Origin of the sequence: Paraburkholderia aromaticivorans (assembly GCF_012689525.1) — a bacterium.
Taxonomy (GTDB): Bacteria; Pseudomonadota; Gammaproteobacteria; order Burkholderiales; family Burkholderiaceae; genus Paraburkholderia; species Paraburkholderia aromaticivorans_A.
Genome location: NZ_CP051516.1, coordinates 4,070,720 through 4,128,390, shown reverse-complemented (window position 1 = coordinate 4,128,390; position 57,671 = coordinate 4,070,720). Strand labels below are relative to the sequence as shown.

At 62.1% G+C, this 57,671-nt stretch carries 47 protein-coding genes, 2 tRNA genes and 3 rRNA genes (2 of these 52 running past the window's edge); 29 read left to right on the top strand and 23 right to left on the bottom strand.

From position 1 onward, the window contains the following. The 6 genes from ettA to ugpB form a co-directional block, all read right to left on the bottom strand. Nucleotides 1-1,465, bottom strand: partial view of an energy-dependent translational throttle protein EttA gene (gene ettA / locus HF916_RS46810; protein WP_168795869.1) — the 5' portion only. It extends 203 nt beyond the left edge of the window; the window shows 1,465 of its 1,668 coding nt (coding positions 1-1,465); it begins with the start codon at nt 1,463-1,465; its stop codon lies off the left edge, out of view. A gap of 233 nt (nt 1,466-1,698) precedes the next feature. After that, nucleotides 1,699-1,998, bottom strand: coding sequence for a DUF3761 domain-containing protein (locus HF916_RS46805; RefSeq protein ID WP_168795350.1), 300 nt, complete (start codon nt 1,996-1,998; stop codon nt 1,699-1,701). Nucleotides 1,999-2,048: 50 nt separating this feature from the next. After that, nucleotides 2,049-3,137, bottom strand: a complete 1,089-nt coding sequence (locus tag HF916_RS46800) for a sn-glycerol-3-phosphate import ATP-binding protein UgpC (RefSeq protein ID WP_168795349.1) — start codon at nt 3,135-3,137, stop codon at nt 2,049-2,051. Between the two features lie 87 nt (nt 3,138-3,224). Next, nucleotides 3,225-4,070 (bottom strand): sn-glycerol-3-phosphate ABC transporter permease UgpE, encoded by an 846-nt coding sequence (gene ugpE / locus HF916_RS46795; RefSeq protein ID WP_168795348.1) that lies wholly within the window; start codon nt 4,068-4,070, stop codon nt 3,225-3,227. After that, nucleotides 4,067-4,951, bottom strand: a complete 885-nt coding sequence (gene ugpA, locus HF916_RS46790; RefSeq protein WP_168795347.1) for a sn-glycerol-3-phosphate ABC transporter permease UgpA — start codon at nt 4,949-4,951, stop codon at nt 4,067-4,069. The genes ugpE and ugpA overlap by 4 nt, the downstream gene beginning before the upstream one ends. A 77-nt stretch (nt 4,952-5,028) precedes the next feature. Then, nucleotides 5,029-6,354 carry a sn-glycerol-3-phosphate ABC transporter substrate-binding protein UgpB gene (ugpB, locus tag HF916_RS46785; protein ID WP_168795346.1) on the bottom strand — a complete coding sequence of 442 codons (1,326 nt, stop codon included), beginning with the start codon at nt 6,352-6,354 and terminating at the stop codon, nt 5,029-5,031. Here ugpB and HF916_RS50035 point away from each other — a divergent pair. Both HF916_RS50035 and HF916_RS46780 read left to right on the top strand, forming a co-directional pair. Next, nucleotides 6,344-6,496 (top strand): hypothetical protein, encoded by a 153-nt coding sequence (locus tag HF916_RS50035; RefSeq protein WP_206001990.1) that lies wholly within the window; start codon nt 6,344-6,346, stop codon nt 6,494-6,496. The genes ugpB and HF916_RS50035 overlap by 11 nt on opposite strands. Nucleotides 6,497-6,661: 165 nt before the next feature. Further along, on the top strand, nt 6,662-7,639 hold the full coding sequence (locus HF916_RS46780) for a glycerophosphodiester phosphodiesterase family protein (protein WP_168795345.1): 978 nt from the start codon (nt 6,662-6,664) through the stop codon (nt 7,637-7,639). A gap of 102 nt (nt 7,640-7,741) precedes the next feature. Here the strand turns inward: HF916_RS46780 and ychF are convergent, their stop codons facing one another. After that, the gene (ychF, locus tag HF916_RS46775) at nt 7,742-8,836 is read right to left on the bottom strand and encodes a redox-regulated ATPase YchF (protein ID WP_168795344.1); all 1,095 of its coding nucleotides are present in this window, start codon (nt 8,834-8,836) and stop codon (nt 7,742-7,744) included. Between the two features lie 385 nt (nt 8,837-9,221). Here ychF and HF916_RS46770 point away from each other — a divergent pair, with 385 nt between their 5' ends. The 5 genes from HF916_RS46770 (at nt 9,222) to HF916_RS46750 (ending at nt 14,280) form a co-directional block, all read left to right on the top strand. After that, nucleotides 9,222-9,518 carry a hypothetical protein gene (locus HF916_RS46770; protein ID WP_240975732.1) on the top strand — a complete coding sequence of 99 codons (297 nt, stop codon included), beginning with the start codon at nt 9,222-9,224 and terminating at the stop codon, nt 9,516-9,518. Nucleotides 9,519-9,608: 90 nt separating this feature from the next. Beyond that, nucleotides 9,609-10,787 (top strand): UbiH/UbiF family hydroxylase, encoded by a 1,179-nt coding sequence (locus tag HF916_RS46765; RefSeq protein ID WP_168795342.1) that lies wholly within the window; start codon nt 9,609-9,611, stop codon nt 10,785-10,787. Nucleotides 10,788-10,919: 132 nt separating this feature from the next. Beyond that, nucleotides 10,920-11,645, top strand: coding sequence for a DsbC family protein (locus HF916_RS46760; protein ID WP_168795341.1), 726 nt, complete (start codon nt 10,920-10,922; stop codon nt 11,643-11,645). 93 nt (nt 11,646-11,738) lie between these two features. Further along, a complete protein-coding gene (locus HF916_RS46755) occupies nt 11,739-13,529 on the top strand; it encodes a M61 family metallopeptidase (RefSeq protein WP_168795340.1) in 1,791 nt (596 codons plus the stop codon). Between the two features lie 154 nt (nt 13,530-13,683). Beyond that, nucleotides 13,684-14,280: an FMN-dependent NADH-azoreductase gene (locus tag HF916_RS46750; protein ID WP_168795339.1), complete on the top strand. Its 597-nt coding sequence runs from the start codon at nt 13,684-13,686 to the stop codon at nt 14,278-14,280. A 127-nt stretch (nt 14,281-14,407) separates the two neighbouring features. Here the strand turns inward: HF916_RS46750 and HF916_RS46745 are convergent, their stop codons facing one another. The 8 genes from HF916_RS46745 to rpe all read right to left on the bottom strand — a co-directional run bounded on the left by HF916_RS46745 (nt 14,408) and on the right by rpe (nt 21,758). Beyond that, entirely contained in the window at nt 14,408-15,253 is an 846-nt protein-coding gene (locus tag HF916_RS46745) for a uracil-DNA glycosylase (protein ID WP_168795338.1), read from the bottom strand. 84 nt (nt 15,254-15,337) lie between these two features. Next, nucleotides 15,338-15,964: a CYTH domain-containing protein gene (locus tag HF916_RS46740; protein WP_168795337.1), complete on the bottom strand. Its 627-nt coding sequence runs from the start codon at nt 15,962-15,964 to the stop codon at nt 15,338-15,340. 46 nt (nt 15,965-16,010) lie between these two features. Further along, complete coding sequence (gene trpC / locus HF916_RS46735; protein WP_168795336.1) at nt 16,011-16,796, bottom strand: indole-3-glycerol phosphate synthase TrpC; 786 nt, start codon at nt 16,794-16,796, stop codon at nt 16,011-16,013. A gap of 18 nt (nt 16,797-16,814) precedes the next feature. Next, nucleotides 16,815-17,846, bottom strand: a complete 1,032-nt coding sequence (trpD, locus tag HF916_RS46730) for an anthranilate phosphoribosyltransferase (RefSeq protein WP_168795335.1) — start codon at nt 17,844-17,846, stop codon at nt 16,815-16,817. Nucleotides 17,847-17,863: 17 nt separating this feature from the next. Beyond that, a complete protein-coding gene (locus HF916_RS46725) occupies nt 17,864-18,466 on the bottom strand; it encodes an aminodeoxychorismate/anthranilate synthase component II (RefSeq protein WP_168795334.1) in 603 nt (200 codons plus the stop codon). Nucleotides 18,467-18,479: 13 nt separating this feature from the next. Further along, on the bottom strand, nt 18,480-19,973 hold the full coding sequence (gene trpE / locus HF916_RS46720) for an anthranilate synthase component I (RefSeq protein ID WP_168795333.1): 1,494 nt from the start codon (nt 19,971-19,973) through the stop codon (nt 18,480-18,482). A gap of 369 nt (nt 19,974-20,342) precedes the next feature. Next, nucleotides 20,343-21,059 carry a phosphoglycolate phosphatase gene (locus tag HF916_RS46715; RefSeq protein ID WP_168795332.1) on the bottom strand — a complete coding sequence of 239 codons (717 nt, stop codon included), beginning with the start codon at nt 21,057-21,059 and terminating at the stop codon, nt 20,343-20,345. Between the two features lie 15 nt (nt 21,060-21,074). Beyond that, the gene (gene rpe / locus HF916_RS46710; protein WP_168795331.1) at nt 21,075-21,758 is read right to left on the bottom strand and encodes a ribulose-phosphate 3-epimerase; all 684 of its coding nucleotides are present in this window, start codon (nt 21,756-21,758) and stop codon (nt 21,075-21,077) included. A 277-nt stretch (nt 21,759-22,035) separates the two neighbouring features. On the opposite strand from rpe, the gene apaG reads away from it, so the two are divergent. Continuing rightward, nucleotides 22,036-22,410 carry a Co2+/Mg2+ efflux protein ApaG gene (apaG, locus tag HF916_RS46705; RefSeq protein ID WP_168795330.1) on the top strand — a complete coding sequence of 125 codons (375 nt, stop codon included), beginning with the start codon at nt 22,036-22,038 and terminating at the stop codon, nt 22,408-22,410. 57 nt (nt 22,411-22,467) lie between these two features. On the opposite strand, the gene HF916_RS51315 is transcribed toward apaG, so the two are convergent. Continuing rightward, the gene (locus tag HF916_RS51315; protein ID WP_240975885.1) at nt 22,468-22,641 is read right to left on the bottom strand and encodes a hypothetical protein; all 174 of its coding nucleotides are present in this window, start codon (nt 22,639-22,641) and stop codon (nt 22,468-22,470) included. A 16-nt stretch (nt 22,642-22,657) separates the two neighbouring features. Between HF916_RS51315 and mltA the strand changes: the two genes are divergently transcribed. Then, a complete protein-coding gene (mltA, locus tag HF916_RS46695; RefSeq protein ID WP_168795328.1) occupies nt 22,658-23,782 on the top strand; it encodes a murein transglycosylase A in 1,125 nt (374 codons plus the stop codon). A 122-nt stretch (nt 23,783-23,904) separates the two neighbouring features. Here mltA and paaK read toward each other — a convergent pair whose 3' ends face one another. From paaK to paaN, 5 genes are all read right to left on the bottom strand, one after another. Continuing rightward, the gene (paaK, locus tag HF916_RS46690; protein WP_168795327.1) at nt 23,905-25,209 is read right to left on the bottom strand and encodes a phenylacetate--CoA ligase PaaK; all 1,305 of its coding nucleotides are present in this window, start codon (nt 25,207-25,209) and stop codon (nt 23,905-23,907) included. A gap of 184 nt (nt 25,210-25,393) precedes the next feature. After that, a complete protein-coding gene (gene paaI / locus HF916_RS46685; RefSeq protein WP_168795326.1) occupies nt 25,394-25,855 on the bottom strand; it encodes a hydroxyphenylacetyl-CoA thioesterase PaaI in 462 nt (153 codons plus the stop codon). Between the two features lie 2 nt (nt 25,856-25,857). Next, entirely contained in the window at nt 25,858-26,649 is a 792-nt protein-coding gene (paaG, locus tag HF916_RS46680) for a 2-(1,2-epoxy-1,2-dihydrophenyl)acetyl-CoA isomerase PaaG (RefSeq protein ID WP_168795325.1), read from the bottom strand. A gap of 54 nt (nt 26,650-26,703) precedes the next feature. Beyond that, a complete protein-coding gene (gene pcaF / locus HF916_RS46675) occupies nt 26,704-27,906 on the bottom strand; it encodes a 3-oxoadipyl-CoA thiolase (RefSeq protein WP_168795324.1) in 1,203 nt (400 codons plus the stop codon). Between the two features lie 126 nt (nt 27,907-28,032). Beyond that, nucleotides 28,033-29,733 (bottom strand): phenylacetic acid degradation protein PaaN, encoded by a 1,701-nt coding sequence (gene paaN / locus HF916_RS46670; RefSeq protein WP_168795323.1) that lies wholly within the window; start codon nt 29,731-29,733, stop codon nt 28,033-28,035. A gap of 136 nt (nt 29,734-29,869) precedes the next feature. On the opposite strand from paaN, the gene HF916_RS46665 reads away from it, so the two are divergent. The 6 genes from HF916_RS46665 (at nt 29,870) to rrf (ending at nt 36,414) form a co-directional block, all read left to right on the top strand. After that, nucleotides 29,870-30,646 carry an enoyl-CoA hydratase gene (locus HF916_RS46665; protein WP_168795322.1) on the top strand — a complete coding sequence of 259 codons (777 nt, stop codon included), beginning with the start codon at nt 29,870-29,872 and terminating at the stop codon, nt 30,644-30,646. A gap of 477 nt (nt 30,647-31,123) precedes the next feature. Then, nucleotides 31,124-32,656: ribosomal RNA gene (locus tag HF916_RS46660) — 16S ribosomal RNA — on the top strand. A 65-nt stretch (nt 32,657-32,721) separates the two neighbouring features. Further along, a tRNA-Ile gene (locus HF916_RS46655) sits at nt 32,722-32,798 on the top strand. A gap of 74 nt (nt 32,799-32,872) precedes the next feature. Beyond that, nucleotides 32,873-32,948 (top strand) — tRNA-Ala (locus HF916_RS46650). Between the two features lie 321 nt (nt 32,949-33,269). After that, a 23S ribosomal RNA gene (locus HF916_RS46645) occupies nt 33,270-36,151 on the top strand. A 149-nt stretch (nt 36,152-36,300) separates the two neighbouring features. Then, nucleotides 36,301-36,414, top strand: a 5S ribosomal RNA gene (gene rrf, locus HF916_RS46640). The 16S, 23S and 5S rRNA genes sit together here with 2 tRNA genes alongside, the layout of an rRNA operon. 221 nt (nt 36,415-36,635) lie before the next feature. Here the strand turns inward: rrf and HF916_RS46635 are convergent. After that, nucleotides 36,636-37,832 (bottom strand): M20 aminoacylase family protein, encoded by a 1,197-nt coding sequence (locus HF916_RS46635; protein WP_168795868.1) that lies wholly within the window; start codon nt 37,830-37,832, stop codon nt 36,636-36,638. Between the two features lie 187 nt (nt 37,833-38,019). Here HF916_RS46635 and HF916_RS46630 point away from each other — a divergent pair, with 187 nt between their 5' ends. Together HF916_RS46630 and HF916_RS46625 are read left to right on the top strand one after the other, a co-directional pair. After that, nucleotides 38,020-40,098, top strand: a complete 2,079-nt coding sequence (locus tag HF916_RS46630; protein WP_168795321.1) for a molybdopterin-containing oxidoreductase family protein — start codon at nt 38,020-38,022, stop codon at nt 40,096-40,098. Between the two features lie 146 nt (nt 40,099-40,244). Further along, nucleotides 40,245-41,918 (top strand): long-chain fatty acid--CoA ligase, encoded by a 1,674-nt coding sequence (locus tag HF916_RS46625; RefSeq protein WP_168795320.1) that lies wholly within the window; start codon nt 40,245-40,247, stop codon nt 41,916-41,918. A 190-nt stretch (nt 41,919-42,108) separates the two neighbouring features. On the opposite strand, the gene HF916_RS46620 is transcribed toward HF916_RS46625, so the two are convergent. Then, on the bottom strand, nt 42,109-43,278 hold the full coding sequence (locus HF916_RS46620) for a porin (RefSeq protein ID WP_168795319.1): 1,170 nt from the start codon (nt 43,276-43,278) through the stop codon (nt 42,109-42,111). A gap of 303 nt (nt 43,279-43,581) precedes the next feature. Here HF916_RS46620 and coq7 point away from each other — a divergent pair, with 303 nt between their 5' ends. The 12 genes from coq7 to murC form a co-directional block, all read left to right on the top strand. Beyond that, nucleotides 43,582-44,220, top strand: coding sequence for a 2-polyprenyl-3-methyl-6-methoxy-1,4-benzoquinone monooxygenase (gene coq7 / locus HF916_RS46615; protein WP_168795318.1), 639 nt, complete (start codon nt 43,582-43,584; stop codon nt 44,218-44,220). A 412-nt stretch (nt 44,221-44,632) separates the two neighbouring features. Next, nucleotides 44,633-45,061, top strand: coding sequence for a division/cell wall cluster transcriptional repressor MraZ (gene mraZ / locus HF916_RS46610; RefSeq protein WP_012434430.1), 429 nt, complete (start codon nt 44,633-44,635; stop codon nt 45,059-45,061). Nucleotides 45,062-45,076: 15 nt separating this feature from the next. Then, a complete protein-coding gene (gene rsmH / locus HF916_RS46605; RefSeq protein ID WP_168795317.1) occupies nt 45,077-46,030 on the top strand; it encodes a 16S rRNA (cytosine(1402)-N(4))-methyltransferase RsmH in 954 nt (317 codons plus the stop codon). After that, nucleotides 46,027-46,377, top strand: coding sequence for a cell division protein FtsL (gene ftsL, locus HF916_RS46600; RefSeq protein WP_168795316.1), 351 nt, complete (start codon nt 46,027-46,029; stop codon nt 46,375-46,377). The genes rsmH and ftsL overlap by 4 nt, the downstream gene beginning before the upstream one ends. Beyond that, the gene (locus HF916_RS46595; protein WP_168795315.1) at nt 46,374-48,239 is read left to right on the top strand and encodes a peptidoglycan D,D-transpeptidase FtsI family protein; all 1,866 of its coding nucleotides are present in this window, start codon (nt 46,374-46,376) and stop codon (nt 48,237-48,239) included. Before ftsL ends, HF916_RS46595 begins: the two co-directional genes overlap by 4 nt. Further along, on the top strand, nt 48,236-49,792 hold the full coding sequence (locus HF916_RS46590) for a UDP-N-acetylmuramoyl-L-alanyl-D-glutamate--2,6-diaminopimelate ligase (protein ID WP_168795314.1): 1,557 nt from the start codon (nt 48,236-48,238) through the stop codon (nt 49,790-49,792). Before HF916_RS46595 ends, HF916_RS46590 begins: the two co-directional genes overlap by 4 nt. Beyond that, nucleotides 49,789-51,201, top strand: a complete 1,413-nt coding sequence (locus HF916_RS46585) for a UDP-N-acetylmuramoyl-tripeptide--D-alanyl-D-alanine ligase (RefSeq protein WP_168795313.1) — start codon at nt 49,789-49,791, stop codon at nt 51,199-51,201. The genes HF916_RS46590 and HF916_RS46585 overlap by 4 nt, the downstream gene beginning before the upstream one ends. A 17-nt stretch (nt 51,202-51,218) precedes the next feature. Continuing rightward, complete coding sequence (gene mraY / locus HF916_RS46580) at nt 51,219-52,388, top strand: phospho-N-acetylmuramoyl-pentapeptide-transferase (protein WP_168795312.1); 1,170 nt, start codon at nt 51,219-51,221, stop codon at nt 52,386-52,388. Nucleotides 52,389-52,411: 23 nt separating this feature from the next. Continuing rightward, nucleotides 52,412-53,926 carry a UDP-N-acetylmuramoyl-L-alanine--D-glutamate ligase gene (gene murD / locus HF916_RS46575; protein ID WP_168795311.1) on the top strand — a complete coding sequence of 505 codons (1,515 nt, stop codon included), beginning with the start codon at nt 52,412-52,414 and terminating at the stop codon, nt 53,924-53,926. Then, on the top strand, nt 53,923-55,200 hold the full coding sequence (gene ftsW, locus HF916_RS46570) for a putative lipid II flippase FtsW (protein WP_168795310.1): 1,278 nt from the start codon (nt 53,923-53,925) through the stop codon (nt 55,198-55,200). The genes murD and ftsW overlap by 4 nt, the downstream gene beginning before the upstream one ends. Continuing rightward, the gene (gene murG / locus HF916_RS46565; RefSeq protein ID WP_168795309.1) at nt 55,197-56,315 is read left to right on the top strand and encodes an undecaprenyldiphospho-muramoylpentapeptide beta-N-acetylglucosaminyltransferase; all 1,119 of its coding nucleotides are present in this window, start codon (nt 55,197-55,199) and stop codon (nt 56,313-56,315) included. The genes ftsW and murG overlap by 4 nt, the downstream gene beginning before the upstream one ends. Then, nucleotides 56,312-57,671 carry the 5' portion of a UDP-N-acetylmuramate--L-alanine ligase gene (murC, locus tag HF916_RS46560; protein WP_168795308.1) on the top strand. 44 nt of this gene lie beyond the right edge of the window, so only the first 1,360 of its 1,404 coding nucleotides appear in the window; it begins with the start codon at nt 56,312-56,314; its stop codon lies off the right edge, out of view. The genes murG and murC overlap by 4 nt, the downstream gene beginning before the upstream one ends.

Genomic DNA, 57,671 nt, shown 5'->3' with positions numbered 1-57,671 from the left:
CCAGCAAGGCGTCTTCGAGCGCGCGCAGCGTTTCGACGTCCAGGTCGTTCGACGGTTCGTCCAGCAGCAGCACGTTGCCGCCGGCGATCAGCGTCTTCGCCAGATGCAGCCGGCCGCGTTCACCGCCCGACAGATTGCCGACCACTTTCTGCTGATCGCCGCCCTTGAAGTTGAAGCGGCCAATATAGGCACGCGACGGCGTTTCGTACTTGCCGACCGTCAGCACGTCGGCGCCGCCTGAGATTTCCTCGAACACGGTCTTCGAGCCGTCGAGCGCGTCGCGGCTTTGATCCACGTAGGCGAGGTTGACGGTCGGGCCTTTCACGATCTCGCCCGAATCCGGCTGTTCGCGGCCGGTCAGCATGCGGAACAGCGTCGACTTACCCGCGCCGTTCGGCCCGATGATGCCGACGATCGCGCCCGCCGGAATCTTGAAGCTGACGTCGTCGAGCAGCAGACGGTCGCCATACGACTTGCTGACGTTCTTGAACTCGATCACTTCATTGCCCAGACGGTCGCCGACCGGGATGAAGATTTCCGAGGTTTCGTTGCGCTTCTGGTAGTCCTGACTGTTCAGTTCTTCGAAGCGGGCGATACGCGCCTTCGACTTCGCCTGACGGCCCTTCGGGTTCTGGCGCACCCACTCCAGTTCCTTCTTGATCGCCTTCTGACGCGCCGACTCCGTCGATTCTTCCTGCTTCAGGCGCTCTTCCTTCTGATCGAGCCAGCTGCTGTAGTTGCCCTTCCACGGAATGCCGTGGCCGCGGTCGAGTTCCAGAATCCACTCGGCGGCGTTGTCGAGGAAGTAGCGATCGTGGGTCACAGCGACCACGGTGCCCGGGAAGCGCGTGAGGAATTGTTCGAGCCAGTCGACCGATTCCGCGTCCAGGTGGTTGGTCGGCTCGTCGAGCAGCAGCATGTCCGGCTTTTCGAGCAACAACTTGCACAGCGCGACGCGACGTTTTTCGCCGCCCGACAGATGTTCGATCTTCGCGTCCCAAGCCGGCAGGCGCAGCGCGTCGGCGGCGATTTCGATTTGCTGTTCCGCGTTGCCGCCGTCGGAGGTAGCGAGGATCGCTTCGTACTTGGCTTGTTCGGCGGCGAGCGCGTCGAAGTCGGCGTCCGGTTCGGCGTAGGCCGCGTAGATTTCGTCGAGCTTCTTTTGCGCGTTGAACACGTCGCCGAGACCTTCCTCGACCGCTTCACGCACCGTCTTGTTCGGATCGAGTTGCGGTTCCTGCGGCAGATAGCCGATGTTCAGGTTCGGCATCGGCGTGGCTTCGCCTTCGATGTCCTTGTCCACACCGGCCATGATGCGGATCAGCGTCGACTTGCCCGAGCCGTTCAGGCCGAGCAGGCCGATCTTCGCGCCGGGGAAAAACGACAGCGAGATGTCTTTCAGGATTTGACGCTTGGGCGGCACGATCTTGCCGACCCGGTTCATGGTGAAGACGTATTGGGCCATTTGCTTGCAATAGACGTTGACGACGCCGGCCGCGTGGGGGCGGGCGGTCGTGGGTGGATGGGTAATCGGTGTCATGGCCGGGCGGAGTGCCCGGCGCCGGCCGGCGCGGCATGAAGCGCGGCGTCGAACTTCGCGACGCCCCGCGCGCGGGCGGGTGGTTCAGGTGGCATTGTACTTCGGCAGGAGCGCGGGACGGCAGTGGCTGTCCGTTCGGCCAGGGCCCGCTCGGACGCTCAGAGCCAATCCGCCACACCGCCATGCCGCGAACAGGTGCCGCTGTGATGCCGGCTGAAGCTGTAAGTGGCATCGCGGCAGCGTGCGGTCGCGCCTTCCGGCGCCTTGCCGGATAACGAGCGGGCGGGCGCGTGCACGGTGTTGCCGTCGCGATTGCTATAGGTGTTGTGATTGCTGAGGTCTGATTCGTCGGGCGTGGTGCCCGGCGCGACATACGCGAACGCCGACGACGCGCTGAACAGCAGCGCCGCGGCAACTGCCGCGCAGGCACGGAAGGTGTGACGAGTCATGCCTGTCATGGTCTTTCGAGTGCTTGTTATTCTGACCGCTTGTGCGTTTTGCCGGGTCTTCAATTCGCGCGCCGTCCGCTCGCCGGATCGAAGAAATGCAGATGCCGCGCGGGTAGCGCGACTTGCAGCGCTTCGCCTGCCGCGGGCCGATGTGTATGCGGCAAGCGCACCGTCACATCGTGCTTGCCCCAACGCCCGTGCGCGAGATTATCCGCGCCGAGCAACTCGCAGGAATCGACGGTGAGCGTCGCGTGAGGCGCATCCGCCTGGCCGGGGCTCATGTGTTCCGGGCGAATGCCGAGGGTCCACTCGCGTCCCGTGGCGACTTCCCGGCCGATCGACGCCACGCCCGTCAGCGGCAACTTCGGACCGTTGCCGGCCACTTCGAAAACAGAGCCATCGTCCGACACGCGGCCTTCCAGCAGATTCATCCCCGGCGAGCCGATAAAGCTCGCCACGAACACTGTGGCGGGCCGTTCATAGACATCGGTCGGCGCACCGATCTGCTCGGCGTGGCCCTTGTTCATCACGATCACACGCTGCGCCAACGTCATCGCTTCGATCTGATCGTGCGTCACGTACAGACTCGTCGTAGCGAGCCGCGCATGCAGGCGCTGGATTTCGAGCCGCATCTGCACGCGCAGGCGTGCGTCGAGATTCGACAACGGTTCGTCGAACAGAAACACGGCCGGCTCGCGCACGATCGCGCGACCCATCGCGACACGTTGCCGTTGGCCGCCTGACAACTCGCGCGGCTTGCGTTGCAATAGCGCTTCGAGTTCGAGAATCTGCGCGGCGGCGTTCACGCGCTTCGCAATCTGCGCGCGGTCCACGCCCGCGATCTTCAGCGCGTAGCCCATGTTTTCGGCGACGCTCATATGCGGATACAGCGCGTAGTTCTGGAACACCATCGCGATGTTGCGATCCTTCGGCTCGAGTTGGTTGACCACTTTGCCGGCGATCGAAATGCTGCCTTCGGAGATGCGTTCGAGTCCCGCCACCATCCGCAGCAAGGTCGATTTGCCGCAACCCGACGGGCCGACCATCACGACGAACTCGCCGTCGGCGACGTCCACGTCGATGCCGTGCAGCACGAACTGTTTGCCGTCGTAGGTTTTTTTAACGCCTTGCAGAGTCAGTGCAGCCATGCCGTTTTAGCCTTTCGTTGCTTGCCGCGGATCGCGCGGTGTTGTCTATTTTTCGATGCCGGAAGAAGCTCGCTTACGTGGCGCCGCTTACTTTTCCGCGTCCACGAGTCCGCGCACGAACCAGCGTTGCATCGTCAGCACGACCGCGAGCGGCGGCAGCATCGCGAGCAGCGTCGCGGTCATCACCAGATGCCATTCGGTGGCCGTGTCGCCCGACGCGATCATGCTTTTGATGCCGACCACGGCCGTCGTCAGAGACTGCTGGCTCGTGATCAGAATCGGCCACAGGTACTGATTCCAGCCGTAAATGAACGTGATCACGAACAGGGCGGCCATGTTCGTCTTCGACAGCGGCAAGACGACGTCCCAGAAGAACCGCATGGCGCCGGCGCCGTCGATGCGCGCCGCTTCCATCAATTCGTCCGGCAGCGTCATGAAGAACTGACGGAACAGGAAAGTCGCGGTGGCCGAGGCGATCAGCGGCAACGTCAAACCGCTGTACGTATTGCTCAGATGCATCGACGACACGACCTGCACGGTCGGAAAGATCCGCACTTCGACCGGCAGCATCAGCGTGATGAAGATCAGCCAGAACGCGAGGTTGCGAAACGGAAAACGGAAGAACACGATCGCGTAGGCGGAGATCATCGAAACGGCGATCTTGCCGATCGAAATCACCAGCGCCATCACGAGACTGTTGAACAGCATGCGGCCGAACGGCGCCGCCGCGTTGCCGCTGCCTTGCGACCACACGGTCGCGATGTTCTCGAACAGATGCGTGCCCGGCACCAGCGAGAGCGGCACGCTGAACACTTCGTGCTCGCTCATGGTCGCCGCGCAGAACGCGACGTACACCGGAAACACCACCAGCACGACGCCGAGGATCAGCACCGCATGGCAGAAGAGGTCGAAACCGCGGCGGTTCTCGATCATGAGTATTGAACCCTGCGTTCGATGAAACGGAATTGCACGACCGTCAACGCGACGACGATCACCATCAGGACCACCGACTGCGCGCCGGAACTGCCGATGTCGAGCCCCTGAAAACCTTCGGCGAAAATCTTGTAGATCAGCGTGCGGGTCGCCTGCGCGGGACCGCCGCCGGTGGCGGCGTCGATCACCGGGAAGGTGTCGAAGAATGCGTAGGTGATGTTGATCACCAGCAGGAAGAAACTGGTCGGCGACAAAAGCGGCAGTGCGATGCCGAAGAAGCGCCGCACCGGACCAGCGCCGTCGATCGCCGCCGCTTCGATGAGCGAGCGCGGAATCGCCTGCAAGCCCGCGTAGAAGAACAGGAAGTTATAGCTGACCTGTTTCCAGACGGAGGCGAGCACCACGAGGAACATCGCCTGGCCGGCGTTCAGCGCGTGGTTCCACACAATGCCGTATTTGGCCAGCGTGTAAGTGACGAGGCCGATGCTCGGGTTGAACAGGAACGACCACAACACCGCTGCGATCGCGGGCGCAACCGCGTACGGCCAGATCAGCAGCGTCTGATAAGTCCTGGCGCCGCGCGTCACGCGATCGGCGCAGACCGCCAGCAGCAGCGAGATCACGAGCCCCGACACGGTGACGAGCGCGCAGAAGATCAGCGTCGTGTAGAACGACGAGAGGTAGAGCGGATCGACGAAGAGTTGCTTGAAGTTGGCAAGGCCGACAAACTCGCTCGACGTGCCGAACGCGTCCTGGCTTTGCGTGGATTGCCAGAGCGCCTCACCGGCCGGCCACAGAAAGAACAGCAGCGTGATCGCGAGTTGCGGCGCGACGAGCAGGTAGGGCAGCAGGCTGGTGCCGAAGCTGGAGCGCTTTTCCATTGATGATTTCCAAGGTTCTGCTGCAACCACGGGTTCCGGTGCGGGCGCACCGGAACCCTGCCAGCTCAATGATCTGCTTAGTTGCCGGCTTTCTCGAAGCGGCGCAGCAGTTCATCGCCACGCGACACGGAAGCGTCGAGCGCCTGTTGCGGCGTCTTCTTCTGTGCCCAAACCTGTTCGAGTTCTTCGTCGATGATCGTACGGATCTGCGGCATGTTGCCCAGACGCAACCCCTTGGTGTACGGCAGCGGCGGCTTGTTGAGCATCTGCTTGATGGCGGTGTCGCTGCCCGGATTCTTCTCGTAGAAACCTTGCTGCTGCGTCAGTTGATAGGCGGCGGTGGTGACCGGCAGATAGCCGGTGTCCTGATGCCACTTGGCCGCAACCGGCGCCGACGACAGGTACGAGAGGAATTTCGCCACGCCCTTATAGACCGCCGGATCTTTGCCCGACAGCACCCACAGACTCGCTCCGCCGATGATCGCGTTCTGCGGCGCGCCCTTCACGCTGGCGTCGTACGGCATCATGCCGGTGCCGAAGTTGAACTTCGCGTACTTCTTGATCGTGGCGAGCGATCCCGACGAGTTGGTGATGATCCCGCAGTCGCCGCTATAGAACTTCGACACCGGTTCGTCCTTGCGGCCGACGTAGGTGAACGTGCCTTCCTTCTGCATGTTCTGCAGGAACTGGATATGCGCGACCTGCAGCGGCTTATTGAATTCCAGTTGCGCGTCCGGGCCGTCGAAGCCGTTGTTCTTCGACGCGAACGGCACGCCGTGCCAGGCGCTGTAGTTCTCGAGTTGAATCCAGCTCTGCCAGCCTGACGAATAGCCGCACGCCATGCCCGACGCCTTCAGCTTCTGCGCGTCGGCCTGCAATTCGGCCCAGGTTTTCGGCGGCTGGTTCGGGTCGAGGCCGGCTTTCTTGAAGGCGTCCTTGTTGTAATACAGCACCGGCGTCGAGCTGTTGAACGGCATCGAGATCAGCTCGCCGGTTTTGGCGTCGCTGTAATAGCTGGCGATGGTCGGCACGAAGGCCTTTTCATCGAGCGGTACGCCGGCTTGCTTGAATACTTCCGAGACGGGAATCACGGCCTTCTTGGCCTGCATCATCGTGGCGGTGCCGACTTCGTAGACCTGCAGGATGGCCGGCGCATTGCCGCTGCGATACGCGGCGATGCCGGCGGCAAGCGTCTGGTCGTAGGTGCCTTTGAAGACCGGCACGATCTTGTAGTCGCTTTGCGATGCGTTGTACGCGTTCGCGATGTCGTTCAGCCGTTCGCCCAATGCGGCTTCCATGCCGTGCCAGAACTGGATCTCAGTCGCGGCATGGGCCGCCTGGCAGAGGCCGACGCTCAATACGGCGGCAACGGAAAGCGAACGGATTAGCGGCTTGAAACTCATCGATTTGTCTCCAGAGGTAACGGGCGCGGATGCGAATCGCGCGATTCTATTTGTGTTCGATGACAGTCCGGCGACGGTGGCCGGGCGGCGCGCACCATTTTTGACAGGCGCCGAATGCCGCAATTTAACATCGGTGTCATAAAACGGAAACAACCGGCGGTTGAAGGTGAAAGTTTGCGCGAGGGCAAGACGAGGCTTCGTTCGCTAGACGCGACTGTTTCTGCAAGGGCATGATGAGCGTCGATTCAGGTCATACCGGTCGATTTCTTTCCGGTTGCGTCACGGTGCCTATTAATCAGGATTGCAGATGCTGAGTTCAGTGCGGTTGGTGTTGAGCAGCTGGATTGCGGGTCTCGTGTTGGCCGGGTGTTCGTTCACGCCGGCGGCACACGATGACCATACCGTCTCCCGGGTAAGCGCGTTGCCGGCGATCATCGCGCATCGCGGCGGCACGGGTGACGCGCCGGAGAACACGCTCGAAGCGATCCGCCTGTCGATCGAGCATCGCGCCGACGCAATGTGGCTTACCGTGCAGTTGAGCAAGGACGGCGTGCCGGTGTTGTATCGGCCGGCGGATCTGTCGGCATTGACCGACGCGAAAGGGCCGGTGTCCGCCTATACCGCAGCGGAACTCGCCCGCGTGAATGCAGGCTGGACTTTCCGCGACGGACAGGCCTATCCCTACCGCGAGCATCCTTCGGGCATTCCGACGCTGCGTCAGGCGTTGCGCGCCATGCCGGCGAGCATGCCGGTCATCCTCGACATGAAGGCGCTGCCCGCTGGGCCGCAGACGCAAGCCGTCGCGCGCGTGCTCAATGAAGAGAACGCGTGGCAGCGCGTGTCGATCTATTCGACCGAGGCGGATTATCAACAAAGCTTTGCCGCGTATCCGCAAGCCAGGCTGTTCGAATCGCGCGATGCAACGCGTGGGCGGCTCGCGCGTGTCTTGTTGAATCAGGGCTGTGTCGACGCGCCGGCCGAACACGCGATGACCGCGTTCGAGTTGCATCGCCCGCTGATGGTGGTGGAGACGTTCACGCTCGGAGAAGGACGGTCGAATGTGCAGGCTACGCTCTGGACGCCTGCAACGGTCGCGTGCTTCCGGCAGAAGCCGGACGTGCGCATAGTCGCGATTGCCGTGAACGACACAGACGATTACCGGACGGCGGCGTGCCTCGGTATCGATGCGGTGCTGGCGGATTCGCCGGCGAAAATGGCGGCCGTTAAAGAGGGCATTGCGTTGCCGTTGCGATGCGGGCGTGCTGGCGCAACTGGCGGTCAGTAAAACAAAGAGCCCGCTTTGAGGAGCGGGCTCTCTTGAGGTGGCGTGCCGCGGCTGGCGGCGCTCAGGTTTTCACCTGTGGCAGCCTCGCGCCGCAGCCAAAACTTAAACGTTAAACAGGAAGTTCATCACGTCGCCGTCGTGCACGACATATTCCTTGCCTTCCGCACGCATCTTGCCCGCTTCCTTCGCGCCTTGCTCACCCTTGTAGGTGATGTAGTCGTTGAACGCGATCGTCTGCGCACGAATGAAGCCGCGCTCGAAGTCCGTGTGAATCGCGCCCGCGGCCTGCGGCGCCGTATCGCCGACATGGATCGTCCACGCGCGCACTTCCTTCACGCCGGCGGTGAAGTACGTGTGCAGACCCAGCAGCTTGAAGCCGGCACGGATCACGCGGTTCAGCCCCGGCTCTTCCATACCCATGTCGGCGAGGAACACTTCCATGTCGGCTTCATCGAGGTCGGCGATTTCCGCTTCGATCGCGGCGCACACGGCGACGACCGGCGCGCCTTCCGCTGCTGCGTGCTTCGCGACCGCGTCAAGATGCGGGTTGTTTGCGAAGCCGTCTTCCTTCACGTTGGCCACGTACATGGTCGGCTTGGCGGTGATCAGGCAGAACGGTTTGAGCGTGGCCTTTTCTTCGTCCGACAGGTCGAGCGCACGGACCGGCTTGGCCTGGTCGAGCTGCGCGCGCACCTTTTCCAGCACGGCCGCGTTCTTGATCGCTTCCTTGTCGTTACCCGACTTGGCCGCCTTCGAATAGCGCGCCAGCGCTTTTTCCACGGTCGCGAGGTCGGCCAGCGCCAGTTCGGTGTTAATCACTTCGATATCCGACAGCGGATCGATCTTGTTCGCGACGTGAATCACGTTCTCGTCTTCGAAGCAGCGCACCACATGCGTGATCGCGTCGGTTTCGCGGATGTTGGCGAGAAACTGGTTGCCCAGACCTTCGCCCTTGCTCGCGCCGGCCACCAGACCGGCGATGTCGACGAATTCCACCACGGCCGGCAGGATGCGCTCCGGCTTGACGATTTCCGCGAGCGCATTCAGCCGCGCGTCCGGCACCTCGACGATGCCGACGTTCGGCTCGATCGTGCAGAACGGATAGTTTTCGGCGGCAATGCCCGCCTTGGTCAGCGCGTTGAACAGGGTGGACTTGCCGACGTTAGGCAGGCCGACGATGCCGCATTTGAGGCTCATGGAAATCCTTCAATGAATCAGTAAGTTGCGTGATGCGCTCGACGCTGTGTGCAGGATTCGCGAAGCCTTCGCGTGTGGCGTGGCGGACCAATGCAGCGGAGCGGGACAGACACCGGATCGGGGCGTTGCTCGACGACCGGGTGCGAGTTTTCACGGAAAACGCAATTGTAACCCGTTCGCATCGGCTCACTGCGGCGGCAGCAGCGGGAAGGCAGCGCCCGGCGTTCGGTCCGCAATCCTTTCCCACGGTAATATTTTCTGCCAAGCACGGTAGAATCGGTGGTTCAGGGCCGATAGAGCCCACTCCGGGAAAATAATGAGAGCAATACGTTGGGTCATAACAGGCGTGGCTGTCGTTGCGCTGGGCAGCGCGATCGCGTCATGGGTGTCGCCGAACTTCGACGACGCTCAAGCAAACTCCGACCGGCAGACGGTCAACTGCCTCGCCAGCCGTCTGACGCTGGACGATAAAAAACGCATTGCGCAATTCGCCGATGCCAACGACTTCGATTCACTCTGGCGCGTGTACGACCGCATCTTCCCCGACTGCGCCGTGCGCGGCGATCAGCGGGAGCGCAAGGGCGACCTCGAGGCGAGCGCGTGGCGGCTCCTGTCTTCCGACCGCGAATTCGCGCGGCTGCGCGAAGCGAACGCGGCGCTGGCGGCGGCCGGTCACCTGTGAGCAGCGGCGCGGTGATTCGGGTGCAAACGCGGGCTCAAACGCCGCGCGCATCGATCCGTCCCCCGCAACCCCCGCGGCTATAATGCGCGGATGAACGCACACCACCAGACCTTTGATGCCGCCGTGATCGGCGGTGGGCTCGTCGGCAAGACCGCGGCGCTGGCGCTGGCGCTGACGCAAGGCGGACTGCGCGTGGCGCTGCTCGCGCAACCCTGCGCGGCGCTGCCCGCCAGCGCCGCCTTCGACTCGCGGGTCTACGCACTGTCGTCGAGCTCGCAGGCTTTGCTGGAGCGTTTGCGGGTCTGGCAGGCGCTCGATCTGGCGCGGCTCGGGCCCGTCTACGACATGCGCGTCTACGGCGACGCGCACGCCGAACTGCATTTCTCCGCGTTCCAGGCGTCGGTGCCGCAACTGGCGTGGATCGTCGAATCGTCGGTGATCGAGCGTGCGCTGGATGCGGCGCTGCGCTTCCAGCCGAATCTCACCTGGATCGACACGCGCGCTCAGGCGCTCGACTTCACCGCGGACAGCGCCAGCGTCGGGCTGGCCAACGGCAACGTGCTCGACGCCGATCTGGTGGTCGGCGCGGACGGCGCGCATTCGTGGGTGCGTGCGCAGATCGGTTCGAAGATGAACCGGCGCGACTACAAGCAAACCGGCGTGGTCGCCAATTTCAAGGCGGAAAAGCCGCACAGCGAAACCGCGTACCAATGGTTCAAGGACGGCGAGATCATCGCGCTGCTGCCCATGCCGGACGGTCACGTCTCGCTGGTCTGGTCGGCGCGCACGGAGCACGCGGAGCAACTGGTCGCGCTCGATCCGGCGCAACTTGCCGCTGAAGTGGAACGCGTGACCGGCGGCCAGTTCGGCGCGCTCGATTGCGTGACGCCCGCGCAAGGTTTCCCGCTCGCGCTGCAAACGGTCGACCGGCTGGTGGCGCCGCGCGTCGCGCTGGTCGGCGACGCCGCGCACCTGATTCATCCGCTGGCCGGGCAGGGCATGAACCTCGGCTTGCGCGACGTCGCGGCGCTCGCCGACACCGTCGCCGGCAAGGAATCGTTCCGCGATCTCGGCGACATGGTGCTGCTGCGCCGCTACGAGCGCGCCCGCCGCGAGGACATCCGCGCGCTGATGATCGCCACCGACGGCCTGCAAAAACTCTTCTCCGTCCCCGGTCCGTTTGCCAAGGTGTTGCGTAACACCGGCATGGCGTTTGTCGGCGCGCAGCCGTTCATCAAGCGCTGGCTGGTGTCGGCTGCGCTGGGTTGAGGCATCCGGCCGGGCATGCGGCGGCCGGCGAGACAGGTATCATGAACGGATGGACGCCGTTCCAGTCAGACCGGAAGCGTCAGGAAACGAGCACTGCGCGCGCATTGCGCGCGATTGAACCAGGAATTCAGCATGAAAAAAACTTTCCGCATGGCAGCCGCCGTGCTGGCCATCGCCGCCGTCACGATCGGCTGCTCCGCGCAGGCCGACCAGACCACCGACAAGCTCAAAGCCACGCTGCAAACGCGTCTCGCCGACGTGTCGATCAAGAGCGTGACGAAGTCGCCGATTGCCGGTCTGTACGAAGTGAACCTCGGCACGCAGATCGTCTATAGCGACGCGAACGGCGATTACCTGATGCTCGGCGATATGGTCGACGCCAAGACCCGCAAGAATCTGACCGAAGCGCGCCTGTCGGAAACCAACCGTATCGATTTCGCGAGCCTGCCGTTTGCGAACGCGGTGAAGGTCGTGAAGGGCAACGGCGCGCGCAAGATCGCCGTGTTCTCCGATCCGAACTGCCCGTATTGCAAGCAGCTCGAAACGTCGCTCAAGTCGATCGACAACGTGACGGTCTACACCTTCCTGTACCCGGTGCTGTCGCCGGATTCGACTGCGAAGTCGAAGTCGATCTGGTGCTCGACGGATCGCGCGAAGGCCTGGGAATCGTGGATGCAGGATCATCAGGCGCCCACTGCGTCCGGCACCTGCGACACCGCCGCGATCGACAAGAACCTGGCGCTCGGCCACGCGATGAACGTCGACGGCACACCCACGGTGTTCCTCGCCGACGGCCGTCGTCTGCCCGGCGCCGTGCCGGCCGACCGGCTGGACAAGGAAATGTCCGCGGTGCACTGAGCACGCGGAACATATCGAACCAAGGAGGCGCGACGTGCGCCTCCTTTCGCATCAAGCCAAACCTCCCCGCCTCACCTCTTCTAATCGCCGCCGATGAAGCCGATCCGCTACACCATCGTTCCCAAGCAACCCGCCGCCCACCTGTTCGAAGTCACCGTGACCGTCGCCGATCCCGATCCGGCCGGCCAGCGTTTCATGCTGCCGGTGTGGATTCCCGGCAGCTACATGGTGCGCGAGTTCGCTCGCAACATCGTGACGCTGCGCGCCGTCAACGACGCGGGCCGCAAGGTGCGCGTCGAAAAGACCGACAAGCACACGTGGCAGGCCGCGCCGGTCAAGGGCGCGCTGACGCTGCGCTACGAGGTCTATGCGTGGGATCTGTCGGTGCGCGCGGCGCATCTCGACGATACGACGGGCTTTTTCAACGGCACGAGCGTGTTCCTCTCGCCGCTCGGCCACGAAGAGGCGCAGTGCGTGGTCGATATCCAGAAGCCCGAAGGCGCGGCGTATCGCAACTGGCGTGTCGCGACCGCGTTGCCGGAGGCGCGCGGCACGAAGCGTTATGGCTTCGGCGAGTATCGCGCGCAGAACTACGACGAACTGATCGATCATCCGGTCACGCTCGGTGAATTCGCGCTGGCGACGTTCAAGGCGCACGGCGTGCCGCACGACATCGTGATCGGCGGGCGCGTGATCGGGCTCGACATGGCGCGGCTGTCCGCCGACCTGAAGCGCATTTGCGAAGCGCAGATCGCGCTGTTCGAGCCGAAGTCGAAAAAAGCGCCGGTGGATCGCTATGTGTTCATGACGCAGGCCGTCACCGATGGTTATGGCGGCCTCGAACACCGCGCTTCGACCGCGCTGATCTGCAATCGCGGCGATCTGCCGGTGGAAGGGCGCGAGGCGCTCACCGAAGGCTATCGAACCTACCTCGGCCTGTGCAGCCACGAATATTTCCACACCTGGAACGTGAAGCGCATCAAGCCGGCCGTGTTCGCGCCTTACGACCTGAGCGTGGAAAACTACACGTCGCTGCTGTGGCTGTTCGAGGGCTTCACCTCGTACTACGACGACCTGATCCTCGTGCGCAGCGGGCTGATTTCTCAGGACGACTATTTCGGCATGCTCGGCAAGGTGATCGGCGGCGTGCAGCGCGGCAGCGGGCGTCTAAAGCAGACCGTCGCCGAAAGCTCGTTCGACGCGTGGGTCAAGTACTACCGGCAGGACGAGAACGCGCCGAACGCGATTGTCAGCTACTACACCAAGGGCTCGCTCGTCGCGCTCGCGTTAGATCTGACGATCCGCGCGCAGACCAGCAACCGCAAATCGCTCGACGACGTGATGCGTTTGCTGTGGCAGCGCTTCGGTCGTGACTTCTATCGCGGCAAACCGGTCGGCGTCGACGAAAGCGAGATCGAGGCGCTGTTTGCGGAAGCGACCGGCGCGAAACTGGCCGAGCTGTTCGCCGAAGCCGTGCACGGCACGCACGATCTGCCCCTCGACACGCTGCTCGCGCCGTTCGGCGTCGAAATCGCGCCCGAATTGGACAAAAACGGCAAGCCGACGCTCGGCGCGCGCGTGCGCGGCGGCGCGGATTGCACGCTGGCGGCGGTTCATGACGGCAGCGCCGCGCAAAAAGCCGGGCTCTCGGCTGGCGACGTGCTGATCGCGCTCGACGGCCTGCGCGTGACCGGCTCGAATCTTGACGGGCTGCTCGCGCGCTACCAGCCGGGCGCGAAAGTCGAGGTTCACGCCTTCCGCCGCGACGAGCTGCGCACCGCGCAAGTCAAGCTGGATGGGCCAGAGGTGGCACGCTACAAGCTTACCGCCAGCGACAAGCGGCCCGCCGCGCGCAAGGCACGCGAGCGCTGGCTGGCCAGTTGATCGTCGTCCGGGTCGTCGGCGAAGGACGGCCCGGACGGGCGGATTGTTCTACCAGTGCAACAATCCGTCGCCGCCGGATGGCTTGTTCCAGGTGCGGCAAAAAACCACAATGGCTCCATTCGCGCAACACTGCGCGCCCCAACTGGAGTCAACCATGACCACGATCCTGCAAATTAATTCGGCAGCCCGTTCGCAAGGCGCAAACTCGACGTTGCTCGTCAACGAGCTGACCGCAAAGCTGCAACAATCGAATCCGGGCGCGCAAGTCGTCGTCCGCAATCTGCAAGCTGAACCGCTGCCCCACTTGGACGACGCCGTCCTCGGCGCGTTCTTCACGCCGGCCGACCAACGCACGGCTGAGCAAGCCGCGATCGCCGCGCGCAGCGAAGCGCTGATCGCCGAACTGCAAGCCGCCGACATCGTCGTGATCGGCGCGCCGATGTACAACTTCGGCATCTCGTCGCAACTGAAGACTTACTTCGACTTCATCGCACGCGCTGGCATCACGTTCCAGTACACGGCGAACGGTCCGGAAGGTCTCGTGAAGGGCAAGAAGGTCCACGTCGTGTCGGCACGCGGCGGCAAGTATGCGGGCACGCCGAACGACAGCCAAACGCCGTACCTGAAGAGCTTCCTCGGCTTCCTCGGTATGACCGACGTGAACTTCATCTACGCCGAAGGCCTGAACATGGGCCCGGACGCTGCCGGCGCCGCACTGGCTTCCGCGCGCGAAGCGATCGCTGCTGCGTAAGCTTGGCTATGCCGCTTCGGTGCGGTGGATAGCCTGCTGGAATGAAAAACGCCACGGATCTTTGGGTCCGTGGCGTTTTTGCTTTGTGGCACTGATGCGCGACGCTCGATGTCTGTTGCCGGCAGCTTTATGCGAGCATTTGCGCTTCGTCGGGCAGGCGCCAATCGATGGGTTCGCGACCGTGCTGCGCGAGATAGTCGTTGGCCTTCGCAAAATGCCCGCAGCCGAGAAAACCGCGATGCGCCGACAGCGGCGACGGATGCGGCGCTTCCAGCACGCAATGTGTTTTGCCGCCGAGCAGCGCGCGCTTGGCTTGCGCATGCGCGCCCCACAGCATGAACACGAGGCCGTCATGGCGCGTCGCCAGTTCATGGATCAGCGTGTCGGTGCATTTTTCCCAGCCGCGTTTCGCGTGGCTGGCGGCCGAATCACGCTCGACGGTCAGCACGGTGTTCAGCAGCAGCACGCCTTGCTTCGCCCATGTGTCGAGACAGCCGTGACGCGGCGTCTCGTGGCCGAGGCTTGCGGCGATTTCCTTGAAAATATTGCGCAGCGACGGCGGCGTGCGCACGTTCGGCGCCACGGAGAACGCCAGTCCGTGCGCTTGCGGTGTGCCGCGGTCTTCGCCGTGATACGGGTCCTGGCCGAGGACGACGATTTTGACGTCGTCGGGACTGGTCAGGCGCAGCGCGCGGAACACGTCGGCGGGATAGACGGTTTTGCCAGCGGCGCGTTCACCATCGACGAAACGGCAGAGCGGCGCGTAGGCGTCGCTGTCGATAAACGGTTTGAGATGCGCGCGCCATGCGGGTGGCAGGGCGTCGAATTGCGCTTCGAGCGTCGGCGGCGGCGCACTCGCGCCGGATTGCTGCGGCTGGGTGGTCGTCATGGCAGCCTTGGCTGGTGTGGAGGCGGCGTCGCCGAACAGCGAAGCCTGCGACGGATTGGAGCGGGTACGGGATGCGGAGGTCATGGCGGGGAAGTGTCGCAGCAAACGCGGCGTTGCTCAAGGTGTGGGCGGCGGCTTGTCGCGTTTGCCCGGCGGCTTTCACGCGCCTCAACCAGCCCGCAACTTATAGCCGCGCTGCGCCTTGCTGATGTTGTCCGGCGCGAGGCCGGCTATCTGTTTGCCGAGTTCCGCGGCGAGCGTGTGAAGCGCGGCTTCGTCACCGGACTTCAGTTCGAGTTCGACTTCCGAGATCGGCGCGCGGCGCGTTTCGCTATCGACCTCGGCGAACACGTCGCCCTGATCGATGGCCGCTTCGATGTCCGAGCCGTCCACTTCGACATGCCACAGCGTCCGGATGAAATTCGTGCGGAACAATTCTGTCAGCTCAGGCGCGGCCTGACGCAAAGCGTCCGCGGCGGATTGTTCATCGCATTCGCGCAGCAACGCATCGATCTCCAGCTTTTCGCCGGCCACCGGCATTTCCCATTCATGCCGGCTGTGCAAACCGTCGCTGGCGTTGCCCACCGTCTTGAAGGTTTGCAGCCAGCCGTCCGGCGTCTGGCGCAAACGCAAGGCGCTCTTCGAACTCGCGAGTGTCAGGTGCGGCGTGTCGAAGTAAATATTCACCAGCTTGACCGGACGGCCCGCCGCGCCCGCGCGCGCGACGAACCACTGCGTCGCCGCTTGCACCTGCGCGGGCGGGAGCGCCAGTTTGATTTCGCGTTCCATGCCCATGATCTGCTCCGCTACGTACGCCGCGTGCCGTGTGTCGACACCGTGCTCAGAAAAACATCCGAGCCACCTCTACGCCCGGCTCGTCCGCGCGCATGAACGCCTCGCCGACGAGGAACGTATGCACGTCCATCGCGCGCAGACGCTCCACATCGACGCGCGACAGAATGCCCGACTCCGTAACGACGATGCGGTCGTCCGGAATCGCTTCGAGCATGCCGATCGTCGTGTCGATCGACGTCTCGAAGGTGCGCAGATTGCGGTTGTTGATGCCGATCAACGGCGTTTTCAGCGTGAGCGATTCCATCAGCTCGTCGTGATCGTGCACTTCGACCAGCACGGCAAGCCCCAGCGAATGCGCGAGCGCTTCGAGGTCCTGCATCTGCGAGGTTTCGAGCGCGGCGGCGATCAGCAGGATTGCATCCGCGCCCATCGCGCGGGCTTCGACGATCTGGTACGGATCGACGATGAAGTCCTTGCGTAGCACCGGCAAATTGCAGGCCGCGCGCGCTTCCTGCAGATACGCGACGCTGCCCTGAAAGAACTGCACGTCGGTGAGCACGGACAGGCAGGCCGCGCCGTGCTTTTCATACGAACGCGCGATCTCGGCCGGCACGAAGTGCTCGCGCAACACGCCTTTCGACGGGCTCGCTTTCTTGACTTCGGAGATCACCGCGGCGAGGCCCGCCGCGTGTTTCGCGCGCAATGCGCCGACGAAGTCGCGAATGTCGCGCGACGATGCTTCGAGGCGCAGCTCTTCGAGCGGCGCGCTCTGTTCGGCCGCGCGAACTTCTTCGCGTTTGACCGCGATGATACGGTCGAGGATGTCGCTCATAAGTGTCTCGCTACGTGATTACTGCTTGAATTGCTGGGTGAAGCGGACCAGCTCGTCGACTTTCGCGCGGGCCTTGCCGCTCGCGATCGCTTCGCGCGCCAACTGGATGCCGTCCGCGATCGACGCGGCCACGTTCGCCGAATACAGGGCGGTGCCCGCGTTTAGCGTGACGATTTCGCGGGCCACGCCCGGCTTGTTGTCGAGCGCTTCGAGCAGCATCGCTTTCGATTCGGTGGCGTCGGCCACTTTCAGCGTGCGGTTCGACACCATCTGCATGCCGAAGTCTTCCGGATGGATCTCGTACTCGTGGACCTGGCCGTCGCGCAACTCGCCGACTTGCGTTGCCGCGCCGAGCGAGACTTCGTCCATGCCGTCCATACCGTACACCACCAGCACGTGTTTGGCGCCAAGGCGCTGCATCACGCGCACCTGAATGCCGACGAGGTCTCCGTGGAACACGCCCATCAATTGATTGGGCGCGCCGGCCGGGTTGGTCAGCGGCCCGAGAATGTTGAAGATGGTCCGCACGCCGAGTTCGCGGCGCACCGGCGCGATGTTCTTCATGGCCGGATGATGGTTCGGCGCGAACATGAAGCCCATGCCGGTTTCCGCGATCGACGCCGCCACCTGTTCCGGTTGCAAGTCGATATTCACGCCGAGCGCTTCGAGCACGTCCGCGCTGCCCGACTTACTCGAGACGCCGCGGCCACCGTGCTTCGCGACCTTCGCGCCGGACGCGGCCGAAACGAACATGGTTGCCGTGGAAATGTTGAAGGTGTGCGAGCCGTCGCCGCCGGTGCCGACGATATCGACGAAGTTCGAGTTGTCCTGCACCTCGACGTGCCGGGCAAATTCACGCATCACCGTGGCGGCGGCGGTGATTTCGCCGATGGTCTCTTTTTTGACGCGCAAGCCGGTGATGATCGCGGCCGCCATCACGGGCGAGAGTTCGCCGCGCATGATAAGCCGCATCAAATGCAGCATTTCGTCGTGGAAAATCTCGCGGTGCTCGATGGTCCGTTGCAGCGCTTCCTGGGGCGTAATCGTCATGATGTCGTCTCTCTTCATCAAGCGTGGCGATTGGACGTTTGCGCGCTGGCGAGCTTCGACTGCTTCACGAAGTTTTCGAGCAGCGCGTGGCCGTGTTCGGACAGGATCGATTCAGGATGGAACTGCACGCCTTCCACGGCCAGTTCCTTGTGACGCACGCCCATGATCTCGCCGTCTTCGGTCCATGCGGACACTTCGAGGCAGTCGGGCAGCGATTCGCGTTCGATCGCGAGCGAGTGATAGCGGGTCACGACGAAGTGTTTCGGCAGATCCGCGAACACGCCCTTGCAATCGGTTTCGATCGTGCTGACCTTGCCGTGCATGATGGTTTGCGCGCGCACCACGCGTCCGCCGAAGGCCTCGCCGATCGCCTGATGGCCGAGGCAGACGCCGAGAATCGGCGTCTTGCCGCTGAATTCGCGCAGCACGTCGAGCGTGATGCCGGCGTGCTGCGGATTGCTCGGGCCGGGCGACAGGCAGATGCGCTCGGGGTTGAGCTTGGCGATTTCGTCCAGCGTGATTTCGTCGTTCCGATAGGTGCGCACGTCTTCGCCGAGTTCGCCGAAGTACTGCACCAGGTTGTAGGTGAACGAGTCGTAGTTGTCGATCATAAGCAGCATGGTGTGTCTCCGGTCAGAAGTCGCTATCGAGGCCGTCTTGAACCTGTTCGGCGGCGCGCAACACGGCGCGCGCCTTGTTCTCGGTCTCTTGCCATTCGGATTCCGGCACCGAATCCGCGACTACGCCCGCTGCCGCCTGCACATACAGATTGCCGTTCGCGATCACGCCGGTGCGGATCGTGATGGCCAGATCCATTTCGCCGGTGAACGACAGGTAGCCGACCGCACCGCCGTAAAGGCCGCGCTTTACGAGTTCCAGTTCGTCGATCAGTTCCATCGCGCGGACCTTCGGCGCGCCCGACAGCGTGCCGGCCGGGAAGGTGGCGCGCAGCACGTCGAAATTGGTGGTGCCGGGCTTCAGCTTGCCTTCGACCGAACTCACGATGTGCTGCACATGCGAGTACTTTTCGATCACCATCTTGTCGGTGACGACCACCGAGCCGATCTGCGCGATGCGGCCCACGTCGTTACGTGCGAGGTCGATCAGCATGACGTGCTCGGCGACTTCCTTCGGGTCGTTCAGCAGTTCGGTGGCGAGTTCCGCGTCGCGTTCCGGCGTATTGCCGCGCGGCCGCGTGCCGGCGAGCGGCCGGATCGTGACGATGCGATCCTCGCCGCGCTTTTCCTGACGCACCAGAATTTCCGGCGATGCACCAACGACGTGGAAGTCGCCGAAGTTGTAGTAATACATATACGGCGACGGATTCAGCGAGCGCAGCGCGCGGTACAGCGAGAGCGGATTGTCGCGGTACGGCTTGATCAGGCGCTGACCGACCTGTACCTGCATCAGCTCGCCGGCGGCGATGTATTCCTTCGCCTTGCGCACGGCCGCCAGGTAATCGTCTTTGGCAAACTCGCGGTAGGTCTCGGTGCGCACGCTCGCCGACGTGACCGGCGGCTGCACGGTCGTGCGCAGGCGCTGGCGCAGTTCGCGCAGACGCTGTTTGGCTTTCGTGTAGGCCTCGGGCTGCGTTGGGTCGGCGTAGACCACGAGGTAGAGCTTGCCCGCGAGGTTGTCGATCACCGCGACTTCCTCAGTCAGCAGCAACTGGATGTCGGGCAGATTCAGATCGTCTTTGGGCGCCGTGTGCGCAAGCTTCTTCTCGATGTAGCGCACCGCATCGTAGCCGAAATAACCGGCCAGACCGCCCGCGAAACGCGGCAAGCCGGGGCGCTGCGCCACTTTGAAGCGGCCCTGGAATTGCTGGATGAATTCGAGCGGATCGCCCTCGTGCGTCTCGACGACCTTGCCGTCGCGCACCACTTCCGACACACCGTTGCGGGTGCGCAGCAACGTGCGCGCCGGCAGGCCGATGAACGAATAACGGCCGAACCGTTCGCCGCCCACCACCGATTCCAGCAGGAACGAGTTGGCGCCGTTGCGCTCGCTCTGCGCGAGCTTCAGGTACAGCGAGAGCGGCGTTTCGAGGTCGGCGAGCGCTTCGGCGATCAGCGGAATGCGGTTGAAACCCTCATTGGCGAGGGACTGGAATTCGAGTTCGGTCATGTTCCGATCCTGTACGGTGGTCCGGCGGCAGCGTGCGTCGGACAAAGCGGGTCATTGCGCGGCCGGTCTGGCGTTCGTTCGACGTGTCGACACGATGATACCGACCGGCGCGAGTTTCCCATCGACGCGTGCAAGAGATTTCAGCGCACAGATGTACTTTGCGGGTACATGCAGGCCGAATCAACCGATGCAGCGAAACAAGATGATGGAAAAAACGCGTGAGCGCAGCGAAGTAAAAAACGGTTGCCGAAGACGAGCTTCAGCGTACCTCAGGCGAGGTTAGCGCGACCAGCGACGCCAGGGCCAAGCTCCCCGGTCGATGCTAATCAGACTCCGTTTTTTATTCAGAAACATGAGGATGAAGGACTTTCAAATCGTTGAATGGTGCGCTGCGATCGCCTTGGCAGCGTCGAGCAGCGAGCCAACTATACCATCGGATTTTATTGTTTGTATAGCTTGGCCGTGGTTGTAGCCGTAGGGCACCGTGAGCGTTGCCATGCCGGCCGCACGGCCTGCCAGTGCATCATTTTCCGAATCGCCGATGGCCACCGTGGCCTGCGGCTCGACGCCCAGTTGCGCCGCCGCGGTGAGCATGGGCAGCGGATCCGGCTTCTTTTTCGCCAGACTGTCGCCGCCGAGCACGACGCTGAAATACTGCGCGAGCCCGTACTGTTGCAGCAGTTCCAACGCGAACCGATGCGGCTTATTGGTCACGCACGCGAGCTTCAGGCCGGCGTCGCGCATGGCGATCAAGCCGGCTTCGACATCCGGATAGAGCCGCGTGTGCGTGCCGTTGATCTTCGCGTACTCCTCCTGATAGATCGCGAGCGCTTCGTCGAAGCGGTCTTGCGCATGCTCCGTTTCGAAGCGCGGCGCTAGCACGCTGCGGATCAGATGCTCCGAACCCTTGCCGACATAACCGACCACTTCCTCGCGCGACGTTTCTTCCGCGTCGAGTTGCGCGAGCATGCCGTTCAGGCCGGCGGTGAAATCGTCAGCGGTATCGATCATCGTGCCGTCGAGGTCGATGATCGCGGCTTGCAAGCGCGGGCCGCTGAAAGTCGGGGCGGGGAACGGAGTGGTCATGTTGCGAGCAAGTTCTCAGTGCTGGATGTTGGCGAGTGCCGCGCGCATCTTCTCGATCACGACCTTGTGGTCCGGCTGGCCGAAAATTGCCGAACCGGCCACGAAGGTGTCCGCGCCGGCCGCCGCGATTTCGGCGATGTTGTCGACCTTCACGCCGCCGTCCACTTCCAGATGAATCTCGCGGCCGGTACGTTCCTTGTAGGCATTGATCCGCTTGCGCGCCTCGCGCAGCTTGTTGAGCGCTTCCGGAATGAACGACTGGCCGCCGAAGCCCGGATTCACCGACATGATCAGCACGAGATCGACCTTGTCCATCACGTGATCCAGATAATTCAGCGACGTGGCCGGATTGAACACCAGGCCGGCCTTGCAGCCGTGGTCGCGGATCAGTGACAGCGTGCGGTCGATATGGTCCGAGCCTTCCGGATGAAAGCTGATCAGATTCGCGCCGGCCTTGGCGAAGTCCGGCACGATGCGGTCGACCGGGCGCACCATCAGATGCACGTCGATCGGCACGTCGACGTGCGGGCGAATCGCTTCGCAGACGAGCGGGCCGATGGTCAGGTTCGGCACGTAATGGTTGTCCATCACGTCGAAGTGAATCCAGTCGGCGCCGGCGGCGACAACGTTGCGGACTTCTTCACCGAGGCGGGCGAAGTCGGCTGACAGAATGCTTGGAGCGATGCGGAATTGCGTCATGGCGGGGGCGGAGGCAAGCGGGAAAGCGCCATTTTACCGTTTTGTGCGCGAACGGACCGGTTCGCGGACACTGCCAGTCCCGCTCACGTTCAAGCAGCGAGTGTGACAAAACGCCTTAGTGGCCCTTGGCCAAAGGGATTTGTCCGGTTGCGGGCGTGCCGCGCATCAAGCAGAATGCCAAAACCATCAGCGCCGCATCGCCAATGCGCCCGCAAACCATTGGCGTTCGGGCTTTCTCGCGATTTTTCACACCCCGTTTCAGCAGACCGGAATCAGGATGAGCCAGTACGAATTCAGCGTCTCGGCGCAGGTGCAATATCTGCCCGAAGAGTCGGACCCGGAGCGCCGCCAGTATGCATTCGCATATACGCTGACTATCCGTAACACCGGCCAGGTGCCCGCGCAATTGATCGCGCGTCATTGGGTGATCACCTACAGCGACAAGAGCGTGCAGGAAGTGAAGGGCCTTGGTGTGGTCGGGCATCAGCCGCTGCTCAAGCCGGGCGAGCATTTCGAGTACACGAGCTGGGCGGTGATCGCCACGCCGGTCGGCACCATGCGCGGAGAGTACTTTTGCGTGGCCGAGGACGGCGAGCGTTTCAATGCGCCGGTGCCGGAGTTCATCCTGCGTATGCCGCGTACGTTGCATTGAACCGAGGGCGCGGCCCGCGGTCTTTAAGAAGCTCAATGCGCGGTTGAACGCGCAGCTCTACTGCGGTTTTTGCTGCTTTTGCTGTTCATTCGCGTTGGCGCGCGCCGCTTTCTTCTTGCCGGACGACGTCCACACAACGATAAAGACGAGCAGGAAGAGCGCGAGGAGCGATTCCAGGGCGAAGATGAGCATCGGGTATTCGTCGAACAGATCAGACATGGCGGTTTCCATCAAGAACGAACATTGTATGCGTTTTGTCCGCACGGCCGGAGCATGGCTCGGAGCGCTTTCGGTTGCGGTGATGCTGGCGTCCTGCGGCGGCGGCGGCGCGGTCCGGCCCTCGGTTTCGCCACCCACGGGTGCCGCGATCATACCCGGACAGATCGCCGCGGCACGGCTGACGGCCGTTGCCTGGCAGCAGGTGCCGGGTTGGCAGGATGACTCGTTGATCGGCGCGACGGCCGCGTTGCGGCAAAACTGCGTGAGGCTCGCACGTCAACCGAACTGGGCGCGCGCCTGTGCCGCGGCCTCGCAAATCGACGACCTCGACGTCACCAGTGCGCGGGCTTTTTTTGAAGCCTATTTCACGCCTTTCCAGTTAGCGAATACCGACGGCACGCTCGACGGGTTAGTCACTGGTTACTACGAGCCCTTGCTGCGTGGTTCGCGCACGCGGCACGGCGTGTATCAGACCGCGCTCTATCGCTGGCCGTCGGGTTCTCGCGCTGGCGCGCCGCTGCCGGCGCGTGCGCAACTCGAGCGCGCAGGTGTGCTCGACGGTAACGAACTCGTGTGGGTCGACGATCCGATCGAAGCGTTCTTCCTGCAGGTGCAGGGCTCCGGGCGCATCGTGATGGAAGACGGCAGCGTGATGCGTCTCGGCTTTGGTGGGACTAACAACCAGCCGTACAAGTCGATCGGACGCTGGCTGCTGGACCGCGGCGAAGTGACGCCCGCGCAGGCGACCATGCAGGGCATCAAGGCGTGGGCGCGCGCGAACCCGACGCGCGTCGACGCGCTGCTCGATACGAATCCGCGCTTCGTGTTCTTCCGTGAGATGCCGTCCGGCGAAAGCGTGCCGAGCGGTGGCGCGGACGGCCCGATCGGCGCGCTGGGTGTGCCGTTGACGCCGGAGCGGTCGATCGCGGTCGATCCGACTTCGATTCCACTCGGTACGCCGGTGTTCTTACAGACGACGCGTCCGTTGACGAATTCGCCGATGAATCGCCTCGTCTTCGCGCAGGACACGGGTTCCGCGATCAAGGGCGGTGTGCGCGCCGATTACTTCTGGGGCCTCGGCGACGACGCCGGCGATCTGGCCGGCAAGATGAAGCAGGGCGGCCGGATGTGGTTGTTGCTGCCGAATTCTTGAAGTTTCGGTGCCGGGTGGAGCGGCTGACGAGGGCGCCACTTTCAGTTGGTGCGAGTCGCAAGCGGCGTGGCTATGCCGCGCCGCTTGCTTAGTGCCGCTGGCCTCGTGCGAAGCGCCGTTCGTTACAGCCCCGACTTGCGCTTGTCCACCACGCGCCGCGCCTTGCCTACCGAACGCTCGATCCCATTCACAGCCAGCACGTTCACCACTGCGCTTACGCCGATCAGCGCCTTGATGTCATAGGTCAACGCCTGCTTGGCCGTGTTCAACGCGGCCGTATCCGGTGCCGATTCCGGGCAAGGCTCGACGTTCAACGTCAACACGTCAAGCGGCCCTTCCTTGGTCAGCACGATCTGATAGTGCGGCGCGAGCGCGCGCTGCTTGAGGAGCAGTTCTTCGATCTGTGTAGGGAACACGTTCACGCCGCGCACGATCATCATGTCGTCCGAGCGGCCGGTGATCTTTTCCATCCGCCGCATGGTGCGGGCGCTGCCCGGCAGCAGGCGCGTGAGGTCACGCGTGCGGTAACGGACGATCGGCAGCGCCTCTTTAGTCAGCGAGGTAAACACCAGTTCGCCGAGCTCGCCATCCGGCAGCACCTCGCCGGTTTCGGGATCGATGATCTCGGGATAGAAGTGATCTTCCCAGATGGTCGGGCCGTCTTTCGTTTCCACGCACTCCGACGCCACGCCCGGACCCATCACTTCGGACAGACCGTAGATGTCGACAGCGTCGATGCCCATGCGCTTTTCGATCGCCTGACGCATGTCGTTGGTCCACGGTTCCGCGCCGAAGATGCCGATGCGCAGCGAGCAATTGGCCGGGTCGACGCCTTGACGCTCGAGTTCGTCCGCGATCGAGAGCATGTAGCTCGGCGTCACCATAATGATGTCCGGCCGGAAGTCCTGAATCAGCTGCACCTGCTTTTCGGTCTGGCCGCCGCCGAACGGGATCACGGTGAGCCCCGCGCGCTCGGCGCCGTAGTGCGCGCCGAGACCGCCCGTGAACAGGCCGTAGCCGTAACTGATATGAACCTTGTCGCCGCGCTTCGCGCCGGCGGCGCGGATCGAACGCGCGACGAGATTCGCCCACGTATCGATATCGCGCGCGGTGTAGCCCACCACGGTCGGCTTACCCGTCGTACCGGACGACGCGTGAATCCGTGAAATCTGTTCCTGCGGCACGGCGAACATCCCGAACGGGTAGCTGTCGCGCAGATCCTTCTTGGTGGTGAAGGGGAACCGCGCCAGGTCCGCGAGGGTTTTCACTTCACTCGGGTGTACACCGGCTTCATCGAATTTGTGCCGATAAACCGGCGAGTTTTCATAAGCGTGGTTCAACGACCATTTAAGCCGTTCAAGTTGAAGCGCGGCAAGTTCGTCGCGGCTGGCGGTCTCGATCGGATCGAGCGGAAGGGCTGTGGTCATCGAATGTCTCCTTGCTGCCTCAATGCTTGGGTCTGATGTACGTGCGCTTGCGCGCAAAAAAACCGGGAGCTGGCTGCTGTTTAACGGCGTGGCGGCGAAGAGCCGCCACTGAGCCGCGAATCTGTCATGGGTTTGCTGCGTGGTGTCTCAGAGTTATCGCGGGTTTGCTGCGAGGTTGCGGTTATCAATCGCCTGTGGGAACCAGATTGCCTTTGATTTGCGCCGATTTGCCGCGGAACATCGCGACGGTTTCTTCGGCACGGTTCGTCACGCGAATGTCGTAGATGCCGGTTCGGCCGCTCAACGTCTGCTCGACGGCTTCCGCCGTCAACACGTCGCCGCCTTTCACAGGCCGCAGGAACTCGATCGAGCAGCCGGCTGCAACCGTGTTGATGTTGTACGTGTTGCAGGCGAATGCGAACGTCGAATCCGCAAGCGTGAAAATCAGGCCGCCGTGGCAAATCTGATGGCCGTTCAGAAAGTCGTCGCGTACGGCCATGCGCAGGCGCGCGTATCCGGGGCGCACTTCGACGATTTCGAGGCCGAGCGCGCGGCTGCACGCGTCGTTCTCGTACATCGCAGCAGCAGTCGCGCGGGCGAGTTCGTCGGGCGTCATCTGATTGGGATGTTTGGCTTGCGTGGACATGTTCAGCGGCCCTCGAAGCGCGGCGCGCGTTTTTCCACGAAGGCTTGCACGCCTTCCGCGTAGTCGTGGGAAGCCCCCAGTTCGCGTTGCAAATCGCGTTCGAGATCGAGTTGCCGGTCGAGCGTTTGCGTCGCGCCCGCACGCATGGCCTGCTTGATCGCAGCGATGGCGCGCGTAGGTTGCTGCGCGAGTTGAGCCGCGAGTTTCGCCGCGGCGGTGGCGAGCTCCGCGTCGTCGACTGCTTGCCAGATCAAGCCCCAGCTTTCGGCTTTATCCGCACTGAGTTTGTCGCCGGTGACGGCGAGTCCTAACGCGCGAGCCATGCCGACACGCTGTGGTAGGAACCATGTGCCGCCCGAGTCGGGCACTAGACCGATCTTCACGAACGCCTGAATGAAGCTGGCGGAGCGAGCCGCGAGCACGATGTCGCACCCAAGCGCGAGATTGGCGCCGGCGCCGGCGGCCGTGCCGTTCACTGCGGCGATGACGGGCAGCGGCAATGCTTGCAGGCGGCGAATCAGCGGGTTGAAATGTTGCTCGATCAGTTCACCCAGATCGGTCATGGCGCCTGGTGTGAAGTCGAGGTCGGCGAGGTCCTGGCCGGCGCAAAAGCCGCGGCCTGCGCCAGTGAGTACGAGCGCACGGGCGCCCGACGTTTCGACCTGATTGAGCGCGGCGCTCAGCTCCTGATGCATCGCGCGCGTGAAGCTGTTCAGTTTGTCCGGCCGGTTCAGTGTGATGGTTGCGACATGGCTCGATGCGTCGATGTCCAGGCGAATCGCTTCATATGACATTGGGTGTCTCCTCAAAGTCTCTTTGACCGATGGGCGCTGCGGCGCTGACTGCCGTCAGATCCGCTCGATGACCAGTGCGATGCCTTGGCCTACGCCAATGCACATCGTGCAAAGCGCAAAGCGGCCGTTGGTCCGCTCCAACTGGTACAGCGCGGTCGTGATCAGACGGGCGCCCGAAGCGCCCAGCGGATGACCGAGCGCAATGGCTCCGCCGTTCGGATTGACGCGCGGGTCGTTGTCGCGGAGACCGAGCGTGCGCAGAACGGCCAGGCCTTGCGATGCGAAGGCTTCGTTCAACTCGATCACGTCGAGTTGTTCGAGCGTCATACCGAGTTGCTTTAACAGCTTTTGCGTGGCCGGCGCCGGACCGATACCCATGATGCGCGGCTCGACGCCCGCCGTTGCCATGCCCACCACGCGGGCGCGGCGGCGCAGTCCGTATTGATCGGCGGCTTGCTGGTTCGCGAGCAACAGCGCGCATGCGCCGTCGTTCACGCCCGACGCATTGCCGGCGGTCACGCTGCCGTCCGGACGAACCACGCCCTTGAGCTTGCCCAAACTTTCGAGCGAAGTTTCGCGCGGGTGTTCGTCGAGCAGCACGCGTACGGGATCGCCTTTCTTCTGCGCGATTTCGACGCCGACGATTTCCTGAGCCAACGTGCCATCCTGCTGGGCACGAGCCGCCTTTTGCTGGCTAGCCAGCGCGAACGCGTCCTGATCCGCGCGGCTCACGCTGAATTCGACGGCGACGTTTTCCGCGGTCTCGGGCATCGAATCGACGCCGTACTGGCGTTTCATCAGCGGATTGATAAAGCGCCAGCCGATGGTCGTGTCGTAAATGTCGGCCTGGCGCGCGAACGCGCTAGTCGCCTTGCCCATGACGAACGGCGCACGTGTCATGCTTTCGACACCGCCGGCGATCATCAGGCGTGCTTCGCCCGCCTTAATAGCGCGCGCCGCGGTGCCGACCGCGTCCATACCCGAGCCGCACAAGCGGTTGATGGTTGCGCCGGGCGCCTCGGTGGGCAAGCCGGCCAGTAACGCCGACATACGGGCGACGTTGCGGTTGTCTTCGCCGGCCTGGTTCGCGCAGCCATAAATGACATCGTCCACAGCGCGCCAGTCAACGCCGGGATTGCGTTCGATCAACGCCCTGATCGGCACCGCGCCGAGATCGTCGGCGCGGACATCCTTTAGTGCGCCGCCGTAGCGGCCGATTGGAGTGCGAATCGCATCGCAAATGAAGGCGTCGTTCATATGGATTCCTGCTGGGACGGATCGGCGTGAGGTGCCGATCCGATGTCTCATGTTAGTTGGGGTGCACAGCCCGGTCCATTCGGCCAAACGGCATAGGACGAAAGCCGTGCTTTTGTCTTATGCCATTCAGCCAGCTACCGCCGGCGCCGCCTTGGGTTCAACATGAACGCGGCTTTGAACTACGCGGAAGCGATTCGCGACGAAGGCTGCGTCAGCCAGCGCGGCATTGGCCGCCGGGTTCGCGCCCGTGCCGTGGAAGTCGGAAAAGGCTGCCGACTGATTGACGAACACGCCGCCGGTCAGATTGATCGACAAGGCCACGCCACCGCGGATCGATGCTTCGTGCGCCTCTTCGAGCACCGCTTCGTCCGTGCTGTATACCGACATCGTCAGCGCACCATGTTCGGCGGCGATTGCACCGGCGAGATCGAGCGACTGTGCAGTCGAGTCTGTCGCGATCACGAACGAGATCGGCCCGAACCATTCTTTGGTGAACTGCGCCTGGTCGGTGGCGGCATCCAGTTGGAGCACGAGCGGCGTGCGCACGCGGGCGCCGGCGAAAGCGGGATGTTCGAGCGTCAGGCTCTCGACGAGAACGCGGCCGAGTTTTGCGGCTTCGTCGATGCGCTGGGTCACGCCTTCGTTCTGAATCGCGCCGAGTAGCTCGACAGCGCGAGCCGGGTCGGCGACGAGTTTTTGCACAGCGCCGGCAATGGCTTGGGCGACTTCATCAAAACCGAGCGTGCCGTCCGAAGTGCGGATACCGCCGCGCGGCACGTAGATGTTTTGCGGCGCGGTGCACATCTGGCCCGAGTACAGCGCGAGCGAGAAGGCGATGTTGCGGGCAACGGCTTTGATGTCGTCGGCGGAGTCGATCACGATCTGGTTGACGCCGGCTTTTTCGGTGTAGACCTGTGCCTGGTGCGCGTTGCGCTCGAGCCACGTGCCGTTTTGCGTGCTGCCGGTGAAGTCGATGAGTTTGATTTCCGGGCGCAGCGCCAAGTCCTGGACGAGTGCGCCGTCGTTCGGTTCGGTAGCCAGCAAGGTGACGACGTTCGGATCGAAACCCGCTTCGCGCAAAACGTCACGCGCGATTCGTACGGTCAGCGCGAGCGGCAGAATTGCGCCCGGATGCGGCTTGACGATGACCGTGTTGCCCGTGGCCAGATCGGCGAAAAGGCCTGGATAGCCGTTCCACGTCGGGAAGGTGCAGCAGCCTAGCACGAGGCCGGTGCCACGCGGCACAACGGTATAACGCTTGTGCATGGCGAGCGGCGGATTCTTGCCTTGCGGCTTTTCCCAATGGGCGTCGCCGGGAATGCGGCGCAGTTGGTCCCACGCATACACGACGGCTTCGAGCGCGCGGTCTTGTGCGTGCGGGCCGCCGGCCTGGAAGGCCATCATGAATGCCTGGCCGGTCGTGTGCATCACGCTGTAGCCGATTTCGAAGCTGGCGCGATTCACGCGCGCAAGGATTTCGAGGCATACGCCGATCCATGCCTGCGGGCCTGCCGCGCGCCAGTCGCGTTGGGCTGCGGTGGCCGCCGCGATCAGGGCGGCGGGGTCGGCCTTCGGGTAGCGCACGCCGAGCGGGAATCCGAACGGTGAGACTTCGGCGCCGACGGTTTCGCCCGTCGAGGGTTGGTCCAGTTGGAACGTCGCGTTGAGATGCGCTTTGAATGCGGCTTCGCCGTCCGCGTTAGCCGTTTCCCCGTACACTTTCGGACTGGGCATTTCGACGAACGGGCTCCAGTAGCCGCGCGTTTCAACCGCGGTGAGTGCCTTTTGCAGCGTGTCTTCGTGCTTGGTGAATAGCGGATGTGTCATGGCAGAGGGGCTTGGCTGTACGTTGGGAAAAGCCTGTCGAATAATTGACCGACCGGTTGGTTGGTGAATGGTAGCATTATTAAGATGGCCGCGCGAAGTGTTTTCGCGCGCGATTTTTCTACCCTTAGGAGGCGGCATGGCTTACGAGAACATTCTGGTTGAGACGCGGGGACGGGTCGGCTTGGTCACGTTGAATCGCCCGAAGGCATTGAACGCTCTGAACGACGCATTGATGGACGAACTGGGGGCGGCGTTGCGCGAGTTCGATGCTGACGACGCGATTGGCGCGATCGTGGTCACGGGCAGCGAAAAGGCGTTCGCGGCCGGTGCCGACATCGGCATGATGTCCACCTATACCTATATGGATGTCTACAAGGGTGATTACATCACCCGCAACTGGGAAACCGTTCGCTCCATTCGTAAGCCGATTATTGCGGCGGTGGCCGGTTTTGCGCTTGGCGGCGGCTGCGAGTTGGCGATGATGTGCGACATCATTTTTGCCGCCGACACGGCAAAGTTCGGCCAGCCGGAAATCAAGCTCGGCATCATGCCGGGCGCCGGTGGTACGCAGCGCTTGCCGCGCGCCGTCTCCAAGGCGAAGGCGATGGACCTCTGCCTGACTGCGCGATTCATGGATGCCGCCGAAGCCGAGCGCGCCGGATTGGTATCGCGTGTGATTCCGGCTGCTTCTCTGGTCGACGAGGCGATAGCAGCGGCTGCGACGATCGCTGAATTCCCGTTGCCGGCCGTGATGATGGTGAAGGAATCTGTCAACCGCGCCTATGAAACGACGCTCGCGGAAGGCGTGCATTTTGAGCGCCGCCTCTTCCATTCGCTCTTCGCTACCGAAGATCAGAAGGAGGGTATGGCCGCGTTCGTAGAGAAGCGCAAACCGGTTTTCAAGCATCGTTAATACGCTTTTCAAAATAACGCTTGCAAGGCGGAGTGTGGCTCGCTAGAATCTCGCTCTTTCGTGCTTCGGACAACGGGGCACGGGAGGCGGGAGAGCCAGCAGTGGCAAGGCTTTCAGCGAAGTGGGCAGGTTCAGAAAGTTGGAAAAACCTGTTGACGACGTAGCGAAAGTTCTTCATAATCTCGTTTCTCTGCTGCTGATGCAGCGACGCAGAACGAAGCGGTGCCGGGTAGTTGAAGTGCGGTGCCGGTTCGGTAGTGAATGCGGACTCGATCTTTAAAAATTAACAGCCGATAAGTGTGGGCGCTTGATGCGCGACGCGCGGTGGATCCTTCGGGATCTGCCGAACAAGCGAAAGTATCAAGTCTCACACAGTAATGAAAGGAAGGTTTGACTGTCGCAAGATGGTTGGATCATTCGTCAGTACGTTGAGTGAGCGACCGGTCTCGGAAGAGACCGAAAAACAGTAACAGGTTTGAACTGAAGAGTTTGATCCTGGCTCAGATTGAACGCTGGCGGCATGCCTTACACATGCAAGTCGAACGGCAGCACGGGGGCAACCCTGGTGGCGAGTGGCGAACGGGTGAGTAATACATCGGAACGTGTCCTGTAGTGGGGGATAGCCCGGCGAAAGCCGGATTAATACCGCATACGATCTGCGGATGAAAGCGGGGGCTCCTTCGGGACCTCGCGCTGCAGGGGCGGCCGATGGCAGATTAGCTAGTTGGTGGGGTAAAGGCCTACCAAGGCGACGATCTGTAGCTGGTCTGAGAGGACGACCAGCCACACTGGGACTGAGACACGGCCCAGACTCCTACGGGAGGCAGCAGTGGGGAATTTTGGACAATGGGGGAAACCCTGATCCAGCAATGCCGCGTGTGTGAAGAAGGCCTTCGGGTTGTAAAGCACTTTTGTCCGGAAAGAAAACCTCCTGGTTAATACCTGGGGGGGATGACGGTACCGGAAGAATAAGCACCGGCTAACTACGTGCCAGCAGCCGCGGTAATACGTAGGGTGCAAGCGTTAATCGGAATTACTGGGCGTAAAGCGTGCGCAGGCGGTTCGCTAAGACAGATGTGAAATCCCCGGGCTTAACCTGGGAACTGCATTTGTGACTGGCGGGCTAGAGTATGGCAGAGGGGGGTAGAATTCCACGTGTAGCAGTGAAATGCGTAGAGATGTGGAGGAATACCGATGGCGAAGGCAGCCCCCTGGGCCAATACTGACGCTCATGCACGAAAGCGTGGGGAGCAAACAGGATTAGATACCCTGGTAGTCCACGCCCTAAACGATGTCAACTAGTTGTCGGGTCTTCATTGACTTGGTAACGTAGCTAACGCGTGAAGTTGACCGCCTGGGGAGTACGGTCGCAAGATTAAAACTCAAAGGAATTGACGGGGACCCGCACAAGCGGTGGATGATGTGGATTAATTCGATGCAACGCGAAAAACCTTACCTACCCTTGACATGTATGGAAGTCTGCTGAGAGGTGGATGTGCCCGAAAGGGAGCCATAACACAGGTGCTGCATGGCTGTCGTCAGCTCGTGTCGTGAGATGTTGGGTTAAGTCCCGCAACGAGCGCAACCCTTGTCCCTAGTTGCTACGCAAGAGCACTCTAGGGAGACTGCCGGTGACAAACCGGAGGAAGGTGGGGATGACGTCAAGTCCTCATGGCCCTTATGGGTAGGGCTTCACACGTCATACAATGGTCGGAACAGAGGGTCGCCAACCCGCGAGGGGGAGCCAATCCCAGAAAACCGATCGTAGTCCGGATCGCACTCTGCAACTCGAGTGCGTGAAGCTGGAATCGCTAGTAATCGCGGATCAGCATGCCGCGGTGAATACGTTCCCGGGTCTTGTACACACCGCCCGTCACACCATGGGAGTGGGTTTTACCAGAAGTGGCTAGTCTAACCGCAAGGAGGACGGTCACCACGGTAGGATTCATGACTGGGGTGAAGTCGTAACAAGGTAGCCGTATCGGAAGGTGCGGCTGGATCACCTCCTTTCTCGAGCTAGACGTGTCGAACGTTGAGCGCTCACGCTTATCGGCTGTGAAAATGGACAGACTCAGGGGTCTGTAGCTCAGTTGGTTAGAGCACCGTCTTGATAAGGCGGGGGTCGATGGTTCGAATCCATCCAGACCCACCACTGTTTCTGCGGTGGCTGCGCTAATTGATCAACCCCTGGGGTATCCGTACAGATAGCGATATCTGTGTATGACTGGGGGATTAGCTCAGCTGGGAGAGCACCTGCTTTGCAAGCAGGGGGTCGTCGGTTCGATCCCGTCATCCTCCACCAATCCTCAATGCGTAGCGTTGCTGTGAGAAGCAGAGCGTTGTGCATTGGCGATTGAGCCAGTCAGAGTGATACGCGGTTATAGCAACCGCGATATCGGCTGTCGTTCTTTAACAATCAGGAAGAAGTAGTAAAGAGATTCACGAAAGGACATCTAGAGATGGGTGTGTGAGTAGGTGAATCAGGGTTGTGATTGTATCAATGTATGAAAAGAGAGATCGAAAGATCGCTTTTGGAATACGGCGCAACACGAATACTCAACCTGTAGCGACTGTTGAACTGCTGCTGTGGCAACACAGGGGTGGCGAGACACACTCGTTATAGGGTCAAGCGAACAAGTGCATGTGGTGGATGCCTTGGCGATCACAGGCGATGAAGGACGCGGTAGCCTGCGAAAAGCGGTGGGGAGCTGGCAAACGAGCTTTGATCCACCGATATCCGAATGGGGAAACCCACTCCGTATGGAGTATCCGTAGCTGAATACATAGGCTACGTGAAGCGAACGCGGTGAACTGAAACATCTAAGTAACCGCAGGAAAAGAAATCAACCGAGATTCCCAGAGTAGTGGCGAGCGAAATGGGACCAGCCTGTACTCTTTATCTTCATTGTTAGTCGAACGCTCTGGAAAGTGCGGCCATAGCAGGTGATAGCCCTGTAGACGAAAACAGCGAGGAAGAACTAGGTGTACGGAAAGTAGGGCGGGACACGTGAAATCCTGTCTGAAGATGGGGGGACCATCCTCCAAGGCTAAATACTCGTGATCGACCGATAGTGAACCAGTACCGTGAGGGAAAGGCGAAAAGAACCCCGGGAGGGGAGTGAAATAGATCCTGAAACCGCATGCATACAAACAGTCGGAGCCTTTGAAAGAGGGTGACGGCGTACCTTTTGTATAATGGGTCAGCGACTTACATTCAGTGGCAAGCTTAACCGATTAGGGCAGGCGTAGCGAAAGCGAGTCCGAACAGGGCGATTCAGTCGCTGGGTGTAGACCCGAAACCAGGTGATCTATCCATGGCCAGGATGAAGGTGCGGTAACACGTACTGGAGGTCCGAACCCACTAACGTTGAAAAGTTAGGGGATGAGCTGTGGATAGGGGTGAAAGGCTAAACAAACCTGGAAATAGCTGGTTCTCTCCGAAAACTATTTAGGTAGTGCCTCGTGTATCACCTTCGGGGGTAGAGCACTGTCATGGTTGTGGGGTCCATTGCGGATTACTACGCCATAGCAAACTCCGAATACCGAAGAGTGCAATCACGGGAGACAGACATCGGGTGCTAACGTCCGGTGTCAAGAGGGAAACAACCCAGACCGCCAGCTAAGGTCCCCAAATATTGCTAAGTGGGAAACGAAGTGGGAAGGCTAAAACAGTCAGGAGGTTGGCTTAGAAGCAGCCATCCTTTAAAGAAAGCGTAATAGCTCACTGATCGAGTCGTCCTGCGCGGAAGATGTAACGGGGCTAAGCAATATACCGAAGCTGCGGATGCACATTTATGTGCATGGTAGGAGAGCGTTCCGTAAGCCTGCGAAGGTGCATTGAAAAGTGCGCTGGAGGTATCGGAAGTGCGAATGCTGACATGAGTAGCGATAAAGGGGGTGAAAGGCCCCCTCGCCGTAAGCCCAAGGTTTCCTACGCAACGTTCATCGGCGTAGGGTGAGTCGGCCCCTAAGGCGAGGCAGAAATGCGTAGCTGATGGGAAGCAGGTTAATATTCCTGCACCATTGTTAAATGCGATGGGGGGACGGATCGCGGAAGGTTGTCCGGGTGTTGGAAGTCCCGGTTTCTGTGTTGGAGAAGGCACTCAGGCAAATCCGGGTGCGCAATTCAAGGGCATGGGACGAGCCGCTTAGGCGGTGAAGCAACTGGAAGTGGTTCCAAGAAAAGCCTCTAAGCTTCAGTTTAACAAGACCGTACCGCAAACCGACACAGGTGGGCGAGATGAGTATTCTAAGGCGCTTGAGAGAACTCGGGAGAAGGAACTCGGCAAATTGGTACCGTAACTTCGGGATAAGGTACGCCCCTGTAGCTTGACTGGCCTGCGCCAGAAGGGTGAAGGGGTTGCAATAAACTGGTGGCTGCGACTGTTTAATAAAAACACAGCACTCTGCAAACACGAAAGTGGACGTATAGGGTGTGACGCCTGCCCGGTGCCGGAAGATTAAATGATGGGGTGCAAGCTCTTGATTGAAGTCCCGGTAAACGGCGGCCGTAACTATAACGGTCCTAAGGTAGCGAAATTCCTTGTCGGGTAAGTTCCGACCTGCACGAATGGCGTAACGATGGCCACACTGTCTCCTCCCGAGACTCAGCGAAGTTGAAGTGTTTGTGATGATGCAATCTCCCCGCGGCTAGACGGAAAGACCCCATGAACCTTTACTGTAGCTTTGCATTGGACTTTGAACCGGTCTGTGTAGGATAGGTGGGAGGCTTTGAAGCGTGGACGCCAGTCTGCGTGGAGCCGCCCTTGAAATACCACCCTGGTTTGTTTGAGGTTCTAACCTTGGTCCGTAATCCGGATCGGGGACAGTGCATGGTAGGCAGTTTGACTGGGGCGGTCTCCTCCCAAAGTGTAACGGAGGAGTACGAAGGTACGCTAGGTACGGTCGGAAATCGTGCTGATAGTGCAATGGCATAAGCGTGCTTAACTGCGAGACCGACAAGTCGAGCAGGTGCGAAAGCAGGTCATAGTGATCCGGTGGTTCTGTATGGAAGGGCCATCGCTCAACGGATAAAAGGTACTCTGGGGATAACAGGCTGATACCGCCCAAGAGTTCATATCGACGGCGGTGTTTGGCACCTCGATGTCGGCTCATCTCATCCTGGGGCTGTAGCCGGTCCCAAGGGTATGGCTGTTCGCCATTTAAAGAGGTACGTGAGCTGGGTTTAAAACGTCGTGAGACAGTTTGGTCCCTATCTGCCGTGGGCGCTGGATATTTGAAGGGGGCTGCTCCTAGTACGAGAGGACCGGAGTGGACGAACCTCTGGTGTACCGGTTGTCACGCCAGTGGCATCGCCGGGTAGCTATGTTCGGAAGAGATAACCGCTGAAAGCATCTAAGCGGGAAACTCGCCTTAAGATGAGATATCCCCGGGGCTTCGAGCCCCTTGAAGGGTCGTTCAAGACCAGGACGTTGATAGGTCAGGTGTGGAAGCGCAGTAATGCGTTAAGCTAACTGATACTAATTGCCCGTAAGGCTTGATCCTATAACCGGTGTGTCTTGCGCACGGTTGAGTGATCGTTTGTTGTGCCTCGAACAACACAGCCCAACGCTTTAGCTCTGGTGAGCATCACCAGAAACTACTTCTTCCAGATTGGCGGTACTGCCCCACCGGCAGTACGGCAACAAGTCATGCCTGATGATCATAGCGAGTCGGTCCCACCCCTTCCCATCCCGAACAGGACCGTGAAACGACTCCACGCCGATGATAGTGCGGATTACCCGTGTGAAAGTAGGTAATCGTCAGGCTCCCTAGCAGCAACAGAAACCCCACCCCGCAAAGGTGGGGTTTCTGCGTTTACGCGGCCGGAAAACAGGCAAAAAACACGCGGGATAAACCACCTTCACTGCCTGTTCATCCGCGGAGCTGGCTCGCTCATGCGAGCCAGCGTCAAGGGGCGCCGATCATCTGTAGCGCGACGAGAGAGCAGGTGACGAACTAATCACCGCCGCCAGCCCCCTTAAAAATCCTATTTGCCCTCCGCCAGAAACCGCTGTGCCAGCCGTACCCAGTATGTCGAGCCGATCGGCAACAACTCGTCGTTAAAGTCATAGCTCGCGTTATGCAGCATGCACGGACCTGCGCCATGGCCTGAATCGCGGTGTCCGCCGTCGCCATTACCCAGAAACGCGTAGCAACCCGGTTTTGCGAGCAACATGAAAGAGAAGTCCTCTGCCCCCATCGTCGGTTCAACCGCGTCGTCGACGTTTTCTGCGCCGACAATTTCCTTCATGACCGTCGCTGCAAAGCGGGCCTCTTCGCTGCTGTTGATCGTCGGCGGGTAGTTTCGGTGGAATTGAATATCGACCGAGCAATCGTAGGCCTCGGCCGTGCTTTCCGCGATTTTGCGCATACGCGCTTCGATCAGATCAAGTGTATCGGTCGTAAACGTCCGCACCGTGCCTGCGATCCACGCATTGTTCGGGACGACATTGACCGCGTCGCCGGCGTGAATCTGGGTGATCGACAACACGGCGGTGTCGAGCGGCTTCTTGTTCCGCGTGATGATGCTCTGCAGCCCATTCGCGATCTGCACGGCAGTGAAGACGGGATCGCGACCGTTGTGCGGCAGCGCGGCGTGCGAGCCCACGCCTTTGATTTCAATGTGAAATTCGTTGCTCGACGCCATGATCGGCCCTTCGGTCACGCCGAAGTGCCCCGCCGGCATGCCTGGCCAGTTATGGATGCCGAACACCGCGTCGACCGGAAATTTCACGAACAGGCCGTCATCGATCATGGCCTGCGCACCAGCGCCGCCTTCTTCGGCGGGCTGGAAAATAAACACGATCGTGCCATCGAAATCGCCATGTTTGACCAGGTGCCGCGCGGCACCGAGCAGCATCGCCGTATGTCCGTCATGGCCGCACGCGTGCATCTTGCCGTCGTTTTTCGACCGATGGTCGAAGCTGTTCAGTTCCTGTATCGGCAGCGCATCCATGTCAGCCCGCAGACCTATGGAGCGTGAACCATTGCCGCGTTTCAGCACACCGACGACGCCGGTTTTGCCCAACCCTCGATGAGTTTCGATACCCCAGGACTCGAGGGTTCGTGCCACCAGATCGGCCGTCGCCGTTTCTTCGTAACGCAGTTCTGGATGGGCGTGGATTGTTCGTCGAAGGGTCTGAATTTCGCCGTGAGCGGCTTGGATTTCGGGGATCAGTTTCATGATGGAGTGGTGACGCGTCTGTGCTTTGGCTTGCGTGGAATCGCTCGGGGCCCCATTGGCCCGGGCACGGTAATAAACGATTCTACGCCGAAGGCCTTTTTGGCGGCACCACGCAGGCCAAGCAGCAATTGACGTAATAGAATCCCGCATTGCTCCACCACTCACCGCCTTCTTGAACGGATCGCCGATGAATGCTCCGACTGAACTCGCTCGCGCCGTATGCCCGCACGATTGCCCCGACACCTGCGCGATGCGAGTGACTGTCAAGGCCGGACGCGCGATCAAGGTCGTCGCCGATCCCGAGCATCCTCCGACGCAAGGCGCGCTGTGCACCAAGGTCAGCCGCTATGCGGAGCGCGTGCATCATCCGCAAAGATTGACGACACCGATGAGGCGCGTCGGCCGTAAAGGCGAGGGCCGCTTTGAGCCGATCAGTTGGGACGAGGCGTTCCAGTTCGCTGCTCGCCGCCTGTCGGAGATTGCGCGCCGCGCGCCAGAAGCGATCCTTCCCTACAGCTATGCCGGCACGATGGGTTTGATCCAGGGTGACAGCATTGCGCAGCGATTCTTCCACAAGATCGGCGCATCGCAACTGGACCGTACGATCTGCGCGTCCGCTGGCGCCGCCGGGTTGAAGTACACCTATGGCGCGAGCCTTGGCATGCTCACCGAGTTTTTCGACGAGAGCGAAGTCATCCTCATCTGGGGCTCGAATCCCATCGCATCGAGCCTGCATTTCTGGACGCGCGCCCAACAGGCGAAACGCCGCGGCGCGCGGCTGATCGCGATCGATCCGTACCGCTCGCTGACTGCCGAAAAATGCCATCAGCATATTGCCCTGAAACCCGGCACCGACGGTGCCTTGGCGCTAGGCATGATGAACGTGTTGATCACAGAGAATCTGCTTGATCACGCGTACATTGAGGCCCACACATTAGGTTTTGACGAGCTGAAGGCCCGCGCGCTGAGTTACTCGCCGTCGCGCGTTGCTGAAATTTGCGATATTGATGAACACGTTATCGTCGATCTTGCGCGACTTTACGGCAGCACTAAAAAGGCGGCGATCCGCATGAACTACGGCCTGCAGCGCGTGCGTGGCGGCGGCAATGCCGTGCGCGCGATCGCGTGCCTGCCGTCGTTGACGGGTGCATGGCGCGAGAGAGCTGGGGGCGTGCTGCTGTCCTCGGGCGGCTGGGCGCCGGTCGACTCGCATGCGTTGCAGCGGCCGGATTTGATGCCGGGCTGGCCGTCCAAGGTCAGCCGCGTCATCAATATGAATGCGATCGGCGATGCGCTGCTGCACAAGGGCGACGCCGCGTTCGGCCCTAAAGTCGAAGCGATCGTTGTCTACAACTCGAATCCGGTGGCCGTCGCGCCGGATTCCGAGCGAGTCGCAGCGGGTTTCGCGCGTGAGGATCTGTTCACCATCGTGCTGGAGCATTTCCAGACCGACACCGCCGACTACGCCGATCTGCTCCTGCCCGCGACCACCCAACTCGAACACCTTGACGTCCACAAGTCATACGGCCACACGCACGTGATGGTCAACCTGCCGGCAATCGCACCCGTCGGCGGCGCACTCCCGAACACGGAGATTTTTCGCGGCTTCGCGCGTCACATGGGACTCGACGAACCGGCACTGTTCGAGAGCGACGAGACCATCGCACAGGCTGCGTTCCGCTGGCAAGACAAGACGCTCGAAGGCGTGGATTGGCAGACGCTGAAGCAAACGGGCTGGGCCCGGCTGAACCTGCCCGACGCGCCTTTCTCCGAAGGCGGTTTCCGAACGCCGTCCGGCAAATGCGAGTTCTACAGCGAACGGCTCGCGCAGCAGGGGCTCGACCCGCTCCCGGACTATCTACCGCCCTATGAATCCGCCGACGGCGCACCGGAGCTCGCCGCCCGCTACCCGCTTGCCATGATCTCACCGCCGGCCCGCAACTTCCTGAACAGCACCTTCGTGAACATCGAAAGTCTGCGTTCGACGGAAGGGGAGCCGCATCTCGACATGCATCCGGCCGACGCACAATCGCGAGACATCGTCGACGGCGGTCAGGTGCGCATCTTTAACGATCGCGGTTCGATGCAGGCGCGCGTGCGAGTCACGGATAGAGCCCGGGAAGGGCTCGTGGTCGGCCTGTCGATCTGGTGGAAGAAGCTCGCGCCCGACGGCCGCAACGCCAATCAACTCACCAGCCAGGCGCTCACCGATCTGGGCGGATCGGCAACTTTCTACGACTGCCTGGTCGAAGTCGAGCGCGTCTGAAACCCGCGCAACCATCCCGAAGCGCGCGTCCTTCACGGGTTCGAGGCTGCAGTCTAACCAAGCCGCTTTTCGCGAATAGCACCGAGGTGCCCATGCTACGATGCGTTTTTAGCACGACCATTCGAAAATAAAGGAGGAGACGCTGCATGGACAAAATCTGGCTGAAATCTTATCCGCCCGGCGTTCCCGCAGAGATCGACCCGAGCCGCTATTCGTCGGTCGGAGAACTGCTCGAAGAAGCCTTCCGCGACCACCGCGCCAAACCGGCGTTCGTCTGCATGGGCAAGGAGATCAGCTACGGCGAGCTCGACGCGCTTTCGCGCAAACTCGGCGCATGGTTTCAGTCGAAGGGCCTGGCCCGCGGCGCGCGCATCGCGATCATGATGCCGAACGTGCTGCAATATCCGGTGGCGATTGCAGCCATCTTGCGCGCGGGCTATGTAGTCGTGAACGTGAACCCGCTCTATACGCCGCGCGAACTCGAGCACCAGCTCAAGGACAGCGGCGCGGAAGCGATCATTCTGCTCGAGAACTTCGCGGTCACGCTGCAGGCGATCGTACGCAACACGTCGATTAAGCATGTCGTCGTGGCGGCAATGGGCGACCTGATGGGGATCAAGGGCACGCTGGTGAATTTCGTCGTGCGAAAGGTGAAGAAGATGGTGCCGGCCTGGAGTCTGCCGGGTCACGTCAAATTCAACACCGCGATCGCGGAAGGCGCACGCCAGAATTTCAAAGCGGTTCAGCAAGGTCCCGAAGACGTCGCTTTTCTCCAGTACACGGGCGGAACGACGGGCGTGGCCAAGGGCGCGACGCTACTGCATCGGAACCTGATCGCCAACGTGCTGCAGTCGGAGATCTGGCTCGATCCGGTTCGCGCGAATCGCACGGATATCGATCAGTTCGTCACGGTCGTCGCGTTGCCGCTGTATCACGTGTTCGCGCTGACCGTGTGCGGGCTGTTGACGATCCGTACCGGCGGCCTCGGCATACTCATCCCGAATCCGCGCGACATTCCGGGCATGATCAAGGCGCTGGAAGGCTATCCGATCACGACGATTCCCGCCGTCAACACGCTGTACAACGCGTTGTTGAATAGCCCGGATTTCCATAAGCTCGATTTTTCGAAGCTGATCGCCGCGAACGGCGGCGGTATGGCGGTGCAGGAAGCCGTCGCCAAGCGCTGGTACGAGCAGACGCATACGCCGATCATCGAAGGATACGGCTTGTCGGAAACGTCGCCGTGCGTGACCTGCAATCCGGTCACCGTCACCGAATACAGCGGGACGATCGGCTTGCCGTTGCCGTCGACGGAAATCTCGATTCGTGACGACGAAGGCAACGAAGTGCCGCTCGGCCAGCCGGGCGAAATTTGCATCCGCGGCCCGCAGGTGATGGCGGGTTACTGGAACCGGCCCGACGAAACCGCGAAAGTGATGACGCCGGACGGCTTCTTCAAATCGGGCGATGTCGGCCTGATGAACGACGGCGGCTTCGTCAAGATCGTCGACCGTAAGAAGGACATGATTCTGGTGTCCGGTTTCAATGTCTATCCGAATGAAATCGAAGACGTGGTCGCAAAGCTGCCGGGCGTGTTCGAAGTCGCCGCGGTCGGCGTGCCGGACCAGCATTCGGGTGAAGCGGTGAAGCTGTTCGTCGTGAAGAAGGATCAGGCGCTCACCGATGCCGACATCTTCGCGTACTGCAAGCAGCAGTTGACCGGCTACAAGCGGCCTAAGATCGTCGAATTCCGCACTGAACTGCCGAAGAGCAACGTCGGCAAGATTCTGCGTCGCGAGTTGCGCGACGGGCGGGCATAGGCGGAATCGCTCGCTGATCAGGCATGAAGCCGGCAAGAAGTGGCGAGTAAGCGGAAAAGGCCCGGCAGACGAAAGTCTGCCGGGCCTTTTCTTTTGCGCAGCTATCGCATCGCGAAACCCGTCGGCAGCGCGCGCCATAAAAAAAGGCGCCCGAAGGCGCCTTTGAGGCAGACTGCTTTTTTACGACTTATTAGAACTTGTGGCGGATGCCGATGCGAGCCGTGAACTGGTTCTGGTTCGACGAACCCGTCAGGTTGTTGATGCCTGCCGTTGCGTCGACCGTAGCGCCCGCTACGTTGATCGTGTCGCCCAGAGCGTGTTGGTACACACCCGTCACGTACACGTCGGTACGCTTGGACAGGAAGTAGTCCACGCCAACTGCGCCTTGGTGGTACTGGGCACGCGATGCGCCGTTGATTTCCGCGCCGCGCGTGTAGTCATACGCTGCGCCGACCAGCAACGCCGGGGTCAACTGATACTTGAAGTTCAGTTCCGCGTTGTTGAACGTAGCCGACTGGCCCTTGAACGGCGATGCGAACGAAGCGCCCAGGTTGCCGAAGCGGATGTTCGAGTACGTCGCACCGATCGTTGCTGCGCCGAACGTGTATGCGCCGCCCGCACCGATCACTTGATACGTGTTAGCCGACGTGAAGCCAGCGTAGACCGGCGACGTGACAGCCGCGGCCGGCGCTGCAGCCGTGCCGCTGTTGTTGAACAGGCCACCCGAAGCTGCCGGGCTACGTGCGTTCAAGTAACCAACGCCCAAGACGAGGGGACCGTTGTTGTAGCCAGCGCCCAACGACCAGATCTGGTTCGACGTGACGTTGCCGGCGATGCCGCCGAAGCTGTACGTGCCGCCGAACGTCAGGCCGCCGTAGTTTGCGCTCGTGTACTTGACCGTGTTGTTGGTGCGGTACGCGTTGTTGAAGTTGTCGATGTCGCCCGGGTGAGCAGCGATGTAGCCGCCCCACTGGTCGCCGGCTTCCAGCGGACCGACATAGTCGACCACGGAGTCGTACTGACGACCCAGCGTGACCGTACCGAACTGGCTCGACAGGCCGACGTAGGCTTGACGACCGAACATCAGGCCGCCTTGACCCAGCTTGCCATTGTTCACGTCAAAGCCGTTTTCGATCACGAAGATGGCCTTCAGACCGCCGCCCAGATCTTCCGTGCCGCGCAGGCCGAAACGCGAACCTTGCAGAACGCCGCTGGACAGGTTGTACAGGTGCTTGCCACCCGAGTTGGTGTTGACGTTGAAGCCTTCGTCAATGATGCCGTACAGGGTCACGCTGCTCTGAGCATGTGCGACGCCTGCGAATGCGCCCAGTGCTGCGAGAGCGAGAAGCGACTTTTTCATCGAATGATCTCCAAGGATTACGAATCTTTTGTACAAGGCGGAATATTTATCTGGCGTTGAGGCCTTGCTTGTCCAACTTCGCGAGAAGTTGCACGTAATGTAACAAAAGGCATACATGGCACAAAGAAAAAGGAGCGGGGCGGGAACGCTCCTGTTTCGTTTACGCAACATGGTCTAGAATCAGAAGTTGGCCGCCCGATTCATGCGGTTTGAAGGTTTCCCCGAACCCGGTTTTGTGCTGCAAAGCCTTGTTGAGCGGACCTGGCGGATCGGTGAGGCGGTTGTCGAATGAGGGAGTGCTGAATGTTTCTGGACGAGTTGATTAGCGAGTTTGATCGGGGTTTACGCTCAATGACCGGCGTGTCGCGGATGAGTCGTCCGTTGCCGGTTCCGCAAGAGTCCGTGGTGACGGAACCGGCGCCCGAACTCTCACCGGCCGAGCGTGCGCACGCGGCTGGCTTGATGCGCGTGAACCACGTCGGCGAGGTCTGCGCCCAGGCGCTCTATCAGGCTCAGAAACTCGCGACCAAATCGCCGTCCTTGCGGGCCGTGTTCAATCGCGCCGCGATCGAGGAAGAAGATCATCTCGCGTGGACTTCCAAACGTCTCGAAGCGCTCGACTCGCGTCCCAGTCTGTTGAACCCGCTCTGGTACACGGGCGCGCTCGCAATCGGCCTCGCGGCAGGGCGCATGGGCGATCGCGTCAGCCTCGGCTTCATGGCCGAAACCGAGCGTCAGGTGGAGCAGCATCTCGACAGCCATCTGGACGAGTTGCCGGCAGCCGATCACGAGTCGCGTGCCATCGTCGAGCAGATGCGCGTGGACGAAGCGGAACACGGCAAGGCGGCGATGGAAGCCGGCGGCCTCGAGCTACCGTTTCCCGCGCGCGCACTGATGCGCGCCGTGTCGAAGGTCATGACCCGCACCGCCTACTACATATAAGTTAAAGCCAGCCGTTCACGCACCTCTCGAAAGTGGGGCGGCGCCTCGCGCGCCGTCCGCCTGAAGTACCCGGAAACGCCATCCCACATCTGCCGATCCCGCTTAACGATCTCTTTCATTTCGCGCCTTTCCCCCGCACTTTTCACGTATCACCTTCACAAGTTGCACTAGCTCATTCATTTATAACGGTTTTCCGTTTTATGCGTGACGTGAAGGAGTCGCGCTAAGTCCTTGTTCTAACAAACAAAATTCGCCGGAAAAGCACGCATCTCCCTTGACCCCTGTTTAGCGTTCCTCTAAAGTGGGAGACAGTGTGAGAAAGTGTATTTTTGTGTGATCTCACAAGCAGTTTCGGGTAGATTTTCATGGGTCGGGCAGCTGGCGCACCAATGCGCCAAATGGGGAGAGCGAAGTGTTCCAAGGGGCGTCGGCGCTGACGCTCGATGCGAAAGGGCGGATGTCTATTCCCTCTCGATATCGGGATGCGCTGCAGACACAGGCAGAGGGCCGGGTGACGATCACCAAGCACCCGGACGGCTGCCTGTTGCTCTTTCCACGCCCGGAGTGGGAAATCTTCCGTGACAAGGTCGACAAGCTGCCTATGAACGCGACCTGGTGGAAGCGCATTTTTCTCGGCAATGCAATGGACGTGGAAATGGACGGCGCAGGGCGCGTGCTCGTGTCGCCGGAATTGCGCACGGCTGGTGGGCTGGAAAAAGAAGTGACCTTGCTCGGCATGGGTCGTCACTTCGAGTTGTGGGATGCACAAACATACGCCGCGAAGGAACAGGCGGCAATGGCCGAGGGCATGCCCGACGCGTTAAAAGATTTCACGTTCTGATCGCGGTTTACATATATGGCACCTGCGATGGGAAACGAATTGCAGCATCGCACGGTGCTGCTGGAAGAAGCGGTTCAAGCGCTGGTCACACGCGCGGACGGCGTGTATGTGGACGGCACCTTCGGGCGCGGTGGGCATAGCCGCCTGGTATTGGAGAAGCTGGCTGACTCGGGGCGTCTGATCGCTTTCGACAAAGACCCGCTCGCCATCGCCACGGCGCAGCAGATCGCCGATCCGCGCTTTAGCATCGTGCACGAGAGTTTTGCTTCACTGCGCACCGCGATTGCGGAGCGCGGCGTAGGACGGGTGTCGGGCGTTTTACTGGATCTGGGCGTCTCGTCGCCGCAAGTCGACGATCCGGAGCGGGGCTTCAGCTTCCGCGCCGACGGCCCGCTCGACATGCGGATGGACCCGACGCGCGGCGAATCGGCGGCTGACTGGCTGGCGCGGGCCACGGTGCAGGAATTGACGGAGGTGATACGAGATTATGGGGAAGAACGGTTTGCTTTTCAGATTGCAAAGGCGCTTGTTGCTCGCCGGGCAGAGTCCGACCGTCTTGGGCCTCTCGTCAGCACGGGCGAGCTTGCCCAAATCGTGGCTAACGTCGTCAAAACCCGTGAGAAGGGCAAGGATCCGGCAACCCGCACCTTTCAAGCTATACGGATTCACATCAATCAAGAGCTTGCGGAGCTGCAAGTCGTTTTAGAAGCAGCGTTGTCGCTGTTGGAGCAGGGGGGGCGGCTGGTGGTCATCAGCTTTCATTCGCTCGAGGACCGGATCGTCAAGCGATTCATGCAGGCGCACGCGAGTACGCCCACGGTGGATCGCCGTCTGCCGATTCGCGCCGTCGATCTGCCGAGCCCTCCGCTCAAAATCATTGGCCGTGTGTTCGCAAGCGACGCTGAAGTCGCCGCGAACCCGCGCGCCCGTTCTGCCGTAATGCGCGTGGCGGAGCGGATCGCACCATGAATCGTCTCAACATCTTCCTGCTGATCATCGTGATGGGCTGCGCTTTGTCCGTCGTCAACGCTACCAATCAGCAGCGTCAGATCTTTATCCAGTTGCAGCGCGCTCAATCGCAGGAGCGCCAGCTGCAGCAGGATTATTCGCAGCTTCAATATCAGCAGAGCGCACTGTCGAAAACGTCGCGCATCGAGAATATCGCCACTGATTCCCTGAAGATGCAATCGGTCACGACCGGCCGCACCCAGTACCTGACGCTCGATTCGGGCGCGGCGAGAGCTGAGGACGCGCCGATTCCGACTTCCGGCCCAGCCTCGGCACCAGCGGCGACCCGTCGTAAAGGCGTGCGATGAAAAAATCGTCGACTCGCAAGAGCGTGGCTTTCTCGGCCAATCCGATCCTGTCGGTACGTCTGCCGATGTGGCGTTCGAAACTCGTCGTGTTCATGCTGTTCATGGCGTTCGTCGCGCTCACCGCGCGCGCGTTCTGGATCCAGGGCCCGGGCAACGCGTTCTATCTGAAGCAAGGTGAAATCCGCTATCAGCGCCGGCTCGAACTGCCGGCCACGCGCGGCAAGATTCTCGACCGCAACGGTCTCGTGCTGGCCACGAGTCTGCCGGTGCGCGCGATCTGGGCGATTCCCGAATCGGTGCCGGACGACCTCGGCGCCGACAAGCTGACGTCGCTCGGCAAGCTGCTCGGCATGACCAATAAGGAACTGCGCACCAAGCTCTCGGAAGACAAGACCTTCGTCTACGTAAAGCGCCAGGTGCCGGTCGACGTTGCCGCACAAGTCACCGCGCTGGAGATCCCCGGCATTTACGCGCGCGACGAGTACAAGCGCTTCTATCCGGAAGGCGAGATCACGGCCCACCTGATCGGCTTCACCAATGTGGAAGACGAAGGCCAGGAAGGCGTCGAACTCGGCGATCAGAAGTTGCTCGCCGGCATGTCGGGCAGCCGCCGCGTGATCAAGGACCGCATGGGCCACATCATCGAAGACGTGGACGAGCAGGTCGTGCCGCACAACGGCCAGGACGTGGACCTCTCGATCGACAGCAAGATTCAGTACATCGCTTATACGAACCTGAAGGCGGCCGTCGAGAAATTCAAGGCGAAGGCCGGCGCGGCCATGGTGATCGACGTGCGCACCGGCGAAGTGCTGGCGCTCGTCAATTACCCCACTTACAACCCGAACGACCGTACACACCTGACCGGCGACCAGTTGCGCAACCGCATCCTGACCGACACGTTCGAGCCCGGCTCGATCATGAAGCCGTTCACGGTCTCGCTCGCGCTCGATCTGCACCGCGTCACGCCGACTACACTGGTTGATACAGGCGGCGGCCGCTTCGTGCTTGACGGTGCGCCGATTACCGACGACAGCGCGTTCGGCGTGCTGACGGTGGGCGGCGTGATCCAGAAGTCGAGCAACATCGGCGCGACGAAGATCGCCATGCAGCTCAAGCCCGAAGAGATGTGGAATATGTACACCAGCATCGGTCTCGGCCAGGCGCCGAAGGTCGGTTTCCCGGGCGCGGCGGCGGGCCGTCTGCGTCCGTGGAAGGGCTGGCGCCGCATCGAGCAGGCCACCATGTCGTACGGCTATGGCCTGTCGGTGTCGCTATTCCAGTTGGGCCGCGCTTACACCGCGATCGCGCATGACGGCGAGATCATGCCGGTGTCGATTTTCCGTACGCCTGGCGATCAGCCGGCCACCGGCCCGCAGATCTTCGCGCCGACCACCGCGCGTCAAGTGCGCGCCATGCTCGAAACCGTCACCGCACCGGGCGGCACGTCGCCGGATGCGGCGGTGCCGGGCTATCGCGTCGGCGGCAAGAGCGGTACGGCGTACAAGCACGGCGCGCACGGCTACGACCACTCCAAATATCGCGCTTCGTTCGTCGGCATGGCGCCGATGCCGAACCCGCGCATCGTCGTCGCCGTCTCGGTCGACGAACCGACGGCGGGCAGCCACTTCGGCGGTCAGGTGTCGGGTCCGGTGTTCTCGAGCATCGTCGGCGATACGCTGCGCTCGTTGAATGTTCCGCCGGACATGCCGGTCAAGCAAATGGTGGTGTCGGACGATTCGGCACCGGTCGCGCCGACCGCGCCCGCCACGCCAGCCACGGCCAAGAAACTCTCCACCAGCGCCGGCGCAAAGAAGATGACGATTTCCGCGAACGCGAAAAGCCATCCGGGAGTCGTGCGATGAGCATGTTGCGGAAGAAGCACCCCGCACAGCGGCAGATTGCCGACGCCCTCGCCTGGCTGCATGCTCACGTGCAGCCAGGCGCGCATCTGCACGCCGACACGCGCTCGCTCGCGGCCGGCGACGCGTTTTTTGCCTACGCGGTGGATGGCGCGGACAACCGCCCGTTCATCGGCGGCGCCATCGAACGTGGCGCTGCCGCGGTGCTGGTTCAGCCCGAAGGCTTCGGCGGCGCGATCGATCCGTCGAACACGCTGGCTGTGCCGGCGTTGAACGAACTCGCGGGTTCCATCGCGAGCGGCTGGTACAACGATCCGAGCGACAGCATGCTGACGCTCGGCATCACCGGTACGAACGGCAAGACCTCGTGCAGCCAGTGGATCTCGGCGGCGCTGACGGCGCTCGGCACGCGCTGCGCGATCATCGGCACGCTTGGCACCGGCTTGCCGGGCCACCTTGCGCACACCGGCTTCACCACGCCCGACGCGCCGCAACTGCAACGCAGTCTCGCGCAATTGCGCGACGCGGGCGCGCAGGCGGTGGCGATGGAAGTGTCGTCGCACGCGCTGCATCAGGGGCGCGTGAACGGCACGGCGTTCGACATCGCCGTGTTCACGAATCTCACGCAAGACCATCTCGACTATCACCACACGTTCGAAGCCTACGAAGCCGCCAAAGCGCGTCTGTTCGCCTGGCCGGAACTGCGCGCGGTCGTGATTAATCGCGACGATGCCGCCGGCCGCCGTTTGCTCGCCAGCACACAAGGCCACGCACGCACGATCGCGTACGGCCTCGACGGCGAAGAAGGCGCGTTGCAAGACGCGCCGCCAGTCGACGCGTTGCTGCTCGCCTCGAACGTGCGCGCCACCGCCACCGGCACGGCGTTCCATCTGAGCACCTCGGATTGGGGCGATGCCGAAGTGGAAGTGCAAACGCTCGGCGCGTTCAACGTCAGCAATCTGCTCGGCGTACTGGGCGCATTGCTCGCCGCCGAAGTCCCGTTCGACGCCGCCGTGTCCGAACTGGCGAAGCTCGAGTCGGTGAACGGCCGCATGCAGCGTCTCGGTGGCCGCTTGCAGAACGACGAACCGCTCGTCGTGATCGATTACGCGCACACGCCGGACGCACTGGAAAAAACACTCGAAGCGTTGCGCCCGATGGCCACCGCGCGCGGCGGCGAACTGATCTGCATGTTCGGCTGCGGCGGCGACCGCGACGCCACCAAGCGTCCGTTGATGGGCGCGATCGCCGAGAAGATCGCCGACGGCGTCGTAGTGACCAGCGACAACCCGCGCAGCGAAAATCCCCAATCGATCATCGAGCAGATCGCGGCGGGCATGAAAGACGCGTCGAAGGCGCGCCGTATCGAGGACCGCGCGAGCGCGATCCTGCAAGCGATCCGCAGCGCCGCGCGCGAAGACGTCATCGTGCTGGCCGGCAAGGGGCACGAAGCAACACAGGAAATCATGGGCAAGAAACGCGCTTTCTCCGATCAGGACCACGCTCGCCTCGCGCTGGCCGCACGCGCGGCGCACGCACGCGGAGGTGGCGAATGAGCATGTTCTCGCTGCGTGAAGCCGCCGCGCTGATTTCCGGCGCGACCGTGATCGGCGACGATACGGTCACGTTCGAACGCGTTTCCACCGACAGCCGCAGCGCCGGACCGGGCGACCTGTTCGTCGCGATCAAGGGCGACCGGTTCGACGCGCACGACTTCCTGCCGGACGTCGCCGCGCGCAACGTCACGGCCGTGCTCGTCACGCGCACGCCGCAAGAGTGGCATGTGCCGGCGCTAAAAGTCGCCGACACGCGCGTGGGTCTGGGCGCGCTCGCACGCGGCTGGCGCCGCAAGTTCAGCATGCCGCTCGTCGCCGTGACGGGCAGCAACGGCAAGACCACGGTCAAGGAAATGATCGCGTCGATCTTCGCCGCCGCGGTCGGCGCCGACGCGCGTCTCGCGACCGCAGGCAACTTCAACAACGACATCGGCTTGCCGCTCACGCTGTTCCGTCTGCACGCCGCGCATCAACTGGCGGTAGTCGAGCTCGGCATGAACCATCCGGGCGAAACCTCGTTGCTCGCGAAGATCGCCGAGCCGACGGTCGCGGTGGTGAACAACGCGCAGCGCGAGCATCAGGAATTCATGGCGACGGTCGAAGCCGTCGCGCTCGAACATGCGAGCGTGATTCACGCGCTGTCGCCGGAAGGCGTCGCGGTGTTCCCGGCCGACGATGCCTACGCAAGCATCTGGCGCGTGGCCGCAACCGGCAGCCGCATCATGGACTTCGCGCTGAACTCCGCCGAGCGGACCACCGAAGCGGCCGTCAAAGGCACGTTCGCAGGCAACGTTTTGAGCATCGACACGCCGGAAGGCAGCGTCGAAGTCACGCTGCAAGTGCTCGGCGACCACAATGCGCACAACGCATTGGCCGCGACGTCGGCTGCTCTGGCCTCAGGCGTGTCGCTCGACTTGATCAAGCGTGGTCTCGAATCGTTCGGCGCCGTGAAGGGCCGTTTGCAGGTGAAGCAGGCCGCGCTCGGCACGCTCGCCGGCGCCACCGTCATCGACGACACCTACAACGCCAACCCCGATTCGATGCGCGCCGCGATCGACGTGCTCGCCTCACGCGCCGCGCCGCGCGTGCTGGTGATGGGCGACATGGGCGAAGTCGGCGACAACGGTCCGGCGTTTCACCGCGAAATCGGCGCTTACGCCAAGGAACGCGGTATCGACGCGCTGTACGCAATGGGCGACGCCTCGCGCGACGCCTGCACCGCGTATGGCGCCAGCGCGCATCACGTCGCCGATATCGGCACGCTGGTCGCGCAATTGCAGCAGGCCGGTTTCGGTCCTGCCGCAACGCTTCTCGTGAAAGGCTCGCGCTTCATGCAGATGGAGCGCGTGGTGGACGCCGTAACGAGTCCACAACCCAACGCAGCGGGCAGTACGCCCGCCGCACATTGAAATAGAAGGACCGAAGCATGCTACTGGCGCTGGCGCAATGGCTGCAGAATGACGCAAGCTTCTTGCGCGTGTTCAGTTATCTGACTTTCCGTGCGGTGATGGCCACCATCACCGCGCTGCTGATCGGGCTCGTCTGCGGCCCGGCGGTGATTCGCAAGCTGACCGCCATGAAGGTCGGCCAGGCCGTTCGTAAAGACGGTCCGCAAACTCACCTCATCAAATCCGGCACACCGACCATGGGCGGCGTGCTGATTCTGCTCGGCATCGCCGTGGCCACCCTGTTGTGGGCCGATCTCACCAATCGCTTCATCTGGATCGTGATGCTCGTCACGTTCGGCTTCGGCGTGATCGGCTGGGTCGACGATTACCGCAAGGTGGTCTACAAGGATCCGCGCGGCATGTCGTCGCGCGAAAAGTATTTCTGGCAGTCGGTGATCGGGCTGTTCGCGGCCGTGTATCTCGCCTTCAGCGTGTCGGAAGCGAGCAACGTGCGCGTGTTCGACCTGTTCATGGCGTGGGTGAAGAGCGGCCTCTCGATGGGCTTGCCGGCGCGCGCCGACCTGATGCTGCCATTCGTCAAATCGATCAGCTATCCGCTCGGCGTGTGGGGCTTCATCGTGCTGACGTATCTGGTGATCGTCGGCGCGAGCAACGCGGTCAATCTCACCGACGGCCTCGACGGTCTCGTGATCATGCCGGTCGTGCTGGTCGGCGCCTCGCTCGGTGTGTTCGCGTATGTGATGGGCAGCTCGGTCTACTCGAAATACCTGCTGTTTCCGCATATCGCCGGCGCGGGCGAACTGCTGATCTTCTGTTCGGCGATGGGCGGGGCAGGGCTCGCGTTCCTCTGGTTCAACACGCACCCGGCGCAGATGTTCATGGGCGACGTCGGCGCGCTCGCGCTCGGTGGCGCGCTCGGCACGGTGGCGGTGATCGTGCGCCAGGAAATCGTGCTTTTCATCATGGGCGGCATTTTCGTCGCGGAAACGCTTTCCGTGATGTTGCAGGTCACGTGGTTCAAATTCACCAAGCGCCGTTTCGGCGAAGGGCGGCGCCTCTTCAAGATGGCGCCACTGCATCACCACTTCGAATTGTCGGGGTGGAAGGAAACGCAGGTGGTCGTGCGTTTCTGGATCATCACGTTGATGTTGTGTCTCTTTGGTTTGTCCACGCTCAAGTTGCGTTAAGCAGGTATTAGGGGAAGCAGGCGATGTTCGGCGAGAAGTTTCGGGATCGGCAAAAGCCGATGGTGCTCGTGCTGGGACTGGGTGAATCCGGTCTCGCTATGGCGCGCTGGTGCGCGCGGCACGGCTGTCGGCTGCGTGTGGCCGATACGCGTGAAGTGCCGCCGAAACTGCCCGCACTGGAAGCGCACGGCATCGACGCCGCATTCGTCGGCGGCCCGTTTTCGCCGGCGCTGCTCGAAGGCGTGGAACTCGTCGCCATCAGCCCGGGCTTGTCGCCGCTTGCCGCTGATCTGTTGCCGCTGATCTCGGTGGCGCGTGAGCAGGGCATCCCCGTGTGGGGCGAACTCGAACTCTTCTCGCAAGCGCTGAAGACGCTCGGCGAAAGCGGCTACGCGCCGAAGGTGATCGCGATTACCGGCACCAACGGCAAGACCACGACTACGAGCCTGACCGGTCTGCTGTGCGAGCGCGCCGGCAAGAAAGTCGCGGTGGCGGGCAACATTAGCCCGGCGCTGCTCGACAAACTCTCGGAAGCGATCGACAACACCGCATTGCCCGACGTGTGGGTGCTGGAACTGTCGAGCTTCCAGTTGGAAACTGCGCACACGTTTACGCCGGATGCGGCGGTCGTGCTGAACATCACGCAAGATCATTTGGACTGGCACGGCGGTTTGGACGCGTACGCCGCCGCGAAGGGCCGCATTTTCGGTGCGCAGACCGTGCGCGTGCTGAATCGCGACGACTCGCGCGTGATGGCGCTGGCGCCGTCGGAAGATAGCGAAGCCGAGATGGTCACGTTCGGCGTTACCGAGCCGAAGAACGACGGCGACTACGGTCTGCTGCGCGACAACAGCATGATCTGGCTCGTGCAGGCGCACGATCGTGACGCAAGCGACGAACCGGTGCCGAAGCGCCGTCGCAAGAAAGAAGTGGTCACGCCGCCGAACATCGCACTGAAGCGCTTGATGCCCGCGGACGCCTTGCGTATTCGCGGCCTGCACAACGCCGCCAATGCGCTCGCCGCTTACGCACTCGCACGCGCGGTCGGTCTGCCGGGCGCGCCGCTGTTGCACGGTCTGCGCGAATATCGCGGCGAGCCGCATCGCGTGGAATTAATCGCGTCGATCGACGGTATCGACTATGTGGACGACAGCAAGGGCACCAATGTCGGCGCGACGGTTGCCGCGCTCGACGGGCTCGCGCAGCGCATCGTGCTGATCGCCGGCGGCGATGGCAAGGGCCAGGATTTCGAACCGCTGGCCGCGCCGGTCATGCGCTGGTGCCGCGCCGTGATGCTGATCGGCCGTGACGCGCCCCAGATCCGCGCCGCGCTGGAAGACACCGGCATCGCCATGACGGATCACGCCACGCTCGAAGAAGCGACGCGCGCCGCAACCGCGCTCGCGGAACCGGGCGATGCTGTGCTGCTGTCGCCGGCTTGCGCAAGTTTCGACATGTTCAAAGGTTACGCGCACCGCGCCGCGGTATTCCGCAGCACGGTAGAAGACATCGCGGCCGAACGGGGGACGATGATATGAGTTGGTCGGAACGATTCGGTTCGCGTCAGGCCGCCGCCCGCGACGCGGGTGGTTCGGGCGGTGCCGCGCGGGTCGGCGGCCGCACGGGCGGCAGTGGTCTCGCCAGCGCCGTCAACGGCGTGCGTCCGCTGCGTTCGCGCATGCTCGACTACGATCACTCGCTGCTGTGGGTGGTCGTCGCGCTGCTCGGTCTCGGTGTCGTGATGGTGTATTCGGCGTCGATCGCCATGCCCGATTCGCCGAAGTACGCGTCGTACCGCGACTACGCGTTCCTCGTGCGCCAGATCATTTTCGTGGTGATGGGCTCGGTGATCGGCATCGTGTCGTTCCGCATTCCGATCGCGACGTGGGACAAGTACGCGCCGAAGCTGTTCCTGATTTCGCTGGTCGCGCTGGTGATCGTGCTAATCCCGCACGTCGGCAAGGGCGTGAACGGCGCGCGCCGCTGGATTCCGCTCGGCATCACGAATATGCAGCCGTCGGAAATCATGAAGCTCGCGGTGACCATTTACGCGGCGAACTACACCGTACGCAAGCAGGAATACATGCACAGCTTCGCCAAAGGCTTTTTGCCGATGGCGGTGGCGGTGGGTCTCGTCGGCGCATTGCTGCTGCTCGAGCCGGACATGGGCGCGTTCATGGTGATCGCGGCGATCGCGATGGGCGTGCTGTTTCTCGGCGGCGTGAACGGCAAGCTGTTCGGCGGCCTCGTTGCAACCGCGGTCGGCACGTTCAGTTTGCTTGTGTGGGCATCGCCGTGGCGTCGTGAACGGATTTTCGCGTATCTCGATCCGTGGGACGACCGTTACGCGCAGGGCAAGGCGTATCAATTGACGCACTCGCTGATCGCGTTCGGGCGCGGCGAATGGTTTGGCGTGGGCCTCGGCGGCAGCGTCGAGAAGCTCAACTATCTGCCGGAAGCGCATACCGACTTCATCCTCGCGGTGATCGGCGAGGAACTGGGTTTTATCGGGGTGCTGGTCGTGATCCTGATGTTCTACTGGATCGTGCGCCGCTCGTTCGAGATCGGCCGTCAGGCGCTCGCGCTCGACCGCACGTTCGCGGGCCTGGTCGCGAAAGGCATTGGCATCTGGTTCGGCGCGCAGACTTTCATCAACATGGGCGTGAACCTCGGCTTGCTGCCGACCAAGGGCCTCACTTTGCCGCTCGTCAGCTATGGTGGCTCGGGCATCGTGTTGAACTGCGTTGCTGTTGCTGTGCTGATGCGTGTCGATTACGAGAACCGGGTGCTCATGCGCGGAGGGAAAGTATGACCGCTCTGCCGCAACGCACGCTGATGGTGATGGCCGGTGGCACCGGGGGACATGTGTTCCCGGGGCTCGCGGTCGCTCATCTGATGCAGGCGTGGGGCTGGAAGGTCGTATGGCTTGGCAATCCCGCGGGCATGGAAGCGACGTTGGTGCCGAAGCACGGCATTCCGATGGAATACGTGCGCTTCGGCGGCGTGCGCGGCAAAGGCATGAAGCCCAAGCTCATGCTGCCGCTGAATCTGCTGCGCGCCTGCACGCAGAGTCTCTCCGTGCTGCGTCGCGTGAAGCCGGACGTCGTGCTCGGTATGGGCGGCTACATCACGTTTCCGGCCGGCTTGATGACCGCGCTGAGCGGCCGTCCATTAGTGCTGCATGAACAGAATTCGATTGCCGGTCTCGCGAACAAGGTGCTCGCGAAAGTCGCCAAACGCGTGCTGGTTGCGTTCCCGAATGCATTGCCGCACGGCGAATGGACGGGAAATCCGATTCGTGAGGAACTTGCGCGCGCAATTGCACCCAAAGCACGCTACGCGCAACGCAGCGGTCCGTTGAATGTGCTGGTCGTGGGCGGCAGTCTTGGTGCGACGGCATTAAATGAAGTCGTGCCGCGCGCGGTGGCCTTGCTCGCGCCGAATGAACGGCCGCGCATCGTGCATCAGGCGGGCGCGAAGCATATCGAGGCGCTGCGCGAGAACTATGCGGCAGCGGGTTTGCAAACGGGCACCGACGTTGAACTCGTACCGTTCATCGACGACATGACGAGCGCCTACTCAAACGCGGACCTCGTGATTTGCCGGTCCGGCGCGATGACGGTGTCCGAAATTTCAGCCGTAGGCGTGGCGGCGTTCTTCGTGCCGTTCCCGTATGCAGTAGACGATCACCAAACCACTAATGCAGCGTTCCTCGCCGACAACGGCGCGGCGCTGGTCGTGCAGCAACGCGATCTGTCGGCGGAAACTCTCGCTGACTGGATGCGCAGCCAGACGCGAGCAACCCTCGCGGAGATGGCGGAGCGTTCGCGCTCGCTCGCGAAACCCGACGCCACGGAACAGGTCGCGCAGATTTGCGCGACCGTGGCGGGTTCGATTTCGGGCGCGAGCCCAGAAGGAAAGCAATGAAACACATCGTCAAACACATTCACTTTGTCGGCATCGGCGGTGTCGGCATGAGCGGCATCGCGGAGGTGCTGGTCAACCTCGGCTATCAGGTGAGCGGCTCGGATCTCACGAGCAACGCAATCACTGATCGCCTCGCCGCGCTCGGCGCGCGGATCGCGATCGGTCACGCAGCGGAGAACATCGAAGGCGCGAACGCGGTGGTCGTCTCCACGGCAGTGCGTAGCGACAACCCGGAAGTGCTGGCGGCGCGTCATCGCCGCATTCCGATCGTGCCGCGCGCAGTGATGCTCGCGGAACTGATGCGCCTGAAGCAGGGCATTGCGATTGCCGGTACGCACGGCAAGACCACGACCACCTCGCTGGTGGCGAGCGTGCTCGCGGCGGGCGGTCTCGATCCGACCTTCGTGATCGGCGGCCGGCTGATCAGCGCGGGCGCGAACGCGCGGCTCGGTACGGGCGACTTTATCGTCGCGGAGGCCGACGAGTCGGATGCGTCGTTCCTGAATCTGTTCCCGGTGATCGAAGTCATCACGAACATCGACGCCGATCACATGGACACCTACGGCCACGATTTCGCGCGGCTCAAGCAGGCGTTCATCGAATTCACGCACCGGCTGCCGTTCTACGGCATCGCGGTGTTGTGCGTCGACGATCCGAACGTGAAGGAGATTCTGCCGTTCGTGTCGAAGCCGATTATCCGCTACGGCTTCGCGCCGGATGCGCAGGTGCGCGCGGTCAATGTCGAAGCGCGCGGCGGCAAGATGCATTTCACCGCGCTGCGCGAAGACGCGGCGCCGATCGACATCACGTTGAACCTGCCGGGCGAGCACAACGTACAGAATGCTTTGGCCGCCATTGCAATTGCGACTGAACTTGAAGTGAAAGATGCCGATATCCAGCGAGCGCTGGCAGATTTTAACGGCGTAGGCCGACGCTTCCAGCGCTACGGCGAAGTGCCGGTCGTGACCGAAGGCAACGCGAGCGGCGCCTACACGCTGGTCGACGACTACGGTCATCACCCGGTCGAAATGGCGGCCACGGTGGCGGCGGCGCGCGGCGCGTTTCCGGGCCGGCGGCTGGTGCTGGCGTTCCAGCCGCACCGCTTCACGCGTACGCGTGATTGCTTCGAGGATTTTGTGAAGGTGCTGTCGACCGTCGACGCGCTCGTGCTGACCGAAGTCTATTCGGCCGGCGAGTCGCCGATCGTCGCCGCGGACGGCCGTGCTCTCGCGCGTGCGCTGCGGGTGGCGGGCAAGGTCGAGCCGGTATTTGTCGATACGGTGGATGAAGTGCCGGACGCGCTCTCCGCAGTGGTGCGCGACGGCGATGTGGTGATCACGATGGGCGCAGGTTCGA

Bases quoted from the DNA above. Each gene is read 5' to 3' on its own strand.
- HF916_RS46750 (WP_168795339.1), top strand. From the start codon at position 13,684: ATGACCACGATCCTGCAAATTAATTCGGCAGCCCGTTCGCAAGGCGCA.
- HF916_RS46625 (WP_168795320.1), top strand. From the start codon at position 40,245: ATGGACAAAATCTGGCTGAAATCTTATCCGCCCGGCGTTCCCGCAGAG.
- HF916_RS46715 (WP_168795332.1), bottom strand. From the start codon at position 21,059: ATGACCACTCCGTTCCCCGCCCCGACTTTCAGCGGCCCGCGCTTGCAA.
- HF916_RS46665 (WP_168795322.1), top strand. From the start codon at position 29,870: ATGGCTTACGAGAACATTCTGGTTGAGACGCGGGGACGGGTCGGCTTG.
- pcaF (WP_168795324.1), bottom strand. From the start codon at position 27,906: ATGAACGACGCCTTCATTTGCGATGCGATTCGCACTCCAATCGGCCGC.
- paaN (WP_168795323.1), bottom strand. From the start codon at position 29,733: ATGACACATCCGCTATTCACCAAGCACGAAGACACGCTGCAAAAGGCA.
- HF916_RS46740 (WP_168795337.1), bottom strand. From the start codon at position 15,964: ATGGGCATGGAACGCGAAATCAAACTGGCGCTCCCGCCCGCGCAGGTG.
- HF916_RS46585 (WP_168795313.1), top strand. From the start codon at position 49,789: ATGAGCATGTTCTCGCTGCGTGAAGCCGCCGCGCTGATTTCCGGCGCG.
- murD (WP_168795311.1), top strand. From the start codon at position 52,412: ATGTTCGGCGAGAAGTTTCGGGATCGGCAAAAGCCGATGGTGCTCGTG.
- ugpB (WP_168795346.1), bottom strand. From the start codon at position 6,354: ATGAGTTTCAAGCCGCTAATCCGTTCGCTTTCCGTTGCCGCCGTATTG.
- HF916_RS46635 (WP_168795868.1), bottom strand. From the start codon at position 37,832: ATGAAACTGATCCCCGAAATCCAAGCCGCTCACGGCGAAATTCAGACC.
- HF916_RS46805 (WP_168795350.1), bottom strand. From the start codon at position 1,998: ATGACAGGCATGACTCGTCACACCTTCCGTGCCTGCGCGGCAGTTGCC.
- HF916_RS46760 (WP_168795341.1), top strand. From the start codon at position 10,920: ATGAAAAAAACTTTCCGCATGGCAGCCGCCGTGCTGGCCATCGCCGCC.
- HF916_RS46780 (WP_168795345.1), top strand. From the start codon at position 6,662: ATGCTGAGTTCAGTGCGGTTGGTGTTGAGCAGCTGGATTGCGGGTCTC.
- mraY (WP_168795312.1), top strand. From the start codon at position 51,219: ATGCTACTGGCGCTGGCGCAATGGCTGCAGAATGACGCAAGCTTCTTG.
- trpE (WP_168795333.1), bottom strand. From the start codon at position 19,973: ATGACCGAACTCGAATTCCAGTCCCTCGCCAATGAGGGTTTCAACCGC.
- apaG (WP_168795330.1), top strand. From the start codon at position 22,036: ATGAGCCAGTACGAATTCAGCGTCTCGGCGCAGGTGCAATATCTGCCC.
- HF916_RS46620 (WP_168795319.1), bottom strand. From the start codon at position 43,278: ATGAAAAAGTCGCTTCTCGCTCTCGCAGCACTGGGCGCATTCGCAGGC.
- paaI (WP_168795326.1), bottom strand. From the start codon at position 25,855: ATGTCCACGCAAGCCAAACATCCCAATCAGATGACGCCCGACGAACTC.
- murG (WP_168795309.1), top strand. From the start codon at position 55,197: ATGACCGCTCTGCCGCAACGCACGCTGATGGTGATGGCCGGTGGCACC.
- ugpA (WP_168795347.1), bottom strand. From the start codon at position 4,951: ATGGAAAAGCGCTCCAGCTTCGGCACCAGCCTGCTGCCCTACCTGCTC.
- HF916_RS46800 (WP_168795349.1), bottom strand. From the start codon at position 3,137: ATGGCTGCACTGACTCTGCAAGGCGTTAAAAAAACCTACGACGGCAAA.
- rpe (WP_168795331.1), bottom strand. From the start codon at position 21,758: ATGACGCAATTCCGCATCGCTCCAAGCATTCTGTCAGCCGACTTCGCC.
- trpD (WP_168795335.1), bottom strand. From the start codon at position 17,846: ATGACGATTACGCCCCAGGAAGCGCTGCAACGGACCATCGAGCACCGC.
- coq7 (WP_168795318.1), top strand. From the start codon at position 43,582: ATGTTTCTGGACGAGTTGATTAGCGAGTTTGATCGGGGTTTACGCTCA.
- HF916_RS46755 (WP_168795340.1), top strand. From the start codon at position 11,739: ATGAAGCCGATCCGCTACACCATCGTTCCCAAGCAACCCGCCGCCCAC.
- trpC (WP_168795336.1), bottom strand. From the start codon at position 16,796: ATGAGCGACATCCTCGACCGTATCATCGCGGTCAAACGCGAAGAAGTT.
- paaK (WP_168795327.1), bottom strand. From the start codon at position 25,209: ATGACCACAGCCCTTCCGCTCGATCCGATCGAGACCGCCAGCCGCGAC.
- paaG (WP_168795325.1), bottom strand. From the start codon at position 26,649: ATGTCATATGAAGCGATTCGCCTGGACATCGACGCATCGAGCCATGTC.
- HF916_RS46630 (WP_168795321.1), top strand. From the start codon at position 38,020: ATGAATGCTCCGACTGAACTCGCTCGCGCCGTATGCCCGCACGATTGC.
- ugpE (WP_168795348.1), bottom strand. From the start codon at position 4,070: ATGATCGAGAACCGCCGCGGTTTCGACCTCTTCTGCCATGCGGTGCTG.
- ychF (WP_168795344.1), bottom strand. From the start codon at position 8,836: ATGAGCCTCAAATGCGGCATCGTCGGCCTGCCTAACGTCGGCAAGTCC.
- HF916_RS46725 (WP_168795334.1), bottom strand. From the start codon at position 18,466: ATGCTGCTTATGATCGACAACTACGACTCGTTCACCTACAACCTGGTG.
- mltA (WP_168795328.1), top strand. From the start codon at position 22,658: ATGCGTTTTGTCCGCACGGCCGGAGCATGGCTCGGAGCGCTTTCGGTT.
- HF916_RS51315 (WP_240975885.1), bottom strand. From the start codon at position 22,641: ATGGAAACCGCCATGTCTGATCTGTTCGACGAATACCCGATGCTCATC.
- rsmH (WP_168795317.1), top strand. From the start codon at position 45,077: ATGGCACCTGCGATGGGAAACGAATTGCAGCATCGCACGGTGCTGCTG.
- HF916_RS46765 (WP_168795342.1), top strand. From the start codon at position 9,609: ATGAACGCACACCACCAGACCTTTGATGCCGCCGTGATCGGCGGTGGG.
- ftsL (WP_168795316.1), top strand. From the start codon at position 46,027: ATGAATCGTCTCAACATCTTCCTGCTGATCATCGTGATGGGCTGCGCT.
- HF916_RS46595 (WP_168795315.1), top strand. From the start codon at position 46,374: ATGAAAAAATCGTCGACTCGCAAGAGCGTGGCTTTCTCGGCCAATCCG.
- ftsW (WP_168795310.1), top strand. From the start codon at position 53,923: ATGAGTTGGTCGGAACGATTCGGTTCGCGTCAGGCCGCCGCCCGCGAC.
- HF916_RS46590 (WP_168795314.1), top strand. From the start codon at position 48,236: ATGAGCATGTTGCGGAAGAAGCACCCCGCACAGCGGCAGATTGCCGAC.
- HF916_RS46745 (WP_168795338.1), bottom strand. From the start codon at position 15,253: ATGACCTCCGCATCCCGTACCCGCTCCAATCCGTCGCAGGCTTCGCTG.